The organism is Pseudomonas delhiensis (assembly GCF_900187975.1).
Lineage (GTDB): Bacteria > Pseudomonadota > Gammaproteobacteria > Pseudomonadales > Pseudomonadaceae > Pseudomonas > Pseudomonas delhiensis.
The window spans coordinates 1-40911 of record NZ_FZPC01000045.1; the positions used below are offsets into that span (position 1 = coordinate 1).

A 40911-nucleotide genomic window follows, 5' to 3' on the forward strand; every position below is an offset into this window, starting at 1 on the left:
GATCAGGCGCACATGAGCGGATTTTCATCAGGGCTCGGGAGCGGATGTATCGCTCCATGAAGCCGGATATACGGCAGCAGTCGTACCCAAGTTCGAAAAAGCACGTCGGTCGCTGGCAAAACGGGAGGAGTCCATATACGAATAACCGTTCGCGGTTATCCGCCGTTGGCCGCGCCACCGGACGTCCGGGGTGGCCGGTGAATTCAATCGCGGACGGAGTCCGCTCCTACGACCGTGCTTCCTGGAACCGAGCGGACTTTGTCCGCGATTCGGCGGATAACGCCGTAGGCGTTATGCGCCCTACGAACTATCGCGAACGCGGGAACCCAGGGTTCGCGAGCAAGAACTAGGCGTCCCCCTCGATCCTACGAAGAGCAAAAGCACCCCCTCACCGCTCCCGCAACGCCTCCCAGCGCGCCTTCAGCACCGGCTTGAGCAGGTAGTCCAGCACGCTCTTCTCGCCGGTGATGATGTCCACCGTCGCCACCATCCCGGGGATGATCAGCAGCGGCTTGTTGTCCGGGCCCAGGTGGTTCTTGTCGGTGCGCACCTGGATCAGGTAGAAGGCGTTGCCCTTGTCGTCGGTGATGGTGTCGGCGCTGATCATCTCCAGCTTGGCTTTCAGGCCGCCATAGATGGTGTAGTCGTAGGCGCTGAACTTCACCGTGGCCGGCTGGCCGGGGTGGAGGAAGGCGACGTCCTGCGGGCGGATCTTCGCTTCCACCAGCAGGTTGTCCTCCAGCGGGACGATTTCCACCATGTCGCTGCCCGGCTGCACCACGCCGCCGATGGTGTTGATCTTCAGCTGCTTGACGATGCCGCGCACCGGCGACACCACGGTGGTGCGGCTGACCTTGTCGTCGATGGCGCGGCTGGTGGCGGTGAGCTTGTTCAGCTCGGTGCGGGCCTCGTTGAGGTCCTTCAGGGCGTCGGTGCGGAAGCCCTGGCGCGACTCGTCGATCTTCCGCGAGATTTCCTGCATGGCCGCCTCGGCGCGGGGGATGGCCAGGGTGGTGGCGTTCAGCTCGCCGTTGATCTCCACCACGCTGCGGCGCAGGCGCAGCAGTTCCACCGGGGAGATGGCGCCGCTCTTGACCAGCGGCGTCGACATGTTCAGCTCCTGCTGCACCAGGCCGAGGCTTGCGCGGTACTGCTGGGTCTTGGCGCGGAACTCCTGCAGCTCCTGGGTCTTCTGCCGCAGCTGTTCCTGGAGGATGCTCACCTCGCTGGCCTGGCGCGCCTGGCGGCTGTGGTAGAGCTGCAACTGGTCGTCGACCACCTGCGGCGCGGTCTGCTTCAGGGTGTCGGAGAAGGCCGGCTCGCGGCCCTCGGCCTCGGCGCTCAGGCGTTCCACCCGGGCTTCCAGGGCGTTGCGGTCGGCCTCGGTCTCGCCCTTGTTGGAGGCGAAGCGGGTGTCGTCCAGGCGCAGCAGGGTCTGGCCCTTGTCCACCACCTGGCCTTCGTGGACGAAGATTTCCGAGACGATGCCGCCCTCCAGGTTCTGGATGGTCTGCACCTTGCTGGAGGGGATCGCCTTGCCTTCGCCCTTGGTGACTTCCTCCAGGTGCGCGTAGTGCGCCCAGGCCAGCGCGCAGACCAGCAGCGCGAGCACCGCCCAGAGGGTGATGCGCGCGGCCAGCGGCGAGTCCTCCAGCACCGTGCCCTGGACCTCGGGCATGAACTCGGTGTCGCTGCGTGCGCCCAGGTAGCCCGGCGCCGGTTGCATGCTGCTCATGGCTTCACCCCGCTGCCGGGCCGACGTGGCCCTTGCGCAATGCTTCGATCACCGCGTCCTTCGGCCCGTCGGCGACGATGCGCCCGGCGTCGAGGACGATCAGCCGGTCCACCAGCGCGAGCATCGAGGTGCGGTGGGTGACCAGCAGCAGCGTCTTGTCCGCGCAGCACGCCTGCAGGCGCCGGCGCAGGGCTTCCTCGCTGCTGTTGTCCATGGCGCTGGTGGGTTCGTCCAGCACCAGGATCGGCGGGTCCAGCAGCAGCGCGCGGGCCATCAGCACGGCCTGGCGCTGGCCGCCGGAGAGCAGCTGGCCGCGCTCGCCCACCGGGCGGTCGAAGCCGGCCGGGTGCTGCCGGGCCAGTTCGCTGACGCCGGTCAGCTCGGCCACCTCCAGCATGCGCGCGTCGCTGACGTAGCGGGCGCCGAGGGTCAGGTTGTCGCGCAGGCTGCCGGCCAGCAGCGGCAGGTCGTGGGCCACGTAGCCCACCTGCTGGCGCAGGTCGGCCACGTCGATCTGCCGCAGGTCCAGGCCGTCGAGCAGGATCTGCCCCTGGTCCGGCTGGTAGAAGCCCAGCAGCAGGCGCGCCAGGGTGCTCTTGCCCGAGCCGCTGCGGCCGATCAGCCCGACCTTCTCGCCGGCGGCCAGGCGCAGGCCGATCTGGCTCAGCGCCGGGGCGTTCTGCTCGGGGTAGCGGAATTCCACCTGGCGCATCTCCAGCGCGCCGTGCAGCTGGGTGCGCTCCAGCGGGCGCTGGCTGGCCTGGCGTTCCTGGGGCAGGGCCATGAGCGCGTCGGTGCTCTTCATGGTCAGGCGCGCCTGCTGGTGGCGGGTGATCAGCCCGGCGATCTGCCCCAGCGGCGCCAGCACCCGGCTGTTGAGCATGTAGCAGGCGACCAGGGCGCCGACGCTGAGCTGGCCGTCGAGGATGGCGTAGACGCCGCAGACGATCAGGGCCATGCCGGCGAACTGCTGGACGAACAGGGTGCCGTTGGTGGCCAGGGTGGCGAGGAAGCGGGCGTGGTTGTCAAGGCGGGTGAGGGCGCCGTGGGTGGCTTCCCAGCGGTACTGCCGCTCGCTCTCGGCGCCGCACGCCTTGAGCGTCTCCAGGCCGCCGAGGGTCTCGATCAGCAGGGCCTGGCGCTCGGCGCCGAGGGTCAGGCTCTTCTGCACGGTGTCGCGCAGGCGCACCTGGATCAGGTAGGCGAAGCCGATGGTCAGCGGGAAGGCCAGCAGCGGCACCGCCACCAGGCTGCCGCCGAGCAGGCCGATGACCAGGATCATCAGCAGCGAGAAGGGCAGGTCGATCAGGCTGGTGAGGGTCAGCGCGGTGAGGAATTCGCGCAGGCCCTGGAAGTCGTGGATGCTCTGGGCGAAGCCGCCGACCGTGGCCGGGCGGTACTTCATGGCCATGCCGGTGATGCGCTCGAAGAGGGTGGCCGAGAGCACCACGTCGGTCTTCTTCCCGGCCATGTCCAGCAGGTGCGCGCGCAGCACCCGCAGCAGCAGTTCGAAGAGGGTGCCCAGCAGCAGCCCGCTGGCCAGCACCCAGAGGGTGGAGACGGCCTGGTTGGGCACCACGCGGTCGTAGGTCTGCATGACGAACAGCGGCACCAGCATGCTCAGCAGGTTGATCAGCAGGCTGGCCACCAGGGCGTCGGTGTACAGCCAGCGCGACAGCCTGAGGGTGTCGCGGAACCAGGCCTCCACCCGCGGCACCAGCGGCTGGCGCGCCGCCTCCAGTTCGTGGCGCGGGCGGGCGAACAGGGCCAGGCCGCTGTATTGCGCGGCCAGTTCCTCGGTGCTGACCCACTGCTCGCCGCCCTCGGTCTCGCAGGGCAGGATCAGCGCCTGGCCGTCCGCGCCCCACTGGCGCAGCACCGCGCTGCGCCCGCCGTCGAGCAGCAGCAGGACCGGCAGGTTCAGCGCCGGTATGGCCTTCAGCTCGCGGCGCAGCAGGCGCCCCTGCAGGCCGGCGCGGGCCGCGGCGCGGGGCAGCAGCTCGGCGTTCAGGCGCTGCTGCGGCAGCGGCAGGCCGGCGCTCAGGCTGGTGCGGCTGACCGGGCAGCCGTGCAGGCGGCAGAGGATCAGCAGGCCGTCGAGCAGGGGGTCGTCGTGGCTCAGCCGGGGATCGTCCGCGGCGGGGCTGCCGCGCTCCTGGATGATCATGGTCACGCTACTTCTCCCGGGCTTCTTCGAGCCCCGTGCGGGCCGCCGCGCCCCGCAAACGCCGCCGGCCGGCGGGGCCGGCGTCGGGCGGGGGCGGGCAGGGCCTCATTTCATGTCGGGCAGGCGTGTTTCGGTCTTCACGTCGGACAGCGCCACGCCCTCGTGGGGCGGTACCACGTTCTGCGAGCGCAGCAGGGCGCCCATGGCGGCCAGCACCCGGTAGCGCGAGTACTCCTCGGTGTAGCGCACCTGGGTGTAGCGGCGGTTGGCGGTGAAGAGTTCGTTCTCGCTGTCCAGCAGGTCGAGCAGCGTGCGCTGGCCCAGGGTGAACTGCTGCTGGTAGGCCTCGCGGACCTTGCGGGTGTAGTCGGCGTACTCGCGCGCCGGTCCGGTCTGCTTGGTGGCGTTCTCCATCGCGTCCCAGGCCAGCGAGAGGTTCTCGTTGAGCAGGCGCAGGGCGTTGTCGCGGACGTCCTTGGCCTCGTCGATCTGGTGCGAGGTGGCGCCGAGGCGGTTCTTGTCGCGCATGCCGTTGAACAGGTTGTAGCGCATCACCACCTGGGCTTCCCAGTCGTTGTAGTGGCCCACTTCGCCGTCGACGTTGTTGTTCGCCGCCTTCGACAGTTCCAGGTCGAAGCGCGGGTAGAAGGGCGCCTTGGCCGCCTCGTACTGCTTCTCGGCGGCGTTGACGTCGGACTGGGCCGACTTGAGCAGCGGGTTGTTGCTCAGCACTTCCTGGCGCGCCTGGTTGATGCTGGCGGGCACCAGGGCCTTGACGGTGGAGGGCGTCTCCAGCTCGTCCGGCTGCTTGCCCACGGCGCTGTAGAAGTTGGCCTCGGCGTCGCGCAGGTCGACTTCCTCGGTGTAGAGGTTGTTCTGCGCCAGGGCCAGGCGCGCGGTGGCCTGGTCGTTGTCGGCGGTGCTGCCGACGCCCTGCTGGCTGCGCATGCGGATCTGGTCGCCGATGCGCTGGTGGGCCTGCAGGTTGTTGCGCGCCAGGGTCACCATCTCGCGGTGCTGCAGCACGCTGAGGTAGACCTCGACGGTGCGCAACGCGGCGTTCTCCGAAGTGCCCAGGACGCGGAACGCCTTGGAATTGACGTTGGCCTCGTTGCGCGCCACCTCGTTGGGCGTGCCGAAGCCGTCGAACAGCATCTGCTGCAGGCGGATCTCGGCGTCGCCGCGGTTGAGCGTTTCCTTGTTGTGGTTGCCTTCCTGACGGGTAGAGGGGCTATCGACGCCTTCGCGGCCGTAACCCAGCAGCAGATCGACGGTGGGCAGGTAGCCGCCGCGGGCGATCTTCAGTTCCTGGTCTGCGGTCAGCCGGCTGTTCATGCTCTGGCTGATCTCCGGGTGATATTGCAGGGTGCTCTGTATGGCTTGGGTCAGGCTCATCGCGTGGGCTTGAGCGCAGGTGGCCGCCAGAAATACACCGCTCCATAGCGTCGCGTTACGACTGCGCATGGCGTTCTCCTGGTGTTCTCGACTTCGATGCTCTTTCAGTTCGCCAAAAACTTGGCTTTTTTTTGATATCAAGCGTTTCACGCCTGTAACATCAGAGCTAAGAACAACTTTTCGAGAAGCTCAGAAGAATTTTTCACATCCCATATTCAGAAAAAGTCTTATGCCACCTGTGAAAACCGGCACATTGTAAAACTCGCAAACCCTGATTTTTCTTGGCTATGGGGACGAATAGGGCTTGCAGATACAGCCATGTACGTTTCAGGCGGCTAGGGCGGGGCGTTCCGCGAAGTGTCGAAGCAAGCGTGGTCAAAAAAATGGCGGATTCATCCGCTGGCTTTTTGATGCCAAAGCGCCTCCAGGCTTCAGCTTCCCTCTACGCATCACTGCGCGCCATCGACGGCATGGCCAACTCGGAGGTCTTGGGTGCCGCCGGAGGCGGCGCCGGGCGGTGAGCGGAGGATGCAGTCATGGCCAGCTTGGTAGGTATCGTCAGCAAGGCGGTGGGCGAGGTCTTCGCCGTGGCCGCGGATGGTTCGCGTCGCATCCTGCACCAGGGCGACAAGCTGTTCGTCGGCGAACAACTGGTGACCGGGCACGAAGGTGCCGTGGCCGTGGCGATCGCCGGTGGCGGCGAGCTCACCCTGGGGCGCGACAGTTCGATGCCGATGAGCAGCCAACTGGTCGCCGCCGCCCACCACCAGTACGCGGACAGCGCGCCGGCGCAGGCCCCGGCCACGCCCAGCCAGCAGGACCTCACCGACGTCAAGGCGCTGCAGGCGGCCATCGCCGCCGGGCAGGACCCGAGCCAGGTCGCCGAGGCCACCGCGGCCGGTCCGTCGTTCTCCGCCGGCGGCAACGCCAAGGCCGGCGGCGGGCACTCCTTCGTGCTGCTGACCGAGACCGGCGGCCGCGTCGATCCGGACATCGGCTTCCCCACCGGGCCTCTGGCCAGCGGCCCGCTGTTCCCGCGGCCGTTCGACGGCGTGCCCAGCCCCGAGCAGGCCCAGGCGGCGCCCCCGCCGGAACCGCCGGCACCACCGGAGCCGCCGGCGCCCCCCGTCGATGGCGTGCCGAGCGCGGGCAATGCCGCCACCGTGGTGGATGAGGATGGCCTGCCCGGCGGCATCCAGGGCAACGACGACCTGCCCGGCGTGGGCGCCAGCGCTTCCGGCAGCCTGGGCTACAGCTTCGGCCCCGATGGCCCCGGGAGCTTCGCCTGGGGCACCACCGGCCTGCCGGCGCTGACCTCCGGCGGCGTGGCCCTGAGCTACAGCGTGAGCCCCGACGGCCACGTGCTGACCGCCTCGGCCAATGGCCAGACGGTCTTCACCCTGACCCTCACCAGCCTCGCCAACGGCACCTACGAACTGGTCCTGCAGCAGCCGCTGGACCACCCGCAGCACGGCGTCGAGGACGACATCGCCCTCAGCGTCCCCTACACCCTGACCGACGGCAACGGCACGCCCGCCAGCGGCAGCCTGGCCATCCTCGTCAACGACGACAGCCCCACCGCCGGCCTGGCCCTGGACGGCGAGGCGCCGAGCCTGTTCAGCCATGACGAGGGCACCCGCGGCGGCGCCTCCGAGAGCGTCTCGGCGGACTTCGCCAGCGCCTTCCAGGCCACCCTGGCCTATGGCGCCGACGGCGCCGGCAGCGTGGCCTGGCACTACAGCCTGAACGTCACCAGCCAGGGCGAGGCCTCGGGGCTCAGCAGCGGCGGCCAGGGCATCCACCTCTACCTGATCGGCGGCGTGGTGGTGGGCTCCACGGCCGCCAGCGCCGGCGCGGTGAGCAGCGCCAACAGCGTCTTCACCCTGGCGGTGGACGCCGCCAGCGGCAAGGTCACCCTGACCCAGTACGCCGTCATCGACCACGCCCTGCCGGGCGACACCGGCGGCTTCGACAGCCAGCACGTCTCCCTCGGCAACGACCTGGTGCAGCTGCAGGGCAGCGTCACCATCACCGACCGCGACGGCGACCCGGCCAGCGCCAGCCAGAACCTGGACCTGGGCGGCCGGATCGGCTTCGCCGACGACGGGCCGAGCATCGGCATCGGCGCCAGCACCGCGCAGCTCGGCAGCCTGGTGACCCAGGACGCCGACACCCTCGGCAGCAACTTCGACACCGCCACCACCAGCTTCGCCGCGGCCTTCGCCATCACCTCGCAGAACGCCGGCGCCGACGGCCCGGCCACGGTGGGCTGGAGCTATGCGCTGAAACTGGACGTGGCCGAGGGCAGCCAGTCGGGCCTGAACAGCGCCGGGCAGAAGATTTATCTGTACGAGCAGAACGGCCAGATCATCGGCAGCACTGCCAGCAGTGAAGGTGGTGTGAACGCCAGCAACACCATTTTCAGTCTCAAAGTGGATGGCAGCGGCAACGTCACCCTGACGCAATACGCCGAGATCGATCACGCACTGCCCGGCGCCACCGGCAACTATGCTGCGCAGCAGGCTTTCCTCGGCACTGGCCTGGTGAGCCTGGACGCTACCGCGACCATCACCGACTACGACGGTGACAAGGCCAGCTCCACGGCGTCCCTGGACCTGGGCAACAAGGTGGCCTTCGACGACGACGGCCCCTCCATCTGTATCGACCTGAGCGGTAAAGCTCCGGTGCTGCTGCATACACAGGACGCGGACACTATCGGCAGCAACTTCGACACTGCGACCACCAGCTTCGCCGCCGCCTTCGCCATCACCTCGCAAAGCGCCGGCGCCGATACCCCGGCTTCGGTGAGCTGGAGCTACGCGCTGAAGCTGGATGTAGCCGAGGGCACTCAGTCAGGCCTGAACAGCACCGGACAGAAGATTTATCTGTACGAGCAGAATGGCCAGATCATCGGCAGTACCGCCAGCAGTGAAGGCGGGGTAAACGCCAGCAACACCATTTTCAGTCTCAAAGTGGACGGCAGCGGCAACGTAACCCTCACGCAGTTCGCCGAGATCGATCACGCACTGCCCGGCGCCACCGGCAACTATGCCGCGCAGCAGGCTTTCCTCGGCACCGGCCTGGTGAGCCTGGACGCTACCGCCACCATCACCGACTACGACGGCGACAAGGCCTCGTCCAGCGCCAGCATCGACCTGGGCAACAAGGTCGCCTTCGACGACGACGGCCCCTCCATCTGCATCGACCCCAGCGGCAGCAAGCCCGTCGTGCTGCTGACCCACGACGCGGACACCATCGGCTCCAACTTCGACACCGCGACCACCAGCTTCGCCGCCGCCTTCGCCATCACCTCGCAAAGCGCCGGCGCCGACACCCCGGCCTCGGTGAGCTGGAGCTACGCGTTGAAACTGGACGTGGCCGAAGGTAGCCAGTCGGGCCTGAACAGCGCCGGGCAGAAGATCTACCTGTACGAGCAGAATGGCCAGATCATCGGCAGCACCGCCAGCAGCGAAGGCGGGGTGAACGCCAGCAACACCGTCTTCAGCCTGAAGGTCGACGGCAGCGGCCAGGTCACCCTGACGCAGTACGCCGAGATCGACCATCCGCTGCCGGGCGCCACCGGCAACTACGCGACCCAGCAGGTCCCGCTGGCCACCGGGCTGGTGAGCCTGCAGGCCACCGCCAGCATCACCGACTACGATGGCGACAAGGCCAGCTCCACGGCCTCCCTCGACCTGGGCAACAAGGTGGCCTTCGCCGACGACGGTCCGTCCATCTGCGTCGGCCTGGGTGGCCAGGCGGTGGCGGTGCAGACCCAGGATGCCGACACCATTGGCGCGAACTTCGACACCGCCAGCGGCGACTTCACCGGCGCCTTCGTCATCACCTCGCAGAGTGCCGGCGCCGACGCCCCGGCCTCCGCGGTGAGCTGGAGCTACAGCCTCAAGCTGCTGGCCGGGCAGGGCGCCGACAGCGGGCTGAGCAGCGGCAACGCGACCATCCACCTGTACGACGTCGGCGGCAAGATCGTCGGCAGCACCGCCACCAGCCTGCAGGGCGTGACCGTGGCCAACACCGTGTTCGACCTGCGCCTGGACGGCAACGGCGGCAAGGTGATCCTCACCCAGTACTCGGCCATCCAGCACGACGGGCCGGGGGCTTCCGGCAACTACGACAGCCAGGTGGCCTGGCTGAAGACCGGTCTGGTCGGCCTGGAAGGCACCGCCAGCATCACCGACTACGACGGCGACAAGGCCAGCAGCAGCCAGACCCTCGACCTGGGCAACAGGATCGGCTTCGCCGACGACGGCCCCACCGCGGTGGACGACCGTCCGCCGTGCCTGCTGGTGCAGCCGCCGCCGGCGGTCAACCTGACGCTGGTGCTCGACGTCTCCGGCAGCATGCAGGGCAGCAAGCTGGCGCAGGCCAAGGCCGCGCTGATCAACATGCTGCACGAGTACGCGTCCATGGGCCTGCTGGTCCAGGTCTCGCTGATCAGCTTCGCCTCCTCGGCCAGCGCCGCCACCCACTACAGCTTCGACGACGCCGGCGACAGCGGCTACACCAGCCTGGTGAACGCCATCAACGGCCTGCAGGCCGGCGGCAACACCAACTACCAGGCCGCCCTGGAGCGCGCCCAGACCAGCATCAGCGCCGACCTGAACGCGCCGGGGGCCGACCCCTCGGCCATCAACCGGGTGTACTTCATCTCCGATGGGCAGCCCACCACGGGTAGCACCAACACCGCGCTGGACAACTGGCAGAACTTCCTCGCCGCGCACAACGGCACCAGCAACAACGTCGAGGCCTTCGCCGTCGGCGTCGGCACCTCCATCACCGACCAGGACCTGGTGCGGGTGGACAGCCATGGCACGCCGGTCATCGTCACCGACCCCGGCGACCTCGGCGCCACTCTGGTCAACCTCAGCCACCTCGACGCGGTCAGCGGCAACCTGCTGGCCAACGACCTGCCGGCCAGCGCCGACGGCACCGTGCGCATCACCCAGGTGAGCATCGGCGGCGAGACCTTCGCGGTGGACGCCAACGGCAACCTCACCAACCTCGACCCCAATGCCAGCCACGCCACCGGCAGCTACAACGCCAGCAGCGGCCTGCTGACCATCAGCACCGACAGCGGCACCCTGACGCTGTACCTGAAGGACGGCGGCGGCCACCACATGGGCGACTACACCTATGCGGTCAAGGCCGGGGTGAGCTTCCCGGAAAGCGGGCAGATCAGCGAGTCGTTCCAGTACACCATCGTCGATGGCGACGGCGACACCGCCACGGCCAACCTCGACATCTGCCTGAAATACGGCGCGCCCATCCTGGTGGTGGGCAGCAACGCCAGCGACGTCGACGGCTCCACCACCGCCCACACCGTGCCCAGCCCGCTCGGGCCGGACCACGGCACCATCGCCGGCAGCTTCGGCAACGACGTGCTGATCGGCGACGTGGGCGGGGTGAGCACCACCACGGTGCCGGGCAAGAACTACAACATCGCGCTGATCATCGATACCTCCGGCAGCATGGCCGATGCCTCGGGGACCGCCGGGCTCAGCCGCATGGCCCTGGCCAAGGCGGCGCTGATCAATCTGCTGAACCAGATCAAGGGGCACGACGGCACCATCAACCTGGCCCTGGTGTCCTTCGCCGACGGCTCGACCCTGACCCAGGTGCACGGCCTTAACAGCACCAACGTCGCCACCCTGATCAGCGCCATCAACAGCCTCGGCGCCGTGGGCGGGACCAACTACGAGGCGGCGCTGAAGTCCACCGTCGACTGGTTCAACGCCACCGTGGCCGGGGGCGCCAACGCCGCCCACGACTACATCAACCTGGCGTTCTTCCTCACCGATGGCAACCCGACCACCTACATCGGCGACAACAGCAACAGCGGCAACGTCACCAACTACCACGACATCAAGGACGCGCTGGACGTCGCCAACAGCATGCTCAACGGCGGCGGCGTGCTCAGCGGCGGCGACCATGTGTCGGTGAACGCCATCGGCATCGGCGACGGCATCAACAGCGGCATCCTGCAGTTCTTCGACAACACCAGCACCACGGGCACCGCCACCCTGCATTTCACCGGCAACACCCCGGACCTCACCGCCAACGTCGGCCAGCCGCAGGTCATCAATACCGCCGAACAGCTGCAGACCGCGTTGCAGGAAGGCTTCACCAACAGCTCGCCGCAGGCGGTGGGCCACGACCACCTGGTGGGCGGCGACGGCAACGACATTCTCTTCGGCGACGTGATCAACACCGACGCCCTGAGCTGGACCGGGCATGCCGCCGGCACCCACAACGGCGCCGGCTACCAGGGCCTGGTGGACTACCTGAGCGCCGCCAACGGCGGCGCCGCGCCGTCCCAGAGCCAACTGACCAACTACATCGTCGCCCACGCCTACGAGCTCAACGTCGCCGGCGATACCCGCGGCGGCAACGACACCCTCGAAGGCGGCAAGGGCGACGACCTGCTGTTCGGCCAGGGCGGCAACGACACCCTGCTCGGCGGCGACGGCAACGACATCCTGTTCGGCGGCATGGGCGACGACAGCCTCACCGGCGGCGCCGGCGCCGACCAGTTCGTCTGGCAGAAGGGCGAGACCGGGCATGACGTGATCAAGGACTTCAACATCGGCGAGGGCGACTCGCTGAACCTGGCCGACCTGCTGCAGGGCGAGCACGCCACCGTCGATTCGCTGGCGCAGTACCTGACCTTCTCGGTCAACGCCACCACCGCGACCACCACCATCTCGGTGAACCCCACGGGCGCGACGGGGGGTGCGACCACCCAGACCATCGACCTGGTCAACGTCGACCTGGTGGCGAAGTACGCCGGCCACAGCGGCGGCGCCATCGTCTCCAGCGGCGACACCCACACGGTGCTCAATGGCCTGCTGACCGACCACGCGGTGAAGGTGGACACCGTCTGACCGCGCCGCAAGGGCGCCCGCGACCGCCGCCCCAGGGCGGCGGTCGCGTATCCGCTGGGGGATGGCGGCGCATATCCGCGATGAATGATCGTCGCGCCCCGGCATTCGCTCGCCCTATGCTTGGCCGACTGCACCTCCCCAATCGAACAACAAGCAACGAGGTTTCCCATGCGTGAAGTGGTGATCGTCGACAGCGTCCGTACCGGCCTGGCCAAGTCCTTCCGCGGCAAGTTCAACATGACCCGGCCCGACGACATGGTGGCCCACTGCATCGACGCGCTGCTGGCGCGCAACGGGCTGGACCCGCTGCTGGTGGACGACTGCGTGGTCGGCGCCGGCTCCAACGAGGGCGCCCAGGGCCACAACATCGGCCGCAACGCCGCGGTGCTGTCGAAGCTCGGCATCCACGTCGCCGGCATGACCCTCAACCGCTACTGCTCCTCGGGCCTGCAGGCCATCGCCATCGCCGCCAACCAGGTGGCCTCCGGCTGCAGCGACATCCTGGTGGCCGGCGGTGTCGAGTCCATCACCCTGACGGCCAAGTCGCGCAACACCGACCACTTCGTCAACCCGCGCCTGGAAGCGGAATTCCCGGGGATCTACTACCCCATGGGGCAGACCGCCGAGATCGTCGCCCGCCGCTACAACGTCACCCGCGAGGAACAGGACCTCTACGCCCTGCAGAGCCAGCAGCGCACCGCCCGCGCCCAGGCCGAGGGCCTGTTCGACGACGAAATCGTGCCGATGAACGTGCGCTACGCCGTGGAAGACAAGGCCACCGGCGAGAAGAAGGTGGTCGAAGGCGTGGTCGACCGCGACGACTGCAACCGCCCGGACACCACCCTCGAAGGCCTGAACTCCCTGAAGCCGGTGTTCGCCGAGGACGGCTCGGTGACCGCCGGCAACGCCTCGCAGCTTTCCGACGGCGCCTCCATGACCCTGGTGATGAGCCTGGACAAGGCGCTGGAGCTGGGCCTCAAGCCCAGGGCCTTCTTCCGCGGCTTCACCGTGGCCGGCTGCGAGCCGGACGAGATGGGCATCGGCCCGGTGTTCTCGGTGCCGAAACTGCTCAAGGCCCGCGGCCTGCAGATCGACGACATCGACCTCTGGGAACTCAACGAAGCCTTCGCCTCGCAGTGCCTGTACGCACGCAACCGCCTGGGCATCGACAACGAGAAGTACAACGTCAACGGCGGCTCCATCTCCATCGGCCACCCCTTCGGCATGACCGGCTCGCGCCAGGTCGGCCACCTGGTGCGCGAACTGCAGCGGCGCAACCTGCGCTACGGCATCGTGACCATGTGCGTGGGCGGCGGCATGGGCGCCACCGGCCTGTTCGAAGCGGTCCGCTGAGCCTGGCGGCCGTCCCCACGCAGGAGGGCCGATAGCGAAGCCCCGGCAGCGATGCCGGGGCTTTTTTCGTTGCGGGCTTTTCGTAGGAGCGAGGGGGGGCGCCTAGCTCTTGCTCGCGAATGGTGTTCTGCCGGCCAGGTTCGGCGTGCGTCCTGAAGAACGCCCTCTCCCTAACCCTCTCCCTGAAGGGAGAGGGGACCGTTCGGTGTGCTCGGGTGTTTCGGCGTTAGCCGGCTGCCGCGAAGTTTCCGACTGACGCCAAATCTTCTCTCGGCACGGACAAGCCCCCTCTCCCTTCAGGGAGAGGGCTGGGGAGAGGGAAGGGAGGTCAGCCGATGCACCAATACACCTGGGAAACTCCGTTCGCGAGCAAACTCGCTCCTACGAAAAGAACCTGCCCCCGGAAGACACCCAAAGAAAAACCCCGGCACCTGGCCGGGGTTCATGATTCGCCTAAAAAACCGAACAACACCTACTGCGCCACCCGCGCATACAACCCGGCGGCCTGCTGCATTCGGCTGATGTACTGCATCACCTCGCGTTCCGCATCGAAGCGGGTGAAGAACGGCCCTTCCAGCGTGCCCTCGCGGGTCGAGAAGAAATACTGGCCATTGACCGCGCTGATCCGGTCGCTGCGATAGTGGGTGCCCGGCTCGCCGTCAGTCACTCTTTTACCGAACATGAAGACACCTCCCACACCTGCGGGTTAATGATTTCAGTGTAGCCAGGCCCTGCGGCGGCGTGGCGCAGGCGACGAATGGACGGCGGCGGGGGCCCTGGCGGCTATGCTCAATGGCCAGCGGCACGAGGCTGGTCGGCTATATATCTGTTTGGTTATAAGAAAATCAAAATATATTCTTTTTAATGAATTCCGGCCTTGTGCATAGTGAACCCACACGAACCAGGAGCCCAACCCATGAGTCTGCGTCTCGGCGACATCGCCCCCGACTTCGAACAGGAATCCAGCGAAGGCCGCATCCGTTTCCACGAGTGGCTTGGCGACAGCTGGGGCATTCTCTTCTCCCACCCGGCGGACTTCACCCCGGTGTGCACCACCGAGCTGGGCCTGACCGCCAGGCTCAAGGACGACTTCGCCAAGCGCGGCGTCAAGGTCATCGCGCTGTCGGTGGACCCGGTGGAGTCCCACGTGAAGTGGATCGACGACATCAACGAGACGCAGAACACCGTGGTCAACTTCCCCATCATCGCCGACGCCGACCGCAAGGTCTCCGAACTGTACGACCTGATCCACCCGAACGCCAACGACACCCTGACCGTGCGTTCGCTGTTCGTCATCGACCCGAACAAGAAGGTGCGCCTGACCATCACCTACCCGGCCAGCACCGGGCGCAACTTCAACGAAATCCTGCGGGTGGTGGACTCTCTGCAACTGACCGACAACCACAAGGTCGCGACGCCGGGCAACTGGCAGGACGGCGACGAGGTGGTCATCGTGCCCTCGCTGAAGGACGAGGACGAAATCCGCCAGCGCTTCCCCAAAGGCTACCGCGCGGTCAAGCCGTACCTGCGCCTGACGCCGCAGCCCAACCGCTGATTTTCCCGCGGCTGCCCCGCGCGGCCGCACCTGTTCCAAACCACGAGTAGGGTATTCGGCCGGTTCGCCGGCCGCCTTTTTTTCTGTTCCCGCCCGGCCCCGCGCCGCGCTTTCTTTCCGCTCTGACTTGCCCGCCACACGGGGAGAAGACGTCAGCCACGCCGCCAAGGAGATCGACCATGGGTCCGTCCACCTGGCGCCGCAGCCTGACCGCCGCTCTCCTGGCGTGTCTGCCGCTCGGTGCCTTCACTTCCGCCGCTCACGCCGAAACCCCGAAGGAAGTCCGCCTGGACTACGCCTACTACGCGCCCACCAGCCTGGTGCTCAAGCACTTCGGCTGGCTGGAGCAGGCGCTCAAGCCCGAGGGCACCGAGGTGCGCTGGGTGTTCAGCCAGGGCAGCAACCGCTCGCTGGAATACCTCAACGCCGGCAGCACCGACTTCGCCTCCACCGCGGGGCTGGCCGCGGTACTCAGCCGCGCCAACGGCAGCCCGCTGAAGACCGTGTACATCGCCTCGCGCCCGGAATGGACCGCGCTGGTGGTGCCCAAGGACTCGCAGCTCAAGTCCCTGGCCGACCTCAAGGGGCGCAAGGTGGCCGCCACAAAGGGCACCGATCCCTACCTGTTCCTGCTGCGCAGCCTGCAGAGCGCCGGCCTGGGCAAGGGCGACGTGGAGATCGTCCACCTGCAGCACCCCGACGGCCGTACCGCGCTGGAACGCGGCCAGGTGGACGCCTGGGCCGGGCTCGACCCGCACATGGCGGCCAGCGAGCTGCAGGCCGGCTCGCGCCTGCTGTACCGCAACGTCGACTTCAACAGCTATGGCGTGCTCAGTGTCACCGAGCGCTTCGCCCGCGAGCAGCCGCAACTGATCAAGCAGGTCATCGGCGCCTACGAGCGGGCCCGCCACTGGGCCATCGAGCACCCGGAGGAGACCGCCAGGCTGCTGGCCGAAGAGGCCAGGCTGCCGCTGGAGGTCGCCAGGCTGCAGCTCTCGCGCACCGACTTCAGCCAGCCGCTGCCCGGCGCCGAGCAGGTCGCCGCGCTCAAGGCCGCCGCGCCCATCCTGGTGGACGAGCAACTGGTACGCCCCGGCACCGACGTGGCCAGGGTGGTGGACCAACTGATCGATCCGCAACTGGCCGGCGAGGTCATCGGCAAGCAACCGCTGGCCAGGGCGCAGTGAATCATGGGCGTGCCCAGCCAGCCCCTCGACCTTGGCCGTAGCCGCCGCCTGGTGCTGTCGTTGCGGCCGCGCCCGCTGCGCTGGCGGGCCTGGGTGCTGCCGCTGCTGCTGTGCGCCGCGCTGGAGATCGCTGTGCGCGCCGGCTGGCTGGCGGAAAACCAGATGCCGGCGCCCAGCAGCGTCGCCCTGACCCTCTGGCAACTGGCCCACGGCGAGCTGTGGCAGCACATCGGCGCCAGCCTCGCGCGGGTGGCCGGCGGCTTCGCCATCGGTTCCTTCGCGGCCCTGGTGATCGGCACCTGGGTCGGCCTCAGCCGCCGCGCCGAGGCCTACCTGGAGCCGGGCTTCCAGGCCCTGCGGGCCATCCCCAGCCTGGCCTGGGTGCCCTTGCTGCTGCTCTGGCTGGGCATCGACGAGACGCCCAAGGTGGTGCTGATCGCCCTCGGCGCCTTCTTCCCGGTGTACCTGGCGCTGGTCGCCGGGGTGCGCGGGGTGGACCGCAAGTGGGTGGAGCTGGGCCGGCTGTACCACCTGTCCAGCTTCACCCTGGCACGGCGCATCCTCTTGCCGGCGGCGCTGCCGAGCCTGTTCACCGGGCTGCGCGGCGCCCTCAGCCTGAGCTGGATGTTCCTCGTCGCCGCCGAGCTGATCGCCGCCACCCGCGGCCTGGGCTACCTGCTCAGCGACGGCCGCGAGACCTCGCGGCCGGACATCGTCATCGCCGCCATCCTGGTGCTGGCCGTGCTCGGCAAGCTCAGCGACGGCCTGCTCAAGGCCGTGGAGCGGCGCGCCCTGGCCTGGCGCGACAGCTTCGAAGGCCTGGAGGAGAGGGCATGAGCGCGCTGCTGGAACTGAACAACATCCGCAAGAGCTTCAACGGCCTGCGCGTGCTCGACGACGTCAGCCTGGCGCTGGCGCCGGGGGAAGTGGTCAGCCTGCTGGGCCCCAGCGGCTGCGGCAAGAGCACCCTGCTGCGCATCGCCGCCGGCCTGGACGCCGACTTCGCCGGGCAGCTGCAGCGCAACCCGCTGCTGGGCTTCGGCCCGGACGGCGAGAGCGGCCGCGGCGGCGGCATCGGCGTGGTGTTCCAGGAGCCGCGCCTGCTGCCCTGGCTGACGGTGGCGCAGAACGTCGGTTTCGCCGACGGCTGGCTGGCCGACGATGCGCGTATAGCCAGGCTGCTGCGCGACGTCGGCCTGGAAGGCAAGGGCGGCCTGCTGCCCAGGCAGCTCTCCGGCGGCATGGCCCAGCGCGCGGCCATCGCCCGCGGGCTCTACGGCCGGCCCCAGGTGCTGCTGCTGGACGAGCCCTTCAGCGCGGTGGACGCCTTCACCCGCCTGCGCCTGCAGGACCTGATCCAGGACCTGGCGCTGGAATACGACATCAGCATCCTGCTGGTCACCCACGACCTCGACGAAGCCTTCTACCTGGGCGACCGCGTGCTGCTCCTGGGCGGCACCCCGAGCCGCCTGCGCCGCGAGTTCCCAGTCCCCCTGCAACGCCCCCGCGACCGCCGCGCGGTGGAGCTGGCGTACCTGCGGGGGGAGGCACTGACCGAGTTGCAGCATTCCCACGTGATCTAGGGCGGCAGGCTACAGGCTGCAGGCCAAAGCAGGAGCGGGCACCGCCTGCAGCCTGCAGCCTGCAGCCTGCAGCTTGTAGCCTTAAGCTATAAGCAAATGAATAAATAACATTTATTGGAATATCAAAACCCCTGTTAAGGTCTATGCACGTTGGTTAGCGAGCCGGCTTAAAATCGGCTCTTTCAGTTATAAGGAAGCGTGCAATGTATGTGGTCACCCTCGCCGGCAGTCCCAGCCAGCGTTCCCGTTCCGCGGTCCTGCTGGACGTTGCCCGGCAGTGGCTGCACGAGCGTGGGGTGGAGGTGCGTTCCTACCAGGTGCGCGACTTCGCCGCCGAGGACCTGCTGCATGCCCGCTTCGACAGCCCCCAGGTGCTGGAGCTGCTGGAGCAGGTGGCGCGGGCCGACGGCCTGGTGATCGCCACCCCGGTGTACAAGGCCTCCATCGCCGGCGCCCTCAAGGTGCTGCTGGACCTGCTGCCCGAGCGCGCCCTGAGCCACAAGGTGGTGCTGCCCCTGGCCACCGGCGGCAGCAGCGCCCACATGCTCGCCGTGGACTACGCGCTCAAGCCGGTGCTGGCGGCGCTGAAGGCCCAGGAGATGCTGCACGGCGTGTTCGCCGAGGATTCGCAGATCGCCTACGCCACGGCCGATGCGCCGGCGCAGCTGGAACCGGCCCTGGAGCGGCGCCTGCTGGAGTCCCTGGAACAGTTCCACGGCGCCCTGGCGCGGCGGCCCCGGCCGATCGATCCGAACCTGCTCAACGAGCGGCTGCTGAAGGCGCGCTGGAGTATTTGAGAGAGGCGGCTGCAGGCTGCAAGCGGCAAGCTGCAAGAAAAAGCGTGGAGCGCTACCGAGCCTCGAATAGGCAGGTGCGTGACTGCCAGACGACAAGAAACCAGGTCCTCAGTATCCCGCCAACGGGAGCGCAGGTCCGGCGAGCACACGACGACGAAGGAGCAAGCAATGCGCAACCTCACTTTGCGTGGTGGACTGGCGGCCCTGCTGATCGCGGCCCTGGCCCACGGCGCCCAAGCCGAAGAACGACCCGGTACCCTGCGTATCGGCTACCAGAAGTACGGCACCCTGGTGCTGCTCAAGGCCCGCGGCACGCTGGAGAAGCGCCTGGCCGAGCAGGGCATCAAGGTGCAATGGACCGAGTTCCCCGGCGGCCCGCAGCTGCTGGAAGGGCTGAACGTCGGCAGCATCGACTTCGGCGTGACCGGCGAGACGCCGCCGGTGTTCGCCCAGGCCGCCGGCGCCGACCTGGTGTACGTGGCCAGCGAGCCGCCGGCGCCCACCAGCGAGGCGATCCTGCTGCCCAAGGATTCCCCCATCAAGTCCGTGGCCGAGCTCAAGGGCAGGAAGGTCGCCCTGAACAAGGGTTCCAACGTGCACTACCTGCTGGTGCGCGCCCTGGAAGAGAACGGCCTGAAATACAGCGACATCCAGCCGGTGTACCTGCCCCCGGCCGACGCCCGCGCCGCCTTCGAGCGTGGCGCCGTCGACGCCTGGGTGATCTGGGACCCGTACCAGGCCGCCGCCGAGAAGCAGCTGCACGCCCGCACCCTGGTCGACGCCCGCGGCCTGGCCGACAACCACCAGTTCTACCTGGCCACCCGCACCTACGCCAAGGAACACCCGCAGGTGCTGACCACCCTGGTGGAAGAAGTGCGCTCGGTGGGCGAGTGGTCGCAGCACAACCCCGAGCAGGTCACCGAACAGGTCGCCCCGCTGCTCGGCCTGCCCGCCGACATCACCCTCACCGCGGTCAAGCGCCAGGGCTACGGCGCGCAGTTCATCACCCCGGAAGTGACGGCCAAGCAGCAGAAGATCGCCGACGCCTTCACCCAGCTGAAGCTGATTCCCAAGGCCCTGAGCATCAAGGACGTGGTCTGGACGCCGCCGGCCAAGGTAGCCACCAGCAACTGAACCTGTAGGAGCGAGCTTGCTCGCGAACGGATTTCCCTGCCGCTCTGAAGCTGGGCGGGTTCGCGAGCAAGCTCGCTCCTACAAAAAACTGCGAACGTTAAACAAATCATCGCGCGGCTACGCCACGCCGGCGCGCTCACTCTGGAGTTATAGCGATGAGCCTCAACATCTTCTGGTTCCTTCCCACCCACGGCGACGGCCATTACCTTGGCACCGCCGAGGGCGCCCGCGCGGTCGACCACGGCTACCTGCAGCAGGTGGCCCAGGCCGCCGACCGCCTCGGTTTCGGCGGGGTGCTGATCCCCACCGGGCGTTCCTGCGAGGATTCCTGGCTGGTCGCCGCCTCGCTGATCCCGGTGACCCAGCGCCTGAAGTTCCTGGTCGCGCTGCGCCCGGGGATCATCTCGCCGACCGTGGCCGCGCGCCAGGCCGCGACCCTCGACCGCCTGTCCGGCGGCCGCGCGCTGTTCAACCTGGTCACCGGCGGCGACCCGGACGAGCTGGCCGGCGACGGCCTGCACCTGAACCACGAGGAGCGCTACGAAGCTTCCGTCGAATTCACCCGCATCTGGCGCCGCGTGCTGGAAGGCGAGACCGTGGACTACCCCGGCAAGCACATCCAGGTGCAGGGCGCCAAGCTGCTCTACCCGCCGATCCAGCAGCCGCGCCCGCCGCTGTACTTCGGCGGCTCCTCGGAAGCCGCCCAGGATCTGGCCGCCGAACAGGTCGAGCTGTACCTGACCTGGGGCGAGCCGCCGGCCGCGGTGGCCGAGAAGATCGCCCAGGTCCGCGAGAAGGCCGCCAAGCACGGCCGCAGCGTGCGCTTCGGCATCCGCCTGCACGTGATCGTGCGTGAAACCAACGAGGAAGCCTGGAAGGCCGCCGACCGCCTGATCAGCCACCTCGACCAGGACACCATCGACCGCGCCCAGGCCTCGCTGGCCCGCTTCGACTCGGTGGGCCAGCAGCGCATGGCCGCCCTGCACGGCGGCAGCAAGGACAACCTGGAAGTCTCGCCGAACCTCTGGGCCGGCGTCGGCCTGGTGCGCGGCGGCGCCGGCACCGCGCTGGTCGGCGACGGCCCGACCGTGGCCGCGCGGGTGCAGGAATACGCCGACCTCGGCATCGACACCTTCATCTTCTCCGGCTACCCGCACCTGGAAGAGTCCTACCGCGTCGCCGAACTGCTGTTCCCGCACCTGCAGCTGGCCCGCCCGCAGCAGCCCGAAGCCCGCGGCTACGTCAGCCCCTTCGGCGAGATGGTGGCCAACGACATCCTGCCCAAGCAGGCCGCGCAGAGCTGAAGAATGGGGTAGGGCGAATGAAGCGGAACGCTTCATCCGCCGACGGCGGATAACGCTGGCGCGTTATTCGCCCTACGACGAAACGGAGTAGTGAAATGAGTGTGTCCAATCGATTGGCCCAGCGCCTGGCGCCCTGGGCCCTGCCGGTGGCCCTGGTGCTGGTCTGGCAGGTGGCGGTGGAGGGGGGCTTCCTTTCCAGCCGCATCCTGCCGGCGCCCAGCGCGGTGGTGGAAGCCGGCTACCAACTGGTGAAGAGCGGCGAGCTCTGGCAGCACCTGGCGATCAGCACCTGGCGCGCCGCCATCGGCTTCGTCATCGGTGGCTCCATCGGCCTGGCCCTGGGCCTGGTCACCGGCCTGTCGAAGTGGGGCGAACGCTTCCTCGACAGCTCGGTGCAGATGATCCGCAACGTGCCGCACCTGGCGCTGATCCCGCTGGTGATCCTGTGGTTCGGCATCGACGAGTCGGCGAAGATCTTCCTGGTCGCCCTCGGCACCCTGTTCCCCATCTACCTGAACACCTACCACGGCATCCGCAACATCGACCCGGGGCTGCTGGAGATGGCGCGCAGCTACGGCCTGTCCGGCTTCGCCCTGTTCCGCCAGGTGATCCTGCCCGGCGCGCTGCCGTCGATCCTGGTGGGCGTGCGCTTCGCCCTGGGCTTCATGTGGCTGACGCTGATCGTCGCCGAGACCATCTCCGCCAGCTCCGGCATCGGCTACCTGGCGATGAACGCCCGGGAGTTCCTGCAGACCGACGTGGTGGTCCTGGCGATCCTGCTGTACGCCGTGCTGGGCAAGCTCGCCGACCTCGCCGCCCGTGGCCTGGAACGCGTCTGGCTGCGCTGGCACCCGGCCTACCAGGCCAAGGGAGGTGCGGCATGAATGCGCTCAGCACGCCGCAGAACCTCAAGCAGGGCATCCCGCTGGCGCTGGACGGCGTGGTCAAGCGCTTCGGCGAGCGCGAGGTGCTCAAGGGCATCGACCTGCGCATCCCCGCCGGCCAGTTCGTCGCCATCGTCGGCCGCAGCGGCTGCGGCAAGAGCACCTTGTTGCGCCTGCTGGCCGGCCTCGACGCCCCCAGCGACGGCCAGCTGCTGGCCGGCTCCGCGCCCCTGGAGGAGGCCCGCGACGGCACCCGCCTGATGTTCCAGGACTCGCGCCTGCTGCCGTGGAAGCGGGTGATCGACAACGTCGGCCTGGGCCTTTCCGGCGACTGGCGCAAGCAGGCCCTGGAAGCCCTGGAAGCGGTGGGCCTGGCCGACCGCGCCCGGGAATGGCCGGCCAGCCTGTCCGGCGGCCAGAAGCAGCGCGTGGCCTTGGCCCGCGCGCTGATCCACCGGCCGCGCCTGCTGCTGCTGGACGAGCCGCTGGGCGCGCTGGACGCGCTCACCCGCATCGAGATGCAGCGGCTGATCGAGAACCTCTGGCAGCGCCATGGCTTCACCGTGCTGCTGGTCACCCACGACGTCAGCGAGGCGGTGGCCGTCGCCGACCGGGTGATCCTCATCGAGGAGGGCGAGATCGGCCTGGACCTCACGGTCGACCTGCCGCGCCCGCGCTCCCGCGGCTCGGCGCGCCTGGCCGCGCTGGAAGCCGAGGTGCTCGACCGCGTGCTGGCGCTGCCGCCGCTGCCGCCCGAACCGGAACCCGTGTCCCCACTGCCCACGCAACTGCGCTGGGCGCTCTGATCCACCGTTCATCCGTGCACTACCGACATTCCCCATAGGAGAAACGCCATGACCATCAAAGCCATCAACGTCCGCAACCAGTTCAAGGGCACCGTGAAGGAAATCATCGAAGGCCCGGTGCTCTCGGAAATCGACGTGCAGACCGCCGCCGGCATCGTCACCTCGGTGATCACCACCCGCTCGGTGAAGGAGCTGGAGCTGGCCGTGGGCAGCGAAGTGATCGCCTTCGTGAAGTCCACCGAGGTGTCCATCGCCAAGCTGTGAGGCGGGGGAGGGCGGCGTTTGCGCTGCCTTGGGTGCGAAAGAAAAAAGAAGGCGGACGCCCCCTGGGGACGTCCGCCTTTTTTTGTCCGGGGGCCTTACATCAGCGCCTGGCGCAGCGCCGCCATGTGCGCGAGGTAGTCGATCAGCTGGTCCAGCTCGGTGTCGTCGAGGGTTTCCGGGGCGAAGCCGGGCATCTTCGCCTGGGGCCAGCGGCGCAGGCTCTGCGGGTCGCGGATGTAGGCGTGGAGGAAGTCCTTGGCGAAGTACTCGGTGGGGCTGTGGGGCTGGTTCAGGTCCGGGCCGAACTGGGCGTCGCCGGCACCGTTCAGGCGGTGGCAGGCCAGGCAGTGCTTCTGGAACAGGGCGAAGCCGGCCTGCACGTCGGCGCTGGCGTCCTTGGCCGGGAGCAGGGCCGGGAAGCGGATTTCCACCGAGTCCAGCACGCGCAGGGTGCTGACCTGGAAGGGCCACTGCTCCGGGCCGATGGCCGAGGCCTGCGGGTCGCTCCAGACCAGGTAGAAGGGCCCGGCCGAGGGCTTGCCCTGGCCCAGCGGCGGCCAGGGTTTCTTCTCTTCCTCGATGGCCAGCCAGGCCCGCGCGCCTTCCTTCTGCAGCAGCGGCGCGGCCGGCAGTTCGGCGGCGAAGCCGTCCAGCGCCACGGCCTGCACGTGGGCGCGGCCGTCCACGCCCTCCAGCAGCGCCGCCAGCGGCACCGCGCGGTAGTGCATGGTGCGCTTGTAGGCCACGTCGTCCTTGATCTCGATGCTGCGCGCCTGGGCGTTGGACAGTAGTTGCGCGCTGCTCAGCGTGCGCGTGCCGCCGGGCAGCTCCAGGGTCAGTTCGGCGGCGAACACGGTGGGGCAGAGCAGGATCAGCAGCGGCAGGATGAAGCGCATGGGCGGGCTCCAGCGATGGGCTGCGCAAACATAGCAGAGGATGCCGACGAACGGCACTGCCACCTGTGCTGCGAGGGCCGCGGCCCCTCGGGCGACGCCGGCTTCGCAGCAGCAGGCGGACGGTTGGCTAGCCGACCAGGCGACTGAGGTTGGGGATGATGAGCACCACTGCGGTAACGAAGACGATCAGGCTGGCCTGCCGCCATTTCTTCGGTTGTTGATCCATCATGATGTTCTTCCGCCTTTCTTGTTGTTGGCCCGCCCCCGCGCGCTCGTTACGGCCCGGCGCGGGTGGCTGCGACCTTGGCTTTGCATACCGGCCGCCCCGGCAAGACCCGGCAGCGACGTCCCATAGGTACTGCGAAATTTCAGTCTAAGCCCCGGCTGGCGCGGGCTTAGACGATCTGGCAGCAAATCCTATGGTTCCAGGCATATTCCATCTATATGACAACGCGGTGACGGCTCTGGCCTGCGGCCCGACCGCCCATCCGACCGCCCGTCGGGGCGCTGCCCAGAGCGGTGCGCCAGGCGACCGCCGGTCGCCTGGGCTGAGCGCGGGGGTCAATCCGCCTGAGCGATCCGGTCATTGCCGGCCGTCGCCACGCGGTTAAGGTAGGCCGACACGCTGCCTGCGTGACCTCCACGCCAAGAGAGCACTCCCAAGAGAGAACGCCATGACCGAAGCATTGATTTACGACGCGGTGCGCACGCCCCGCGGCAAGGGCAAGAAGGACGGCGCGCTGTACAGCGTCAAGCCGGTCAACCTGATGGCCGGCCTGCTGCGCGCGGTGCAGCGGCGCAACCAGCTGGACACCGCCCAGGTCGACGACATCGTCCTGGGCTGCGTGACGCCGGTGGGCGACCAGGGCGCCGACATCGCCAAGACCGCCGCGCTGGTGGCCGACTGGGACGAGCAGGTGGCCGGCGTGCAGATCAACCGCTTCTGCGCCTCGGGCCTGGAGGCCGTGAACCTGGGCGCCATGAAGGTGCGCTCGGGCTTCGAGGACCTGGTGTTGGTAGGCGGCGTGGAGTCCATGTCGCGCGTACCCATGGGCTCCGACGGCGGCGCCTGGGCGCTGGACCCGCAAACCAACCTGCACGCCAGCTTCGTGCCCCAGGGCATCGGCGCCGACCTGATCGCCACCCTGGAAGGCTTCAGCCGCGCCGACGTCGACGCCTTCGCCCTGCGTTCCCAGCAGAAGGCCGCCAAGGCCCGCGCCGAGGGGCTGTTCGCGAAATCCCTGGTGCCGGTCACCGACCAGAACGGTATCGTCCTGCTCGACCACGACGAATTCATCCGCGCCGACTCCACCCTGGAAGGCCTCGGCGCGCTCAAGCCGAGCTTCGAGATGATGGGCCAGATGGGCTTCGACGCCACCGCCCTGCGCAAGTACAGCTACGTCGAGCGCATCGAGCACGTGCACACCCCGGGCAACAGCTCGGGCATCGTCGACGGCGCCGCCGCCATGCTCATCGGCTCCGAGGCCAAGGGCCGCGAGCTGGGCCTGAAGGCCCGCGCGCGGATCGTCGCCACCGCGGTCACCAGCACCGACCCGACCATCATGCTCACCGGCCCGGCGCCGGCCACCCGCAAGGCCCTGGCCAAGGCCGGCCTGCGCGTCGACGACATCGACCTGTTCGAGGTCAACGAGGCCTTCGCCTCGGTGGTCATGAAGTTCATGAAGGACATGGGCGTGCCCGAGGGCAAGGTCAACGTCAACGGCGGCGCCATCGCCATGGGCCACCCCCTGGGCGCCACCGGCTGCATGATCCTCGGCACCCTGCTCGACGAACTGGAGCGGCGCAACCTGCGCTACGGCCTGGCCACCCTCTGCGTGGGCGGCGGCATGGGTATCGCGACGATTATCGAAAGGGTTTGAGGCCGGAGAACAAGAAATGACCGAAGCCATCCGCTACGCTTTTCAGTACGAGAAGGGCCAGGACAACATAGTCGTCCTGACCATGGACATGCCCGGCCAGAGCGCCAACACCATGAACGCGGTCTACCGCGAGGCCATGGCCGCCACCATCGCCCGCCTGGAGGCCGAGAAGGACGCCATCGCCGGCGTGATCCTCACTTCGGCGAAGAAGACCTTCTTCGCCGGCGGCGACCTCAACGAACTGATCAAGGTCACCAAGGCCGACGCCCAGGCCTTCTACGAAGGCATCCTGGTCCTCAAGGGCCAGCTGCGCCGCCTGGAGACCCTCGGCAAGCCGGTGGTGGCCGCCATCAACGGCGCGGCCCTGGGCGGCGGCTGGGAAATCTGCCTGGCCTGCCACCACCGCATCGCCCTGGACGAAAGCCACGTGCAGCTGGGCCTGCCGGAAGTCACCCTGGGCCTGCTGCCCGGCGGCGGCGGGGTGGTGCGCATGGTGCGCCTGCTGGGCCTGGAGAAGGCCCTGCCGTACCTCGCCGAAGGCAGGAAGGTGCGCCCGGAGCAGGCGCTCAAGGCCGGCCTGGTCCACCAGTTGGCCTCCAGCCGCGAAGAGATGCTGGCCAAGGCCCGCGAGTGGATCGCCGCCAACCCCAACGCCAAGCAACCCTGGGACAGCGCCGGCTACAAGATCCCCGGCGGCACCCCGTCCAGCCCCAACGTGGCGCAGATGCTGGCCATCGCCCCCTCGGTGCTGCGCGACAAGACCAAGGGCTGCTTCCCGGCGCCGGAGAAGATCATGTGCGCCGCGGTCGAGGGCGCCCAGGTCGATTTCGACACCGCGCAACTGATCGAGGCGCGCTATTTCACCGAGCTGACCACCGGCCAGGTGGCGAAGAACATGATCGGCACCTTCTGGTTCCAGCTCAACGAGATCAACGCCGGCAAATCGCGCCCCCAGGGCTACCCGCAGCAGCAGACGAAGAAGGTCGGGGTGCTCGGCGCCGGCATGATGGGCGCGGGCATCGCCTACGTCTCGGCCGCCGCCGGCATCGAGGTGGTGCTCAAGGACGTTTCCATCGAGGCTGCGGAGAAGGGCAAGGCCTACTCGGCCGCGCTGCTGGACAAGAAGGTCGGCAAGGGCCAGATGACCGCCGAGAAGCGCGACGCCTTCCTCGCCCGCATCAAGCCCACCGCCAGCGAGGCCGACTTCGAGGGCTGCGACCTGGTCATCGAGGCGGTGTTCGAGGACCGCGCGCTCAAGGGCAAGGTCACCGCCGCCGCCGAAGCCGCCGCGCTGCCCGACGCGGTGATCGCCTCCAACACCTCGACCCTGCCGATCACCGGCCTGGCCCAGGCCGTGGCGCAGCCGCAGAAGTTCATCGGCCTGCACTTCTTCAGCCCGGTGGACAAGATGCCGCTGGTGGAGATCATCCGCGGCGAGAAGACCGACGACGCCACCCTGGCCCGTGCCTTCGACTATGTGCTGCAGATCAGGAAGACGCCGATCGTGGTCCACGACAGCCGCGGCTTCTTCACCTCGCGGGTGTTCGGCACCTTCACCAACGAGGGCCTGGCCATGCTCGGCGAAGGCGTGCCGGCGGCGATGATCGAGAACCAGGCGCGCCAGGCCGGCATGCCGGTGGGCCCGCTGGCGATCAGCGACGAAGTCTCGCTGAGCCTGATGAGCCACATCCGCGAGCAGACCCGCAAGGACCTGGAAGCCGAGGGCAAGGCCCTGCCGCGGCACCCGGCCTTCGCCGTGGTCGACCTGATGCTCAACGAGTACAAGCGCCCGGGCAAGGCGGCCGGCGGCGGCTTCTACGAGTACCCGGCCAACGGCAGGAAGCACCTGTGGCCGGAACTGAAGCAGCGCTTCGAAAAGGCCGACGGGATGATCCCGGCCGAGGACGTGCGCGACCGCATCCTCTTCGTCCAGGCCATCGAGACGGTGCGCTGCGTGGAGGAGGGCGTGCTGCGCTCCACCGCCGACGCCAACATCGGCTCGATCTTCGGCATCGGCTTCGCCGCCTGGAGCGGCGGCGCGCTGCAGTTCATCAACCAGTACGGCCTGCAGGACTTCATCGCCCGCGCGCAGTACCTGGCCGAGCAGTACGGCGAGCGCTTCGAGCCGCCGGCGCTGTTGCTGGACAAGGCGGCACGCGGCGAGACCTTCTGAAGGACTTTCGTAGGAGCGAGCTTGCTCGCGAACGGCATTTCCCGGTAGCCATGGTGTGTTGGATTGACTCTGCCCCTCTCCCCAGCCCTCTCCCTGAAGGGAGAGGGGGCTTGTCCGTGCCGAGAGAAGGAATGGTTTCATCCGGAAGCCACCGAGGTTGCCGGCTGACTCCGGAACCTCCAGTTCTGCCCAACGGTCCCTCTCCCTTCAGGGAGAGGGAGCGGAGTCCAGCCAAGACACCGTAGTCACAGGGTGCATTCGCAAGCAAACCCATCCCTACGAAAAACACCCACACTGCAAACCGACCCCCACGGCCGGTTTTTTTCTTGCCGGCAAGCACCGTAGGATGGCGTAGAGCGCAGCGAAACCCATCACCTCTGGAACCCCCCATGCCCAGCGAACCCCACGCCGCGGTGCATAGCGCCGGGCAGGTCCACGCCATGGCCCTGGGCAACCTGCAGGGCGAGTACGCCTGGGTGCTGGAGACGGCGCAGGCGCAGGCGATGGCGCGGGGCGGCTGAGCAGCCGGTCGCCATCGTTTCCGCCGGCATTGATGCGCGGCGTTTTTTCGGGTATTTCCCCTGAAATTCCGACGCATGGAATGGCTTTGCCATCTTGTGTCGTGAAAAAACAGTGTGTAGTTTTCACGGAGCGTGCAGTTTGTTAAGAAAACGCGCGTTCGTGCCCGCTTAACATCAGGAACCCACCACTACATGTCGCTGCAAATCTGCATTCTGGAAACCGATATCCTGCGTCCCGAGCTGATCGACCAGTACACCGGCTACGGCTGGATGTTCCAGCAGCTGTTCGCCAAGCAACCGGTGCCCGCCGAGTTCAAGGTGTACAACGTGGTGGAGGGCCATTACCCGCCCGACAGCGAGCACTACGACGCCTACCTGGTGACCGGCAGCAAGTATGATTCCTTCGGCGACGAACCCTGGATCCGCAAGCTCAAGGACTACCTGCTGACCCGCTACGAGCGCGGCGACAAGCTGCTGGGCGTGTGCTTCGGCCACCAGTTGCTGGCCCTGCTGCTCGGCGGCAAGACCGAGCGCGCCGACCAGGGCTGGGGCGTGGGCATCCACGACTACCGCATCGAGGAACAGCCGCAGTGGATGCAGCCGGCGCTGGACGACCTGACCCTGCTGGTCAGCCACCAGGACCAGGTCACCCGGCTGCCCGAGGGCGCCCGGCGCATCGCCAGCAGCGACTTCTGCCCGAACGCCGCCTATGCCATCGGCGACCAGGTGCTGTGCTTCCAGGGCCACCCGGAGTTCGTCGCCGACTATTCCCAGGCGATCCTCGACCTGCGCCGGGAGATCTTCAGCGAACCGGTGTACCAGAAGGGCGTCGACAGCCTCGACCGCGAGCACCAGGGCGCCACGGTGGCGGAGTGGATGATGCGCTTCGTCCAGCTGGGCCGTAAGAAGGACGAGCAGAACGCCGCCTGAGTCCGCTTCCCCGCGAAAACGCCGCTCCCCGGAGCGGCGTTTTCATTTGCGCCGGAACTCGAGCGTAGGAGCGGACTCCGTCCGCGATCCAGCTACCCGGCGGTGCCAGGCCCATCGCGAATAAATCCGCTCCTACAGGTATGCAAGCGCTTCGGCGCGGCCGGCAGGTCAGAGCCAATCCGCCTGCTTGAAGCTGACGTACAACCCGATGCAGCCGATCACCAGCAGGCCCATCACCAGGAAGTAGCCGTAGTGCCAGTGCAGCTCCGGGATGTACTCGAAGTTCATTCCGTAGATGCCGGCCACCGCGGTGGGCAAGCCGAGGATCGCCGCCCAGGCGGCGAACTTGCGCTGCACCACGCTCTGCCGCGAGGACTCCAGCAGCAGGCCGACCTCGATGGTCTGGCTGGCGATGTCGCGCAGCGAGTTGAGGTCTTCCAGCAGGCGGTTGACGTGGATGGCCACGTCGCGGAAGTAGGGGCGCATCTGCTTGTCGATGAAGGGGAAGTCCAGGCGCTGCAGCTCCTGGCAGATTTCCACCATGGGCGCCGCGTAGTGGCGCAGCTTGAGCACCTCGCGGCGCAGGCCGTAGATGCGCTCGATCTCCTCCAGGCTCAGCGAGGTGCGCAGGGCGCGCTGCTCCAGCACCTCGATCTCGCCGCGGATTTCCTCCACCACCGGTTCGTAGTTGCCGACCACGAAGTCGAGCAGGGCGTAGAGCACGAAGTCGGTGCCGTGGGCCAGCAGCAGCGGGCGCGCCTCGCAGCGCTGGCGCACCTGCGAGTACGACTGCGAGAAGCCGTGGCGGGCGCTGATGATGTAGCCGATGCCGGCGAACAGGTGGGTTTCCACGAACATCAGCCGGCTGTCCGCGCGCACCGGCGAGTAGATCACCATGAACAGCGCGTCGCCGAAGGTCTCCAGCTTCGGCCGGCTGTGCTTCTCCAGGGCGTCGGAGATGGCCAGTTCGTGCAGGTTGAACTGCTTCTGCAGGTTCATCAGCTCTTCCGGCGTGGGCTCCTGCAGGCCGGTCCAGACGAAGTGGTCGGGCTGGCAGGCCCAGCGATAGCCCGCCTCCAGCGGGATATCGGCGACCTTCTTGCCCTTGCAGTAGACGGCGGATGCGACGACTCGACCCATGGCGCGTTCTCCCGGCAGGCGGAGGCGGGCGGTGCCGGCGGGCACCGGCGGCGATCTGCAAAGTATGGGCAAGCTGGCGCAGGCCGCCAGCGCGGGGCTCAGGAGTGCGGGCGCAGGCTCTGCTGCAGCACCGCCAGGGCGTTGGGCAGCACCTGGTTGAAGCGCTGGAACAGCGCGTTCTTGTCCACGCCTTCCGGCTGGACGTTGCGGGCGCCCTGGAAGCCGCCGCTCAGGGCCAGCGCCACCAGGACCACGATGCTGTACAGGCCGATGCTGGCGAGGGCGCCGTTGCGCAGGGTACGGGCGGTGGAGCGGTGCATGGCGATGGCTGCCGGAAGTGGGATTGCGGCCAGTTTCCCAGCAGTCTCGTCGATGGAATAACGATGTTCGTTGCTTTCAACTATCGGTGGAATTGATGTTTCGCCGTCTGCCGCGAGGGGAATGTGGCCTTGATGCGGGTCAAGGTCCGCGGTGCGGCCAGGCGTAACGTGAAGATAGACGGGAGCGCAAGACAAGGCTTCCGAGGTACCCCACCGAGCAAGGAAAGATTCATGATCCGAGAAGTTGAAGGCGACATTCTGCTGAGCAAGGCCCAGGTCATCGCCCATGGCATCGCCCCCCAGGACCCGTTCGACAGCGGCCTGGCCCTGGCCCTGCGCGAGCGCTGGCCGTCGCTGGTCCGCGACTACCGTCATGCGGCGCACGCCTCGGCGCCCGCGCCGGGTTCCATCTGGGCCTGGTCGGGGGTGGACGCCGATGGTTCGACCCGCGGCATCGTCAACCTGCTGACCCAGGACATGCAGGGCAGCGGGCGCAGCGCCAAGCCGGCCAAGGCCAGCCTGGAGAACGTCGGGCACTGCCTGCGGGAGCTGGCGAAACTCGTCGAGGGGGAGGGAGTCCGCAGCCTGGCGCTGCCCTGCCTGGCCACTGGCGTCGGCGGGCTGGACTGGAAGGATGTGCGACCGTTGCTGGACAGGTATCTCGGCCATCTGGACATCCCGGTGCTGGTCTATGCGGTCTATCGCAAGGGCGTGGCTGCCGACGAGAAACTCGGCTGAGGCGCGGCCGGCGGCCTGGCGCGTCCCGGAAGCGGGGCGTGCGGGGCCGTCGGGGTGCCGGCGGGCGCCGCTCAGCCCTGGTGGGCCTGGGCGGCGTCGTGCTGTTGCTGGGCGGTCTGTTCGGCCTGGTGCTGCAGCGCGGCCTGGTTCAGGTTGACCATGCGGTTCTGCATCAGCGGCGATTCTTCGGCGAAGCCGGCCTGGGCGCCGAGCAGGGTGGCGCTGGCGAGGAGGGCAGTGGCGATCAGTTGCAGTTTCATGATGAACACCTCGTTGGTTGCTTTTCCTGTGGGTTCATCAATAGGTTAACGCGCAATAATTTTTGAAAAAGACCGAACGGGCTTAATCAGTTTTGCCTTTTTCGTAACTATTCGAGGGGTATGGGAAGGCGCGACCCGTAGGAGCGGGCCCTGCCCGCGAAATCGCGCGCAGGGCGCGCTCCTACAGGGGAACGGCGCGGGTGGGGCAGCGGAGCGGATCTCATCCGCGAACCGCGCCGGGATGTCCGGCCATCGCGGACGGAGTCCTACGGTGGATACCGTGCGCCACGGCGGATTGTAGGAGCGGGCCCTGCCCGCGATTTCGCGCGCAGGGCGCGCTCCTACAGGTGAAGCCGGCGGTGGGGATGGTGTGGGAAGCGGGCCTCAGCCCAGGTGCTTCTTGTCCTGCTCGATGGCCTGGTCCAGGGTTTCCAGCAACTGCCGGCGCACCTTCAGCTTGGTGTTGCGGTGCGCGGTCATGTTCAGCTTCTTCAGCTGCTGGGCGGCGGCGCGGGCGGTGTCCAGCAGTTCCTCGGGGCTCACCACCTTGTCGAGGAAGCCGGCGGCCATGGCTTCCTGCGGGGCGAACATCTCGGCGTTGATCACCGAGCGGTTGAAGGCCGACTTGCGCAGGCGGTCGCGGGCCAGCTCGATGCCCACGTGGTGCATGGTCATGCCGATGGCCACTTCGTTCAGGCCGATCTGGAAGGGGCCGTCGACGCCGATGCGGTAGTCCGCCGAGAGCAGCAGGAAGGCGCCCTTGGCCACGGCGTGGCCGGGGCAGGCGACGATGATCGGGAAGGGGTGGGCCAGCATGCGCCGGGCCAGGGTCGAGCCGGCGGCCACCAGGGCCACGGCGTTCTCCGGGCCGGAGGTCATCACCTTGAGGTCGTAGCCGCCGGAGAGGATGCCCGGCTGGCCGGTGAGGATGACCACCGCGCGGTCCTGCTCGGCACGGTCCAGCGCCTGGTTGAAGGCCTCGATCACGGCGGGGGAGATGGCGTTCACCTTGCCGTTGGCGAGGGTCAGGGTGGCGACGCCGTCGTCGAGTTGATAGCTGATCAGTTCACTCATGGCAGGACATCCGGGAAAAGGGGCGTGGCGCAGAACATACTGGCGGCCACGGCGACCGTAAAGCGCTGTGTCCGACCGGCCGGTCACCGCGGTTTTGCGACGGGCTTCACTCTCCGGCGGGCGAGCCGGCGAATTTGGCGGGCGGCGCATGGAGGCGCGCAGGCCGTGCTGTTAAGCTGCCAGCACCGCCGTCCGTATCAATCCGCATACAAGGAAGTCCTTCCGAATGTCGAAACTGCTCAAGTGGGGCCTGCTCGGCATCGTGGCCGTGGCGCTGATCATCAAGGTGTCGCTGTGGCTGTCCGTGCGCAGCATCGTCGACGATGCCGTGGCGCGCCTGTCGCCGATGGTGGAGATCACCTACGGCGGGATTTCCTCTTCCTTCGACGGCCGCGTCGGCCTGAAGAACGTGGAGATCCGCGTGCCGGCCGCCCGCGACAGCCTGAAGGTGGCCCATGCCCAGCTCAGGTTCAACGGCCTGCGCGAGCTGCTCAGCTTCAAGGAGCGCCTGGCCGAGGGCAAGCTGCCCAAGCAGATGGCCATGGAGCTCACCGGCGTCGAGCTGCAGGTGCACGGTCCGTTCATGCAGGCGCTGTACGAGCAGCCGGCGGAGAGCAGCGTGTTCACCGCCATGAGCGAGGTGGCCTGCGGCAACGTCCGCAACATTGGCTCCGACGAGCTGCTGCAGATGGGCTACCGCACCCTGGAGTCGGACATCGAGTTCTCGTACCTGTTCGAACCCGGTGCGCAGAAGCTGACCTTCAACCTGCGCTCGGACGCCCGCGGCATGCTCGACACCCGCGTCGGCATGTCCCTGAGCAACGTCTCCGAACGCCCCGGCGACATGCGCGTGAACCCGCCGCGGGTGTCCCAGGTGACCGTCGAGCTGGATGACAACCAGTACCAGCGCAAGGTCCAGGAGTTCTGCGCCGCGCGCCTGGGCATCAAGCGCGAGGAATACCTCAAGCAGGCCCTGGCGCAGTTCGACAAGGCCATGCGCAGCCAGCGCGTGGCGCTGGACCCGCCGCTGCTCGACGCCTACGCCCGCTACCTGGCCGACCCGCAGTCGCTACGCCTGGAACTCAACCCCACCGAGGGCATGACCTGGGGCGGGCTGCAGTTCTTCGAGGCCAAGGACGTGGTCGGCATGCTGCGCCCGGTGGTGCTGGTGAACCAGCAGGCGGTGAGCCCGGTCGGCTTCGCCTGGGTCGACCCGTTGAAGCAGAAGATCACCGTCGATTCGGCCACCCACAAGATTTCAGCCGAAGAAACGGTTGAGTCGGAGAAGAGAACGCAGCAATATGGCTTCGTCAGTATCGACAGCCTTGCCCAGTACACCGGCAAGCGCCTGCAGTTCATCACCTTCGATGGTGCCTATTACCAGGGTGTACTGCACAAGGTGGAGAACGGACGAGTCTATATCACGGTCCTCATCGGGACGGGCTCGGCCGAGATGAACCTCCGCCTGAACAAGATCAATCAGGTGCGGGTCGAGTTGTGAGACCCGCAAGAGGAGAGTGCAAGTGAGTGAGTCGTTGTCCATCCATCATGATGAGTCCAGCCACCAGTTCGTCACGACGGTGGACGGTCATCGTGCCTACCTGGCCTACATGGATCTGGGCAAGCAGACGCTGGACATCTACCGCACCTTCGTGCCGGACAGCCTGCGCGGCCGGGGCATCGCCGCGGCGCTCACCGAGCACGCGCTGCAGTACGCCGAGCGCAAGGGCTACAGCGTGATTCCCTCCTGCTCCTACGTCGAGCGCTACCTGGAGCGCCACCCGCGCCACGCCGACCGCATGGCCTGAGCCGCCAGCACCAATGAAAACGCCGGGCATTGCCCGGCGTTTTTCGTTGCATCCGACTCAGCCGCGCTGGCGCCTGGGCAGCACGTCCTTGAGCTTGGCGTGCATGCTGCGCACGGCCTTCTCGGTGGTTTCCCAGTCGATGCAGGCGTCGGTGATGGAGACGCCGTACTGCAGCTGGCAGAGGTCCTTCGGGATCGGCTGGCTGCCCCAGCCCAGGTGGCTTTCCACCATCAGGCCGACGATGGAGTTGTTGCCCTCGGCGATCTGGTTGGCGACGTTGTCCATCACCAGCGGCTGCAGGGCCGGGTCCTTGTTGGAGTTGGCGTGGCTGCAGTCGACCATCACGTTCAGCGGCACCTTGGCCTTGGTCAGCTCCTGCTCGCACAGGGCCACGCTCACCGAGTCGTAGTTCGGCTTGCCGTTGCCGCCGCGCAGCACCACGTGGCCGTAGCGGTTGCCCTTGGTGGTGACGATGGACACGCCGCCTTCCTGGTTGATGCCCAGGAAACGGTGCGGGCTGGAGACCGACTGCAGGGCGTTGATCGCCACGGTCAGGCTGCCGTCGGTGCCGTTCTTGAAGCCGACCGCGGAGGACAGGCCGGAGGCCATCTCGCGGTGGGTCTGGGATTCGGTGGTGCGCGCGCCGATGGCCGACCAGCTGATCAGGTCCTGCAGGTACTGCGGGGAGATCGGGTCGAGCGCCTCGGTGGCGGTGGGCAGGCCCATCTCGGCCAGGTCGCGCAGCAGCTGGCGGCCGATGTGCAGGCCGTCCTGGATCTTGAAGGAGTCGTCCAGGTAGGGGTCGTTGATCAGGCCTTTCCAGCCCACGGTGGTGCGCGGCTTCTCGAAGTACACGCGCATCACCAGGAACAGGCTGTCGGCGACCTCGGCGGCCAGTACCTTGAGGCGCTCGGCGTATTCGTGGGCGGCCTTGACGTCGTGGATGGAGCAGGGGCCGATCACCACGAACAGGCGGTGGTCCTTGCCGTCGAGGATGTCGCGGACGACCTGGCGGCCATGGGCGACGGTCTGCCGGGCGGCTTCGGTCAGGGGGATTTCGCGCTTGAGCTGCTCCGGCGTGATCAGGGTCTCGTTGGAGGCAACGTTAAGGTCGTCGATCTGTAAATCAGCCATCGTGGTACTCAGTCAGGTCACGGGTGCCGGCCGCCAGGAACCCCCCATGCGATGGGGCGCAGGCATGAATCTCGCTAAGGGGAAGTCGAACCTTAACGCGTCGGACGCCGGCTCGACAATGGGCAGGCACCGGGAAAATGCCCGGACGACGGGGTTTTGCGCCGTTTCAGATGGCGCAGAACAGGGGGAAGTCGGCGGCATTGCAGGTGATCCACTCCAGCGCCGTGTCCTCCAGCGGCTGCGCCTGGCCGCTTTCGCGCTCGCGCTGGCGCCGGTAGTGCTCGATCTGGCAGACCTGCTCGACCATGCGCGCGCGGAACAGGGTGTCCTCGTCGAGGAAGGCCACGCCCACCAGGTAGTCGTCGACGAGCTTGCGGCTCCAGGCCACCACCCCGGGGTAGCGCGCGGCGTCGCCCAGCAGCGGGATGCGCAGCTCGACCGCGGTGCCGCGGCGGAAACCGCGCGGGGCGTTGCAGGCGACCCCGCCGAGGCTGATATTGTACAGGCGCTGGCGCGGCAGGAAGAGCTGCCTGCGGACCACCAGCTCCACCGGTAGATCACATGGGTGACGCAGGAACTGTCGCATGACGGAAGGCTCCGACTGCAATCTTTTTGGTGTTGGCATCGAGCCAAGTATAGTGCCGTCGTTCGAACTCACCGACCTGGACGCCGATCACCGGTTGCTCGAGTTGCCCGGCGACTCGCTGCTGGTCTTCAGCGCCGAGGGCTGCGCTTCCTGCCGCTGGGCCCGCGCGCAGCTGCCGGGCATGGGGCTGCCGGTGCAGCGCCTGTGCTGGGTCGATGCCGGGCGCAACGGCGGCCTGGTCGAGCGCTACGAAGTCTTCCACCTGCCGGCGCTGTTCCTGGTGCGCGACGGGGCCTTCCACGGCCGCCTCGACGCGCCCCTGCGCGCCGGCCCCCTGGCCCAGGCCCTGCGTGCCGCGGCCCGGCGCATTCCCGAGGAGTTGCCCTGAATGACTGTTCCCCCCGTTCGCATCGGCGTGATCGGCACCGGCGCCATCGGCGGTTTCTACGGCCTGATGCTGGCCCGCGCCGGCTTCGACGTGCACTTCCTGCTGCGCAGCGAATACGCCGCGGTGGCCGAACACGGCCTGCGCCTGAACAGCCAGGTGCATGGCGCGCTGAGCCTGGCGCCGGTGCAGGCCTACCACGACGTCGCCGAGCTGCCGCCGTGCGACTGGCTGCTGGTGGGCGCCAAGACCACCGGCAACGCCGAGCTGGCGCCGCTGATAGCCCGCGCCGCGGCGCCGGGGGCCAAGGTCCTGCTGCTGCAGAACGGCCTGGCGGTGGAGGAGGGCCTGCGCCCGCTGCTGCCGGATTCGCTGCACCTGCTGGGCGGGCTCTGTTACATCTGCGTGCACCGCGCCGCCCCCGGGGTGATCGAGCACCAGGCCCTGGGCGCGGTGCACCTGGGCTACCACAGCGGGCCGGCCGCCGATGCCGCCGCCGGCCAGGCCCTGGCCGAGGAGGGCGCGGCGCTGTTCCGCGCGGCCGGGCTGGATTCCCTGGCGATGCCGGCGCTGGAGCACGCGCGCTGGCAGAAACTGGTGTGGAACATCCCCTACAACGGCCTGTCGGTGCTGCTCGACAGCGGCACCCGGGCGCTGATGGCCAATGCCGACAGCCGCGCGCTGATCGCCGCCATCATGGACGAGGTGATGGCCGGCGCCGCCGCCTGCGGCCATGAGCTGCCGGCCGGCTACCCGGCGGCGATGCTGAGCGCGACCGAGCGCATGCCCGACTACCTGCCGAGCATGTACCACGACTTCGCCCAGCGCCGGCCGCTGGAGCTGCAGGCCATCTACGACGCGCCCCTGGCCGCGGCGGCCGCCGCCGGGGCGGCGATGCCGCGCATCGAGGCGCTGCAACGGGCGCTACGCTTCATCGACGCGCGCAACCAGGCGCGCTGATCCACCACGGGGGAACGGGCAATGGGCAAGGGGCTGGGTGACAAGCTGGTGGTGGCGATCTCCTCGCGGGCGCTGTTCGACCTCGACGAGAGCCACCGCATCTACGAATCCGAAGGCGTGGAGGCCTACCGGCAGTACCAGATCGTCCACGAGGACGAGGTGCTGCAGCCCGGCGACGCCTTCGCCCTGGTGCAGAAGCTGCTGGGCCTCAACGAGATGCTCGGCCGGCAACTGGTGGAGGTGGTGCTGGTGTCGCGCAACAGCGCCGACACCGGGCTGCGGGTGTTCAACTCCATCCAGCAGCACGGCCTGGGCATCTCCCGCGCGGCCTTCGTCGGCGGGCGCAGCCCTTACCCGTACCTGGCGGCGTTCGGCTGCCACCTGTTCCTCTCCACCCACGTCGAAGACGTACGCAGCGCCCTGGAGAACGGCTTCGCCGCGGCCACCATCCTCTCCGCCGGGGCCCGTCGCGAGACCGGCGGCGAACTGCGCTTCGCCTTCGACGGCGACGCCGTGCTGTTCTCCGACGAGGCCGAGCGGGTGTTCCAGCAGGGCGGCCTGGAGGCCTTCCAGACCCGCGAGCAGGAGTCCGCCCGCGAGCCACTGGGCGGCGGCCCCTTCAAGCCCTTCCTGGCGGCGCTGAACCGCGTGCAGCAGGCCTTCCCCCAGGAGTCCTGCCCGATCCGCACGGCCCTGGTCACCGCGCGCTCGGCGCCGGCCCACGAGCGGGTGATCCGCACCCTGCGTGAATGGGACATCCGCCTCGACGAGTCGCTGTTCCTCGGCGGCCTGGACAAGTCGGCGTTCCTCGAGGCCTTCAGCGCCGACGTGTTCTTCGACGACCAGCCCGGGCACTGCGAGCGGGCCAGGGACGTGGTCGCCACCGGCCACGTGCCCCACGGCGTGAGCAACGAGCCGCAGACGGCCAGCTAGCGCGGCCTCGGCCGCTTGCTGCTACTCTGCTCAGAGGCCCGCCGCCGAGGCAGTAGGAGGCCGCATGATCCGATCGATTCTCTACGCTACCGACCTTGGTCTCTACGCCCCGTACGTTCTCCAGCACGCCATGTCCCTCGCCCGCGCCTACGACGCCGAGATCCACGTGGTGCACGCCGTCGAGCCGATGGGGCTGTTCGCCGACTCCGTGCTGCAGACCTACCTGGATGCCGACACCCTCGCCGAGCTGCGCAGCAGCGGCCTGAGCACCGTCATGGGCAATATCGAGCGGCGGGTGATGGAGGGCTTTCGCGACGAGCTCGGCGAGCTGCACGGGGAGGCGGGCATGATCCGTTCGGTGCGCGTGCTGCAGGGCGACCCGCCGCAGGTGATCCTGGACGAGGCGCAGCGCCTGCAGGTGGACCTGATAGTCGCCGGCAGCCACAGCCATGGCGAGGGCATGAACACGCCCCTGGGGCGTACCGCCGCACGGGTGGTGCAGCTGGCGGAAGTGCCGGTGTACCTGGTGCCCATGTTGCAGCACCGCACCTGAGGCGGCTGCGCGACGAACGGACGGGGCGCTCTGCCTCGCGTTTTTCCCGGGGGCCGGGGGTGGCCGGGGGGGCGCCATGAGCGACGTAGTAGGCAAGCTCGAAAAAAACGTCTAACTTTATTCCTCAAACCATTAATATGGTTATAAAAGCAGAGCCCGGGTCGCGGGCCGCGACATCCATTTCGAGGAATCTCCATGAAGCTCCAGCAACTGCGCTATATCTGGGAAGTCGCGCACCATGACCTGAACGTTTCCGCCACTGCGCAGAGCCTGTACACCTCGCAGCCGGGCATCAGCAAGCAGATCCGCCTGCTGGAGGACGAGCTGGGCGTGGAAGTCTTCGCCCGCAGCGGCAAGCACCTGACCCGCGTCACTCCGGCCGGCGAGCGCATCATCAACACCGCCGGCGAGATCCTGCGCAAGGTCGAGAGCATCAAGCAGATCGCCCAGGAATTCTCCAACGAGAAGAAGGGCACCCTGTCCATCGCCACCACCCACACCCAGGCGCGCTACGCGCTGCCCGCGGTGATCAGCGGCTTCATCAAGCAGTACCCGGACGTGTCCCTGCACATGCACCAGGGCACGCCCATGCAGATCGCCGAGATGGCCGCCGACGGCACCGTCGACTTCGCCATCGCCACCGAGGCCCTGGAGCTGTTCGGCGACCTCATCATGATGCCCTGCTACCGCTGGAACCGCTGCGTGATCGTGCCCCAGGGCCACCCGCTGACCAAGGTGCCGAAGCTGACCCTGGAACTGCTCGCCGAGCAGCCGATCGTCACCTACGTGTTCGGCTTCACCGGCCGCTCCAAGCTGGACGAGGCCTTCAACCAGCGCGGCCTGGTGCCCAAGGTGGTGTTCACCGCGGCCGACGCCGACGTGATCAAGACCTACGTGCGCCTGGGCCTGGGCGTGGGCATCGTGGCCCACATGGCGGTGGACCCGAAGCTGGACAGCGACCTGGTGATGCTCGACGCCAGCCACCTGTTCGAGTCCAGCGTGACCAAGATCGGCTTCCGCCGCGGCACCTTCCTGCGCGGCTTCATGTGCGACTTCATCGAGAAGTTCGCCCCGCACCTGACCCGCGAGCTGCTGGCCAAGGCCGTGCAGTGCCACAACAAGGCCGAGCTGGACGAGCTGTTCGAAGGCATCGAGCTGCCGGTCTACTGAGGCGACGCCACCCCGCGACGCCCGGCTTCGGCCGGGCGTTTTCGTTCAGGCCCCGGCGGGAGCGCGGGGCGGATAGCCGTTCGCGGTTATCCGCCGCTCCACCCACGCCAGTCCCATGTAGGAGCGCGCCCTGCGCGCGAATCGCAGGCAGGGCCTGCTCCTACAGTTCGCCATGAGGCATGGCATTCCACCTGTAGGAGCGGACTCTGTCCGCGATGCGGCAGATAACGCCATAGGCGTTATGCGTATATGGACTCCTCCCGTTTTGCCAGCGACCGACGTGCTTTTTCGAACTTGGGTACGACTGCTGCCGTATATCCGGCTTCATGGAGCGATACATCCGCTCCCGAGCCCTGATGAAAATCCGCTCATGTGCGCCTGATC

35 protein-coding genes are annotated in these 40911 nt (G+C 67.9%); 24 read left to right on the plus strand and 11 right to left on the minus strand.

Going from position 1 to position 40911, the window contains the following annotated elements:
• Nucleotides 1–388: 388 nt before the first annotated feature.
• The 3 genes from CHC02_RS27880 to CHC02_RS27890 form a co-directional block, all read right to left on the minus strand.
• Entirely contained in the window at nucleotides 389–1735 is a 1347-nt protein-coding gene (locus tag CHC02_RS27880) for an HlyD family type I secretion periplasmic adaptor subunit (RefSeq protein ID WP_089394628.1), read from the minus strand.
• Nucleotides 1736–1739: 4 nt separating this feature from the next.
• A complete protein-coding gene (locus CHC02_RS27885) occupies nucleotides 1740–3902 on the minus strand; it encodes a type I secretion system permease/ATPase (protein ID WP_089394629.1) in 2163 nt (720 codons plus the stop codon).
• A 105-nt stretch (nucleotides 3903–4007) separates the two neighbouring features.
• Nucleotides 4008–5297, minus strand: coding sequence for a TolC family outer membrane protein (locus tag CHC02_RS27890; RefSeq protein ID WP_425262422.1), 1290 nt, complete (start codon nucleotides 5295–5297; stop codon nucleotides 4008–4010).
• 536 nt (nucleotides 5298–5833) lie between these two features.
• On the opposite strand from CHC02_RS27890, the gene CHC02_RS27895 reads away from it, so the two are divergent.
• Nucleotides 5834–12199, plus strand: coding sequence for a retention module-containing protein (locus CHC02_RS27895; RefSeq protein ID WP_089394631.1), 6366 nt, complete (start codon nucleotides 5834–5836; stop codon nucleotides 12197–12199).
• A gap of 168 nt (nucleotides 12200–12367) precedes the next feature.
• A complete protein-coding gene (locus CHC02_RS27900; RefSeq protein WP_089394632.1) occupies nucleotides 12368–13552 on the plus strand; it encodes a thiolase family protein in 1185 nt (394 codons plus the stop codon).
• Between the two features lie 472 nt (nucleotides 13553–14024).
• On the opposite strand, the gene CHC02_RS27905 is transcribed toward CHC02_RS27900, so the two are convergent.
• Nucleotides 14025–14234, minus strand: coding sequence for a DUF6316 family protein (locus CHC02_RS27905; protein ID WP_009618794.1), 210 nt, complete (start codon nucleotides 14232–14234; stop codon nucleotides 14025–14027).
• 234 nt (nucleotides 14235–14468) lie between these two features.
• Between CHC02_RS27905 and CHC02_RS27910 the strand changes: the two genes are divergently transcribed.
• The 10 genes from CHC02_RS27910 (at nucleotide 14469) to CHC02_RS27955 (ending at nucleotide 23066) form a co-directional block, all read left to right on the plus strand.
• Nucleotides 14469–15107, plus strand: coding sequence for a peroxiredoxin (locus CHC02_RS27910; protein ID WP_089394633.1), 639 nt, complete (start codon nucleotides 14469–14471; stop codon nucleotides 15105–15107).
• A 179-nt stretch (nucleotides 15108–15286) separates the two neighbouring features.
• Nucleotides 15287–16294, plus strand: a complete 1008-nt coding sequence (locus CHC02_RS27915) for an aliphatic sulfonate ABC transporter substrate-binding protein (RefSeq protein ID WP_244161021.1) — start codon at nucleotides 15287–15289, stop codon at nucleotides 16292–16294.
• Nucleotides 16295–16303: 9 nt separating this feature from the next.
• A complete protein-coding gene (locus tag CHC02_RS27920; RefSeq protein ID WP_089394658.1) occupies nucleotides 16304–17131 on the plus strand; it encodes an ABC transporter permease in 828 nt (275 codons plus the stop codon).
• Nucleotides 17128–17877 (plus strand): ABC transporter ATP-binding protein, encoded by a 750-nt coding sequence (locus CHC02_RS27925; protein ID WP_089394634.1) that lies wholly within the window; start codon nucleotides 17128–17130, stop codon nucleotides 17875–17877. Before CHC02_RS27920 ends, CHC02_RS27925 begins: the two co-directional genes overlap by 4 nt.
• A gap of 203 nt (nucleotides 17878–18080) precedes the next feature.
• Nucleotides 18081–18674 carry an NADPH-dependent FMN reductase gene (gene ssuE, locus CHC02_RS27930; protein WP_089394635.1) on the plus strand — a complete coding sequence of 198 codons (594 nt, stop codon included), beginning with the start codon at nucleotides 18081–18083 and terminating at the stop codon, nucleotides 18672–18674.
• A 168-nt stretch (nucleotides 18675–18842) separates the two neighbouring features.
• Nucleotides 18843–19808, plus strand: coding sequence for a sulfonate ABC transporter substrate-binding protein (locus CHC02_RS27935; RefSeq protein WP_089394636.1), 966 nt, complete (start codon nucleotides 18843–18845; stop codon nucleotides 19806–19808).
• 155 nt (nucleotides 19809–19963) lie between these two features.
• The gene (ssuD, locus tag CHC02_RS27940; protein ID WP_089394637.1) at nucleotides 19964–21112 is read left to right on the plus strand and encodes an FMNH2-dependent alkanesulfonate monooxygenase; all 1149 of its coding nucleotides are present in this window, start codon (nucleotides 19964–19966) and stop codon (nucleotides 21110–21112) included.
• A gap of 95 nt (nucleotides 21113–21207) precedes the next feature.
• Entirely contained in the window at nucleotides 21208–21996 is a 789-nt protein-coding gene (gene ssuC, locus CHC02_RS27945; RefSeq protein WP_089394638.1) for an aliphatic sulfonate ABC transporter permease SsuC, read from the plus strand.
• Complete coding sequence (gene ssuB / locus CHC02_RS27950) at nucleotides 21993–22802, plus strand: aliphatic sulfonates ABC transporter ATP-binding protein (RefSeq protein WP_089394639.1); 810 nt, start codon at nucleotides 21993–21995, stop codon at nucleotides 22800–22802. Before ssuC ends, ssuB begins: the two co-directional genes overlap by 4 nt.
• A gap of 48 nt (nucleotides 22803–22850) precedes the next feature.
• A complete protein-coding gene (locus tag CHC02_RS27955) occupies nucleotides 22851–23066 on the plus strand; it encodes a TOBE domain-containing protein (RefSeq protein ID WP_089394640.1) in 216 nt (71 codons plus the stop codon).
• A 95-nt stretch (nucleotides 23067–23161) separates the two neighbouring features.
• Here the strand turns inward: CHC02_RS27955 and CHC02_RS27960 are convergent, their stop codons facing one another.
• Nucleotides 23162–23962 (minus strand): c-type cytochrome, encoded by an 801-nt coding sequence (locus CHC02_RS27960; RefSeq protein WP_089394641.1) that lies wholly within the window; start codon nucleotides 23960–23962, stop codon nucleotides 23162–23164.
• A gap of 674 nt (nucleotides 23963–24636) precedes the next feature.
• On the opposite strand from CHC02_RS27960, the gene CHC02_RS27965 reads away from it, so the two are divergent.
• From CHC02_RS27965 to CHC02_RS27980, 4 genes are all read left to right on the plus strand, one after another.
• Entirely contained in the window at nucleotides 24637–25842 is a 1206-nt protein-coding gene (locus CHC02_RS27965; protein ID WP_089394642.1) for an acetyl-CoA C-acetyltransferase, read from the plus strand.
• 16 nt (nucleotides 25843–25858) lie between these two features.
• Entirely contained in the window at nucleotides 25859–28015 is a 2157-nt protein-coding gene (locus CHC02_RS27970; protein WP_089394643.1) for a 3-hydroxyacyl-CoA dehydrogenase NAD-binding domain-containing protein, read from the plus strand.
• Between the two features lie 389 nt (nucleotides 28016–28404).
• Nucleotides 28405–28536 (plus strand): hypothetical protein, encoded by a 132-nt coding sequence (locus CHC02_RS30825; protein ID WP_279615566.1) that lies wholly within the window; start codon nucleotides 28405–28407, stop codon nucleotides 28534–28536.
• Between the two features lie 192 nt (nucleotides 28537–28728).
• Nucleotides 28729–29466 carry an amidotransferase gene (locus CHC02_RS27980; RefSeq protein WP_089394644.1) on the plus strand — a complete coding sequence of 246 codons (738 nt, stop codon included), beginning with the start codon at nucleotides 28729–28731 and terminating at the stop codon, nucleotides 29464–29466.
• A gap of 168 nt (nucleotides 29467–29634) precedes the next feature.
• Here the strand turns inward: CHC02_RS27980 and CHC02_RS27985 are convergent, their stop codons facing one another.
• Nucleotides 29635–30606, minus strand: coding sequence for a magnesium and cobalt transport protein CorA (locus CHC02_RS27985; RefSeq protein ID WP_089394645.1), 972 nt, complete (start codon nucleotides 30604–30606; stop codon nucleotides 29635–29637).
• A gap of 98 nt (nucleotides 30607–30704) precedes the next feature.
• The gene (locus CHC02_RS27990) at nucleotides 30705–30926 is read right to left on the minus strand and encodes a hypothetical protein (RefSeq protein ID WP_089394646.1); all 222 of its coding nucleotides are present in this window, start codon (nucleotides 30924–30926) and stop codon (nucleotides 30705–30707) included.
• A gap of 231 nt (nucleotides 30927–31157) precedes the next feature.
• Here CHC02_RS27990 and CHC02_RS27995 point away from each other — a divergent pair, with 231 nt between their 5' ends.
• Nucleotides 31158–31664: a macro domain-containing protein gene (locus CHC02_RS27995; RefSeq protein ID WP_089394647.1), complete on the plus strand. Its 507-nt coding sequence runs from the start codon at nucleotides 31158–31160 to the stop codon at nucleotides 31662–31664.
• A gap of 71 nt (nucleotides 31665–31735) precedes the next feature.
• On the opposite strand, the gene CHC02_RS28000 is transcribed toward CHC02_RS27995, so the two are convergent.
• Together CHC02_RS28000 and CHC02_RS28005 are read right to left on the minus strand one after the other, a co-directional pair.
• The gene (locus CHC02_RS28000) at nucleotides 31736–31924 is read right to left on the minus strand and encodes a hypothetical protein (RefSeq protein ID WP_089394659.1); all 189 of its coding nucleotides are present in this window, start codon (nucleotides 31922–31924) and stop codon (nucleotides 31736–31738) included.
• Between the two features lie 384 nt (nucleotides 31925–32308).
• Nucleotides 32309–32998: a crotonase/enoyl-CoA hydratase family protein gene (locus CHC02_RS28005; protein ID WP_089394648.1), complete on the minus strand. Its 690-nt coding sequence runs from the start codon at nucleotides 32996–32998 to the stop codon at nucleotides 32309–32311.
• 226 nt (nucleotides 32999–33224) lie between these two features.
• Between CHC02_RS28005 and CHC02_RS28010 the strand changes: the two genes are divergently transcribed.
• The gene (locus CHC02_RS28010; RefSeq protein ID WP_089394649.1) at nucleotides 33225–34499 is read left to right on the plus strand and encodes a hypothetical protein; all 1275 of its coding nucleotides are present in this window, start codon (nucleotides 33225–33227) and stop codon (nucleotides 34497–34499) included.
• Nucleotides 34500–34521: 22 nt separating this feature from the next.
• Nucleotides 34522–34806, plus strand: a complete 285-nt coding sequence (locus CHC02_RS28015; RefSeq protein WP_009623398.1) for a GNAT family N-acetyltransferase — start codon at nucleotides 34522–34524, stop codon at nucleotides 34804–34806.
• A gap of 57 nt (nucleotides 34807–34863) precedes the next feature.
• On the opposite strand, the gene CHC02_RS28020 is transcribed toward CHC02_RS28015, so the two are convergent.
• Both CHC02_RS28020 and CHC02_RS28025 read right to left on the minus strand, forming a co-directional pair.
• Nucleotides 34864–35940: a 3-deoxy-7-phosphoheptulonate synthase gene (locus CHC02_RS28020; RefSeq protein ID WP_089394650.1), complete on the minus strand. Its 1077-nt coding sequence runs from the start codon at nucleotides 35938–35940 to the stop codon at nucleotides 34864–34866.
• 166 nt (nucleotides 35941–36106) lie between these two features.
• On the minus strand, nucleotides 36107–36526 hold the full coding sequence (locus CHC02_RS28025) for a PilZ domain-containing protein (RefSeq protein ID WP_089394651.1): 420 nt from the start codon (nucleotides 36524–36526) through the stop codon (nucleotides 36107–36109).
• Between CHC02_RS28025 and CHC02_RS28030 the strand changes: the two genes are divergently transcribed.
• From CHC02_RS28030 to cysB, 5 genes are all read left to right on the plus strand, one after another.
• Entirely contained in the window at nucleotides 36525–36914 is a 390-nt protein-coding gene (locus tag CHC02_RS28030; RefSeq protein WP_089394652.1) for a YbbN family protein, read from the plus strand. The genes CHC02_RS28025 and CHC02_RS28030 overlap by 2 nt on opposite strands.
• Nucleotides 36915–37871, plus strand: a complete 957-nt coding sequence (locus CHC02_RS28035; protein WP_089394653.1) for a putative 2-dehydropantoate 2-reductase — start codon at nucleotides 36915–36917, stop codon at nucleotides 37869–37871.
• Between the two features lie 21 nt (nucleotides 37872–37892).
• On the plus strand, nucleotides 37893–38804 hold the full coding sequence (locus CHC02_RS28040) for a 5'-nucleotidase (RefSeq protein WP_089394654.1): 912 nt from the start codon (nucleotides 37893–37895) through the stop codon (nucleotides 38802–38804).
• A 64-nt stretch (nucleotides 38805–38868) separates the two neighbouring features.
• Nucleotides 38869–39357: a universal stress protein gene (locus tag CHC02_RS28045; RefSeq protein WP_089394655.1), complete on the plus strand. Its 489-nt coding sequence runs from the start codon at nucleotides 38869–38871 to the stop codon at nucleotides 39355–39357.
• A 195-nt stretch (nucleotides 39358–39552) separates the two neighbouring features.
• Complete coding sequence (cysB, locus tag CHC02_RS28050) at nucleotides 39553–40527, plus strand: HTH-type transcriptional regulator CysB (protein WP_089394656.1); 975 nt, start codon at nucleotides 39553–39555, stop codon at nucleotides 40525–40527.
• Nucleotides 40528–40911: the final 384 nt, after the last annotated feature.

What these genes read in the sequence shown, in the direction of transcription:
- CHC02_RS27880 (WP_089394628.1), bottom strand. Translation starts at nt 1,735, where the DNA reads ATGAGCAGCATGCAACCGGCGCCGGGCTACCTGGGCGCACGCAGCGAC.
- CHC02_RS27885 (WP_089394629.1), bottom strand. Translation starts at nt 3,902, where the DNA reads ATGATCATCCAGGAGCGCGGCAGCCCCGCCGCGGACGATCCCCGGCTG.
- CHC02_RS27890 (WP_425262422.1), bottom strand. Translation starts at nt 5,297, where the DNA reads ATGAGCCTGACCCAAGCCATACAGAGCACCCTGCAATATCACCCGGAG.
- CHC02_RS27895 (WP_089394631.1), top strand. Translation starts at nt 5,834, where the DNA reads ATGGCCAGCTTGGTAGGTATCGTCAGCAAGGCGGTGGGCGAGGTCTTC.
- CHC02_RS27900 (WP_089394632.1), top strand. Translation starts at nt 12,368, where the DNA reads ATGCGTGAAGTGGTGATCGTCGACAGCGTCCGTACCGGCCTGGCCAAG.
- CHC02_RS27905 (WP_009618794.1), bottom strand. Translation starts at nt 14,234, where the DNA reads ATGTTCGGTAAAAGAGTGACTGACGGCGAGCCGGGCACCCACTATCGC.
- CHC02_RS27910 (WP_089394633.1), top strand. Translation starts at nt 14,469, where the DNA reads ATGAGTCTGCGTCTCGGCGACATCGCCCCCGACTTCGAACAGGAATCC.
- CHC02_RS27915 (WP_244161021.1), top strand. Translation starts at nt 15,287, where the DNA reads ATGGGTCCGTCCACCTGGCGCCGCAGCCTGACCGCCGCTCTCCTGGCG.
- CHC02_RS27925 (WP_089394634.1), top strand. Translation starts at nt 17,128, where the DNA reads ATGAGCGCGCTGCTGGAACTGAACAACATCCGCAAGAGCTTCAACGGC.
- ssuE (WP_089394635.1), top strand. Translation starts at nt 18,081, where the DNA reads ATGTATGTGGTCACCCTCGCCGGCAGTCCCAGCCAGCGTTCCCGTTCC.
- CHC02_RS27935 (WP_089394636.1), top strand. Translation starts at nt 18,843, where the DNA reads ATGCGCAACCTCACTTTGCGTGGTGGACTGGCGGCCCTGCTGATCGCG.
- ssuD (WP_089394637.1), top strand. Translation starts at nt 19,964, where the DNA reads ATGAGCCTCAACATCTTCTGGTTCCTTCCCACCCACGGCGACGGCCAT.
- ssuC (WP_089394638.1), top strand. Translation starts at nt 21,208, where the DNA reads ATGAGTGTGTCCAATCGATTGGCCCAGCGCCTGGCGCCCTGGGCCCTG.
- ssuB (WP_089394639.1), top strand. Translation starts at nt 21,993, where the DNA reads ATGAATGCGCTCAGCACGCCGCAGAACCTCAAGCAGGGCATCCCGCTG.
- CHC02_RS27955 (WP_089394640.1), top strand. Translation starts at nt 22,851, where the DNA reads ATGACCATCAAAGCCATCAACGTCCGCAACCAGTTCAAGGGCACCGTG.
- CHC02_RS27960 (WP_089394641.1), bottom strand. Translation starts at nt 23,962, where the DNA reads ATGCGCTTCATCCTGCCGCTGCTGATCCTGCTCTGCCCCACCGTGTTC.
- CHC02_RS27965 (WP_089394642.1), top strand. Translation starts at nt 24,637, where the DNA reads ATGACCGAAGCATTGATTTACGACGCGGTGCGCACGCCCCGCGGCAAG.
- CHC02_RS27970 (WP_089394643.1), top strand. Translation starts at nt 25,859, where the DNA reads ATGACCGAAGCCATCCGCTACGCTTTTCAGTACGAGAAGGGCCAGGAC.
- CHC02_RS30825 (WP_279615566.1), top strand. Translation starts at nt 28,405, where the DNA reads ATGCCCAGCGAACCCCACGCCGCGGTGCATAGCGCCGGGCAGGTCCAC.
- CHC02_RS27980 (WP_089394644.1), top strand. Translation starts at nt 28,729, where the DNA reads ATGTCGCTGCAAATCTGCATTCTGGAAACCGATATCCTGCGTCCCGAG.
- CHC02_RS27985 (WP_089394645.1), bottom strand. Translation starts at nt 30,606, where the DNA reads ATGGGTCGAGTCGTCGCATCCGCCGTCTACTGCAAGGGCAAGAAGGTC.
- CHC02_RS27990 (WP_089394646.1), bottom strand. Translation starts at nt 30,926, where the DNA reads ATGCACCGCTCCACCGCCCGTACCCTGCGCAACGGCGCCCTCGCCAGC.
- CHC02_RS27995 (WP_089394647.1), top strand. Translation starts at nt 31,158, where the DNA reads ATGATCCGAGAAGTTGAAGGCGACATTCTGCTGAGCAAGGCCCAGGTC.
- CHC02_RS28000 (WP_089394659.1), bottom strand. Translation starts at nt 31,924, where the DNA reads ATGAAACTGCAACTGATCGCCACTGCCCTCCTCGCCAGCGCCACCCTG.
- CHC02_RS28005 (WP_089394648.1), bottom strand. Translation starts at nt 32,998, where the DNA reads ATGAGTGAACTGATCAGCTATCAACTCGACGACGGCGTCGCCACCCTG.
- CHC02_RS28010 (WP_089394649.1), top strand. Translation starts at nt 33,225, where the DNA reads ATGTCGAAACTGCTCAAGTGGGGCCTGCTCGGCATCGTGGCCGTGGCG.
- CHC02_RS28020 (WP_089394650.1), bottom strand. Translation starts at nt 35,940, where the DNA reads ATGGCTGATTTACAGATCGACGACCTTAACGTTGCCTCCAACGAGACC.
- CHC02_RS28030 (WP_089394652.1), top strand. Translation starts at nt 36,525, where the DNA reads ATGACGGAAGGCTCCGACTGCAATCTTTTTGGTGTTGGCATCGAGCCA.
- CHC02_RS28025 (WP_089394651.1), bottom strand. Translation starts at nt 36,526, where the DNA reads ATGCGACAGTTCCTGCGTCACCCATGTGATCTACCGGTGGAGCTGGTG.
- CHC02_RS28035 (WP_089394653.1), top strand. Translation starts at nt 36,915, where the DNA reads ATGACTGTTCCCCCCGTTCGCATCGGCGTGATCGGCACCGGCGCCATC.
- CHC02_RS28040 (WP_089394654.1), top strand. Translation starts at nt 37,893, where the DNA reads ATGGGCAAGGGGCTGGGTGACAAGCTGGTGGTGGCGATCTCCTCGCGG.
- CHC02_RS28045 (WP_089394655.1), top strand. Translation starts at nt 38,869, where the DNA reads ATGATCCGATCGATTCTCTACGCTACCGACCTTGGTCTCTACGCCCCG.
- cysB (WP_089394656.1), top strand. Translation starts at nt 39,553, where the DNA reads ATGAAGCTCCAGCAACTGCGCTATATCTGGGAAGTCGCGCACCATGAC.